47 protein-coding genes and 1 riboswitch are annotated in these 57,671 nt (G+C 74.4%); of the genes, 21 read left to right on the top strand and 26 right to left on the bottom strand.

The window, feature by feature from the left end; genetic code table 11:
- The first annotated feature begins 137 nt into the window (after positions 1–137).
- From Q0963_RS15580 to Q0963_RS15605, 6 genes are all read left to right on the top strand, one after another.
- Positions 138–935, top strand: coding sequence for a crotonase/enoyl-CoA hydratase family protein (locus tag Q0963_RS15580; RefSeq protein ID WP_299447831.1), 798 nt, complete (start codon positions 138–140; stop codon positions 933–935).
- Positions 932–3,079, top strand: coding sequence for a molybdopterin-dependent oxidoreductase (locus tag Q0963_RS15585; protein ID WP_299447833.1), 2,148 nt, complete (start codon positions 932–934; stop codon positions 3,077–3,079). Before Q0963_RS15580 ends, Q0963_RS15585 begins: the two co-directional genes overlap by 4 nt.
- A 544-nt stretch (positions 3,080–3,623) precedes the next feature.
- Positions 3,624–4,895: an acyl-CoA dehydrogenase family protein gene (locus Q0963_RS15590; protein WP_299447835.1), complete on the top strand. Its 1,272-nt coding sequence runs from the start codon at positions 3,624–3,626 to the stop codon at positions 4,893–4,895.
- Complete coding sequence (locus Q0963_RS15595) at positions 4,892–5,701, top strand: SDR family NAD(P)-dependent oxidoreductase (RefSeq protein WP_299447837.1); 810 nt, start codon at positions 4,892–4,894, stop codon at positions 5,699–5,701. The genes Q0963_RS15590 and Q0963_RS15595 overlap by 4 nt, the downstream gene beginning before the upstream one ends.
- Positions 5,698–6,765 (top strand): phosphotransferase family protein, encoded by a 1,068-nt coding sequence (locus Q0963_RS15600; RefSeq protein WP_299447839.1) that lies wholly within the window; start codon positions 5,698–5,700, stop codon positions 6,763–6,765. Before Q0963_RS15595 ends, Q0963_RS15600 begins: the two co-directional genes overlap by 4 nt.
- A gap of 27 nt (positions 6,766–6,792) precedes the next feature.
- Positions 6,793–7,542, top strand: coding sequence for an SDR family oxidoreductase (locus Q0963_RS15605; RefSeq protein ID WP_299447841.1), 750 nt, complete (start codon positions 6,793–6,795; stop codon positions 7,540–7,542).
- On the opposite strand, the gene Q0963_RS15610 is transcribed toward Q0963_RS15605, so the two are convergent.
- Positions 7,535–8,584: a hypothetical protein gene (locus Q0963_RS15610; RefSeq protein WP_299447843.1), complete on the bottom strand. Its 1,050-nt coding sequence runs from the start codon at positions 8,582–8,584 to the stop codon at positions 7,535–7,537. The two genes, Q0963_RS15605 and Q0963_RS15610, sit on opposite strands and share 8 nt — an antisense overlap.
- 25 nt (positions 8,585–8,609) lie before the next feature.
- On the opposite strand from Q0963_RS15610, the gene Q0963_RS15615 reads away from it, so the two are divergent.
- Entirely contained in the window at positions 8,610–9,620 is a 1,011-nt protein-coding gene (locus tag Q0963_RS15615; protein WP_299447845.1) for a D-glycerate dehydrogenase, read from the top strand.
- Here Q0963_RS15615 and Q0963_RS15620 read toward each other — a convergent pair.
- Genes Q0963_RS15620 through Q0963_RS15630 form a run of 3 tightly spaced genes read right to left on the bottom strand, consistent with a single transcriptional unit; the run spans position 9,604 to position 11,690 of the window.
- Entirely contained in the window at positions 9,604–10,752 is a 1,149-nt protein-coding gene (locus Q0963_RS15620) for a glycerate kinase (protein WP_299447847.1), read from the bottom strand. The genes Q0963_RS15615 and Q0963_RS15620 overlap by 17 nt on opposite strands.
- Positions 10,749–11,240 (bottom strand): GNAT family N-acetyltransferase, encoded by a 492-nt coding sequence (locus tag Q0963_RS15625; RefSeq protein ID WP_299447849.1) that lies wholly within the window; start codon positions 11,238–11,240, stop codon positions 10,749–10,751. The genes Q0963_RS15620 and Q0963_RS15625 overlap by 4 nt, the downstream gene beginning before the upstream one ends.
- Before the next feature lie 18 nt (positions 11,241–11,258).
- Positions 11,259–11,690: a pyridoxamine 5'-phosphate oxidase family protein gene (locus Q0963_RS15630; RefSeq protein ID WP_299447851.1), complete on the bottom strand. Its 432-nt coding sequence runs from the start codon at positions 11,688–11,690 to the stop codon at positions 11,259–11,261.
- A 104-nt stretch (positions 11,691–11,794) separates the two neighbouring features.
- On the opposite strand from Q0963_RS15630, the gene Q0963_RS15635 reads away from it, so the two are divergent.
- Positions 11,795–12,997 carry an NAD(P)/FAD-dependent oxidoreductase gene (locus Q0963_RS15635; protein ID WP_299447853.1) on the top strand — a complete coding sequence of 401 codons (1,203 nt, stop codon included), beginning with the start codon at positions 11,795–11,797 and terminating at the stop codon, positions 12,995–12,997.
- On the opposite strand, the gene Q0963_RS15640 is transcribed toward Q0963_RS15635, so the two are convergent.
- From Q0963_RS15640 to Q0963_RS15650, 3 genes are all read right to left on the bottom strand, one after another.
- Positions 12,966–14,243, bottom strand: a complete 1,278-nt coding sequence (locus Q0963_RS15640; RefSeq protein ID WP_299447855.1) for a trans-acting enoyl reductase family protein — start codon at positions 14,241–14,243, stop codon at positions 12,966–12,968. The two genes, Q0963_RS15635 and Q0963_RS15640, sit on opposite strands and share 32 nt — an antisense overlap.
- Before the next feature lie 22 nt (positions 14,244–14,265).
- Positions 14,266–15,678 (bottom strand): xylulokinase, encoded by a 1,413-nt coding sequence (gene xylB / locus Q0963_RS15645; protein WP_299447857.1) that lies wholly within the window; start codon positions 15,676–15,678, stop codon positions 14,266–14,268.
- A gap of 71 nt (positions 15,679–15,749) precedes the next feature.
- Complete coding sequence (locus Q0963_RS15650; RefSeq protein WP_299447859.1) at positions 15,750–16,811, bottom strand: GDSL-type esterase/lipase family protein; 1,062 nt, start codon at positions 16,809–16,811, stop codon at positions 15,750–15,752.
- A 152-nt stretch (positions 16,812–16,963) separates the two neighbouring features.
- Between Q0963_RS15650 and Q0963_RS15655 the strand changes: the two genes are divergently transcribed.
- The 5 genes from Q0963_RS15655 (at position 16,964) to Q0963_RS15675 (ending at position 22,424) form a co-directional block, all read left to right on the top strand.
- A complete protein-coding gene (locus Q0963_RS15655) occupies positions 16,964–18,154 on the top strand; it encodes an ROK family transcriptional regulator (RefSeq protein WP_299447861.1) in 1,191 nt (396 codons plus the stop codon).
- Positions 18,155–18,280: 126 nt separating this feature from the next.
- A complete protein-coding gene (locus tag Q0963_RS15660; protein ID WP_299447863.1) occupies positions 18,281–19,372 on the top strand; it encodes a sugar ABC transporter substrate-binding protein in 1,092 nt (363 codons plus the stop codon).
- Between the two features lie 36 nt (positions 19,373–19,408).
- Positions 19,409–20,206 carry an ATP-binding cassette domain-containing protein gene (locus tag Q0963_RS15665; protein WP_299447865.1) on the top strand — a complete coding sequence of 266 codons (798 nt, stop codon included), beginning with the start codon at positions 19,409–19,411 and terminating at the stop codon, positions 20,204–20,206.
- Positions 20,203–21,477: a sugar ABC transporter permease gene (locus tag Q0963_RS15670; protein WP_299447866.1), complete on the top strand. Its 1,275-nt coding sequence runs from the start codon at positions 20,203–20,205 to the stop codon at positions 21,475–21,477. Before Q0963_RS15665 ends, Q0963_RS15670 begins: the two co-directional genes overlap by 4 nt.
- Positions 21,478–21,521: 44 nt before the next feature.
- On the top strand, positions 21,522–22,424 hold the full coding sequence (locus tag Q0963_RS15675; protein WP_299447868.1) for a sucrase ferredoxin: 903 nt from the start codon (positions 21,522–21,524) through the stop codon (positions 22,422–22,424).
- Between the two features lie 25 nt (positions 22,425–22,449).
- Here Q0963_RS15675 and Q0963_RS15680 read toward each other — a convergent pair whose 3' ends face one another.
- Complete coding sequence (locus Q0963_RS15680) at positions 22,450–24,642, bottom strand: DUF998 domain-containing protein (RefSeq protein ID WP_299447870.1); 2,193 nt, start codon at positions 24,640–24,642, stop codon at positions 22,450–22,452.
- Between the two features lie 73 nt (positions 24,643–24,715).
- Here Q0963_RS15680 and Q0963_RS15685 point away from each other — a divergent pair, with 73 nt between their 5' ends.
- Entirely contained in the window at positions 24,716–25,402 is a 687-nt protein-coding gene (locus tag Q0963_RS15685; RefSeq protein WP_299447872.1) for an HAD-IA family hydrolase, read from the top strand.
- An 11-nt stretch (positions 25,403–25,413) separates the two neighbouring features.
- Entirely contained in the window at positions 25,414–27,087 is a 1,674-nt protein-coding gene (locus tag Q0963_RS15690) for an FAD-binding dehydrogenase (RefSeq protein WP_299447874.1), read from the top strand.
- 16 nt (positions 27,088–27,103) lie between these two features.
- On the opposite strand, the gene Q0963_RS15695 is transcribed toward Q0963_RS15690, so the two are convergent.
- From Q0963_RS15695 to Q0963_RS15750, 12 genes are all read right to left on the bottom strand, one after another.
- Entirely contained in the window at positions 27,104–30,250 is a 3,147-nt protein-coding gene (locus Q0963_RS15695; protein ID WP_299447876.1) for an efflux RND transporter permease subunit, read from the bottom strand.
- A gap of 9 nt (positions 30,251–30,259) precedes the next feature.
- Positions 30,260–30,688, bottom strand: a complete 429-nt coding sequence (locus Q0963_RS15700) for a hypothetical protein (RefSeq protein ID WP_299447878.1) — start codon at positions 30,686–30,688, stop codon at positions 30,260–30,262.
- Entirely contained in the window at positions 30,685–33,900 is a 3,216-nt protein-coding gene (locus Q0963_RS15705) for an efflux RND transporter permease subunit (RefSeq protein ID WP_299447880.1), read from the bottom strand. Before Q0963_RS15705 ends, Q0963_RS15700 begins: the two co-directional genes overlap by 4 nt.
- Positions 33,901–34,123: 223 nt before the next feature.
- On the bottom strand, positions 34,124–35,167 hold the full coding sequence (locus tag Q0963_RS15710) for a zinc-dependent alcohol dehydrogenase family protein (RefSeq protein ID WP_299447882.1): 1,044 nt from the start codon (positions 35,165–35,167) through the stop codon (positions 34,124–34,126).
- A 102-nt stretch (positions 35,168–35,269) separates the two neighbouring features.
- Positions 35,270–35,944 (bottom strand): bacterial proteasome activator family protein, encoded by a 675-nt coding sequence (locus Q0963_RS15715; RefSeq protein WP_299447883.1) that lies wholly within the window; start codon positions 35,942–35,944, stop codon positions 35,270–35,272.
- Positions 35,945–35,978: 34 nt separating this feature from the next.
- The gene (locus tag Q0963_RS15720) at positions 35,979–37,622 is read right to left on the bottom strand and encodes a D-alanyl-D-alanine carboxypeptidase family protein (protein ID WP_299447885.1); all 1,644 of its coding nucleotides are present in this window, start codon (positions 37,620–37,622) and stop codon (positions 35,979–35,981) included.
- 104 nt (positions 37,623–37,726) lie between these two features.
- Positions 37,727–38,437, bottom strand: coding sequence for a class F sortase (locus Q0963_RS15725; protein WP_299447887.1), 711 nt, complete (start codon positions 38,435–38,437; stop codon positions 37,727–37,729).
- Positions 38,438–38,506: 69 nt separating this feature from the next.
- The gene (locus Q0963_RS15730) at positions 38,507–39,334 is read right to left on the bottom strand and encodes a DUF4397 domain-containing protein (RefSeq protein WP_299447889.1); all 828 of its coding nucleotides are present in this window, start codon (positions 39,332–39,334) and stop codon (positions 38,507–38,509) included.
- Positions 39,335–39,425: 91 nt separating this feature from the next.
- Positions 39,426–40,640 carry an MFS transporter gene (locus Q0963_RS15735; protein ID WP_299447891.1) on the bottom strand — a complete coding sequence of 405 codons (1,215 nt, stop codon included), beginning with the start codon at positions 40,638–40,640 and terminating at the stop codon, positions 39,426–39,428.
- A 142-nt stretch (positions 40,641–40,782) separates the two neighbouring features.
- A complete protein-coding gene (locus Q0963_RS15740) occupies positions 40,783–43,662 on the bottom strand; it encodes an FtsX-like permease family protein (RefSeq protein WP_299447893.1) in 2,880 nt (959 codons plus the stop codon).
- Positions 43,659–44,387 carry an ABC transporter ATP-binding protein gene (locus Q0963_RS15745; RefSeq protein WP_299447895.1) on the bottom strand — a complete coding sequence of 243 codons (729 nt, stop codon included), beginning with the start codon at positions 44,385–44,387 and terminating at the stop codon, positions 43,659–43,661. Before Q0963_RS15745 ends, Q0963_RS15740 begins: the two co-directional genes overlap by 4 nt.
- Positions 44,384–45,034, bottom strand: coding sequence for a PadR family transcriptional regulator (locus Q0963_RS15750; RefSeq protein WP_299447897.1), 651 nt, complete (start codon positions 45,032–45,034; stop codon positions 44,384–44,386). Before Q0963_RS15750 ends, Q0963_RS15745 begins: the two co-directional genes overlap by 4 nt.
- Before the next feature lie 134 nt (positions 45,035–45,168).
- Here Q0963_RS15750 and Q0963_RS15755 point away from each other — a divergent pair, with 134 nt between their 5' ends.
- On the top strand, positions 45,169–46,686 hold the full coding sequence (locus Q0963_RS15755; RefSeq protein WP_299447899.1) for an AMP-binding protein: 1,518 nt from the start codon (positions 45,169–45,171) through the stop codon (positions 46,684–46,686).
- Here Q0963_RS15755 and Q0963_RS15760 read toward each other — a convergent pair.
- From Q0963_RS15760 to Q0963_RS15775, 4 genes are read right to left on the bottom strand one after another with little or no spacing between them, the layout of a single operon-like run.
- Positions 46,679–47,038 (bottom strand): DUF1304 domain-containing protein, encoded by a 360-nt coding sequence (locus Q0963_RS15760; RefSeq protein WP_299447901.1) that lies wholly within the window; start codon positions 47,036–47,038, stop codon positions 46,679–46,681. The genes Q0963_RS15755 and Q0963_RS15760 overlap by 8 nt on opposite strands.
- A gap of 31 nt (positions 47,039–47,069) precedes the next feature.
- Positions 47,070–48,050, bottom strand: a complete 981-nt coding sequence (locus Q0963_RS15765; protein WP_299447903.1) for an NAD(P)H-quinone oxidoreductase — start codon at positions 48,048–48,050, stop codon at positions 47,070–47,072.
- A gap of 9 nt (positions 48,051–48,059) precedes the next feature.
- Positions 48,060–48,623, bottom strand: a complete 564-nt coding sequence (locus Q0963_RS15770; RefSeq protein WP_299447905.1) for a molybdenum cofactor guanylyltransferase — start codon at positions 48,621–48,623, stop codon at positions 48,060–48,062.
- 20 nt (positions 48,624–48,643) lie between these two features.
- On the bottom strand, positions 48,644–49,405 hold the full coding sequence (locus tag Q0963_RS15775; protein WP_299447907.1) for an IclR family transcriptional regulator: 762 nt from the start codon (positions 49,403–49,405) through the stop codon (positions 48,644–48,646).
- 102 nt (positions 49,406–49,507) lie between these two features.
- On the opposite strand from Q0963_RS15775, the gene hutH reads away from it, so the two are divergent.
- Positions 49,508–51,079, top strand: a complete 1,572-nt coding sequence (gene hutH, locus Q0963_RS15780) for a histidine ammonia-lyase (protein WP_299447909.1) — start codon at positions 49,508–49,510, stop codon at positions 51,077–51,079.
- Positions 51,080–51,123: 44 nt separating this feature from the next.
- Positions 51,124–52,779 (top strand): urocanate hydratase, encoded by a 1,656-nt coding sequence (gene hutU, locus Q0963_RS15785; RefSeq protein WP_299447911.1) that lies wholly within the window; start codon positions 51,124–51,126, stop codon positions 52,777–52,779.
- 1 nt (position 52,780) lies between these two features.
- Here hutU and Q0963_RS15790 read toward each other — a convergent pair whose 3' ends face one another.
- On the bottom strand, positions 52,781–53,290 hold the full coding sequence (locus Q0963_RS15790) for an aminoacyl-tRNA deacylase (protein ID WP_299447913.1): 510 nt from the start codon (positions 53,288–53,290) through the stop codon (positions 52,781–52,783).
- Between the two features lie 71 nt (positions 53,291–53,361).
- Between Q0963_RS15790 and Q0963_RS15795 the strand changes: the two genes are divergently transcribed.
- Genes Q0963_RS15795 through hutI form a run of 3 tightly spaced genes read left to right on the top strand, consistent with a single transcriptional unit; the run spans position 53,362 to position 57,127 of the window.
- Entirely contained in the window at positions 53,362–54,606 is a 1,245-nt protein-coding gene (locus Q0963_RS15795) for an allantoate amidohydrolase (protein WP_299447915.1), read from the top strand.
- The gene (locus Q0963_RS15800; protein WP_299447917.1) at positions 54,603–55,928 is read left to right on the top strand and encodes a formimidoylglutamate deiminase; all 1,326 of its coding nucleotides are present in this window, start codon (positions 54,603–54,605) and stop codon (positions 55,926–55,928) included. Before Q0963_RS15795 ends, Q0963_RS15800 begins: the two co-directional genes overlap by 4 nt.
- Entirely contained in the window at positions 55,925–57,127 is a 1,203-nt protein-coding gene (gene hutI / locus Q0963_RS15805; protein WP_299447919.1) for an imidazolonepropionase, read from the top strand. The genes Q0963_RS15800 and hutI overlap by 4 nt, the downstream gene beginning before the upstream one ends.
- A 16-nt stretch (positions 57,128–57,143) precedes the next feature.
- Here the strand turns inward: hutI and Q0963_RS15810 are convergent, their stop codons facing one another.
- Positions 57,144–57,422 (bottom strand): DUF4235 domain-containing protein, encoded by a 279-nt coding sequence (locus tag Q0963_RS15810; protein WP_299447920.1) that lies wholly within the window; start codon positions 57,420–57,422, stop codon positions 57,144–57,146.
- A 96-nt stretch (positions 57,423–57,518) separates the two neighbouring features.
- Positions 57,519–57,623: riboswitch (TPP riboswitch) on the top strand.
- Positions 57,624–57,671: the final 48 nt, after the last annotated feature.

Below are 57,671 nucleotides of genomic sequence, written 5' to 3' on the forward strand. Positions count from 1 at the left end.
AGCACATCCTGCGGACCCGCTGCCGTCGCCATCACCGCCCCCTTCCGATGCCTCGAACCTACCGACGACCACCGACAGTGGCCGGGCCCCGCCCTGCGTCGCTCGGGGCCGGTCGGCGGGGCTCGTAGGCTGTCGTCATGCCAGCCACCGTGACGTGCAGCGTCGAGGGCGGCATCGCCCAGGTCCGCCTCGACCGCCCCGACAAGCTCAACGCGCTGACCCTCGACACCCTCGACGGACTCATCGAGACTGCGCGCACGCTGCGCCGCGACCGCACCCTGCGCGGGGTGGTCATCGGCGGCGCAGGCGAGTCCTTCTGTGCCGGCCTCGACTTCGCCACTGTCCTCAGCGACCCGCCCCGCGTCGCGCGTGCGTTCGTGCCCCGTCCCTGGCGGGGCACCAACCTCTTCCAGGAGGCGTGCTGGGCGTGGCGGCGGCTGCCGGTGCCCGTCGTGGCGGCCGTCCACGGCCACTGCTACGGCGGGGGGCTACAGATCGCCCTCGCCGCCGACCTGCGGATGACGACGCCGGACGCCCGCTGGTCGGTGCTGGAGGCCAAGTGGGGGCTCATCCCGGACATGAGCGGCATCCAAACCCTCGCCCAGCAGGTGCGGATGGACGTCGCGAAGCGGCTCACGATGACCGGTGAGGTCGTCTCGGGCGAGCGGGCCGTCGAGCTGGGGCTCGCCAGCGAGGTGCACGATGAGCCCTTCGTCGCCGCCACGAGGTTCCTGGAGGAGGTCGCCACCCGTTCGCCCGACTCCGTGGCCGCCACGAAGCGGCTATTCGACCGCACCTGGTCGGCCTCGCCACGCCGCACCTTCGCCCGCGAGCGGCTGGAGCAGGCCCGGCTCCTGGGCCGTCGCAACACGACGAGCGCCCGCGAGGCGGCGTTGCGGCGGGAGCGGCCGAGCTTCGGCCCACGCGCGCGATGACCGGCGCCGGCGCAGCGGTCCGGCACGTCTCGTGCACCCTGTGCGAGGCGATGTGCGGGCTCGAGGTGACCCTCGGCGCCGACGGCCGCGTGGCCGGCATCCGCGGCGACTCCGCCGACCCGCTCTCCCGGGGCCACCTGTGCCCCAAGGCGTTCGCGCTGCCCGAGATCCAGGACGACCCCGACCGGCTGCGCCGTCCGCTCGTGCGCGGGGCCGACGGCGAGCTCCACGAGACCACCTGGGACGTCGCGGTCACCCGTGCGGCCGAGCTGCTGGCCGGCGTGCAGCGGGAGCACGGCGACGACGCGCTGGCCGTCTATCTCGGCAACCCGAACGTGCACAGCCTGGGCGCGCTGACGCACCACCCGACGCTCGTGCGACTCCTGCGTACCCGGAACCGGTACTCGGCGACGTCCGTCGACCAGCTGCCCCATCACGTCGTGGCGTGGGCGCTGTACGGCCACCAGTTCCTCCTCCCGGTACCGGACATCGACCGCACCGACCTCCTCGTCCTCGTCGGCCACAACCCGATGGCCTCCAACGGGTCGCTGTGGACGGTGCCCGACTTCCCGCAACGTCGCCGCGAGCTGGCCTCCCGCGGAGGCCGACTCGTCGTCCTCGACCCGCGGCGTACCGAGACCGCGAAGGTCGCCGACGAGCACCACTTCGTCAGGCCCGGCTCCGACGCCACCGTCCTGCTGGCGCTCGTCCGCGAGGTCCTGGCGTCCGGCCGCGCCCGTCCTGCCCCGTACGTCGACGGGGTCGAGGCGGTGCGCGTCGCGGTGGAGCCGTTCACCGCCGAGCTCGCCGAGCGGGCCAGTGGGATGCCCGCCGACGCCGTGCGAGGGTTGGCCGCCGCGCTGCTCGACGCCCGGTCGGCGGCGGTCCACGGCCGGATGGGGGTCTCGACCCAGGGCTTCGGTGTCGTCTGCCAGTGGGCGGTCCAGGTGCTCAACGCGCTGACCGGCAACCTCGACCGCCCGGGCGGCACGATGTTCACGACGCCGGCCGTCGACCTGGTCGGGCGCGGCCTGCTGAGCCCGGGCGGGTTCTCGCGTCGCCGGACGCGGGTGCGCGGCCTGCCCGGCTTCGCGGGCGAGCTCCCGGTGTCGGCACTGGCCGAGGAGATGGCGACGCCCGGCGCCGGGCAGGTCCGGGCGCTGCTCACGATCGCCGGCAACCCGGTGTCGTCGACCCCCGCGGGCCACCGGCTCGACGAGGCCGTCGCCGCCCTGGACGCCGTCGTGTGCGTCGACATGTACCTCAACGAGACGACCCGGCACGCCGACGTCGTCCTCCCACCGACGGGCCCGTTGGAGCGCGATCACTACGACCTCGTCTTCCACCTGCTCGCCGTCCGCGACACGGCCCGGTTCTCGCCCGCGCTGCTGCCGAAGGACCCCGGCGGGCGGCACGACTGGCAGATCGCCCGCGACCTCGGCATCGCCTACCTCGCCGCCCGGGCCGGACGCCCACGCCGGCCCGTCGCCCGTGGCTCGCTCCTCGCGCAGGCGCGGCTGCGGACCTCGCCGACGCGTCAGCTCGACCTGCTGCTGCGCACCGGGGGAGCCGGGCTGTCGGTCCGGCAACTGCGTGCGGCCGGCCCGGGCGGGCTCGACCTCGGGCCGTTGCGGCCGCGGCTCCCCGACCGGCTCCGCACCCCGCATCGCAGCGTCGACCTCGCGGCCTCCGTCGCCGTCGACGACCTGCCGCGGGTCCTGGCCGCGGCCGGTGAGCGAGGTGTCGATGGCGGGCTGCTGCTCGTCGGCCGTCGACACCAGCGGGACAACAACTCGTGGCTCCACAACTCCGCCGTGCTGACGAAGGGGCGGCCGCGCCACGCCCTGCTCGCGAACCCCGGCGACCTCGCGGCGCGCGGCATCAGCGACGGCTCCCGGGTGCGCGTCGCGTCGGCCGCGGGCGCCGTCGAGGTGGAGGTGACCGCCACCGAGGACGTCATGCCCGGCGTCGTCTCACTGCCGCACGGGTACGGTCAGTCGCGCCCCGGGGTCCGGCTGGCCCGCGCGTCCACGCTGCCCGGGGTCTCGGTGAACGACCTCACCGACCCGGGGGTCACCGAGGCCGTCTCGGGCAACGCCGTGCTCAACGGCGTTCCGGTGACGCTCGAGGCCGCGTCCCCCTGACCGGCGGAGGGCAGGGCGCACGCGAGCTGGCCGCGCAGGCGGGCCCGGAGCGCCCACCCCAGCAGCACGACGCCACCCGCGGCGAGCACCGGCTGAACCGGCGCGAACCACTGGAGCGCTCCGCTGTACCCCAGCGCGACGAGCACCAGCTTGTTGCACACCGGGCACCCGACGGCGAAGAACGCGAGCAGCCCCCCGGCCGTGCCCTTGCGGTTGATCGCGGACTCGGCCGGGGCGGCCCCGGGCTCACGCACGTAGGTCGCGAGCAGGAGGCCGCCGAGCACCGAGGTGACGGCGAGGACCGGCCAGGCCCACCACGTCGTCGGGATCTCGCGCCCGAAGACGGGCGTCGGCAGCATCGCCGTCGGCACGGCGATCGCGAGGGCGGTGCCGGCCGCGCCGAGCGCCGCCGCCCACCACCGTCGGGCGGTCCAGGTCCTCAGGGCGTCGAGCATCACGCCAGGATACCCCGCCCGGTATACCCCCGCCTGGCGGGGGTGGCGGGCACGGCCGGTCCCGGGCCGTCGAGGTTAGGGTCACGGGCATGGACTTCGCCCCGTCCGCCAGAGCCGCCGACCTCGCCTCGCGCGTCCGTGCCTTCGTCGACACCGAGGTGGCGCCGGCGGAGGCCCGGCTGGTCGCCGACGTCGCCGCCCGGCGCTCCCGCGGCGAGGACCCCTGGCCGCCGACGCCCGCCGTCGAGGCGCTCAAGGCCGGGGCCCGGGCGGAGGGGCTGTGGAACCTGTTCCTCCCTGCAGGCGAGGGTGACGACTGGGCGCGGCGTTTCGGCACCGACGGCGGCACGGGCCTGACCAACCTCGACTACGCGCACGTCGCCGAGCAGACCGGCCGCTCGACGCTGGCCCCCCTCGTCCTCAACTGCAACGCCCCCGACACCGGCAACATGGAGGTGCTGCTGCGCTACGGCACCCCCGAGCAGCAGGAGCAGTGGCTCGTCCCCCTGCTCGACGGCCGCATCCGCAGCGTCTTCCTCATGACCGAGCCCGGAGTCGCCAGCTCGGACGCCACGACGATGGCCGCCACCGCGACACCGGACGGCGACGACGTGGTGCTCGACGGCCGCAAGTGGTGGACCACCGGGGCCGGCCACCCCGACACCCGCCTCGGCATCTTCATGGGCCTCACCGACCCCGACGCTCCCCGGCACCGGCAGCACTCGATGGTCCTGGTCCCCATGGACGCTCCGGGCGTCACGGTCGAGCGGATGCTCTCGGCCCTCGGGCACCACGACGAGCCGCTCGGCCACGGCGAGGTCACGCTCGAGCAGGTCCGGCTGCCGGCGGCCGCCATCCTCGTCGGACCGGGCCGGGCGTTCGAGATCGCGCAGGGCCGGCTCGGCCCCGGGCGGGTGCACCACTGCATGCGCCTCATCGGCCTCGCCGAGAAGGCCCTCGAGCTCGCCTGCGAACGGTCGACGACGAGGGTCGCGTTCGGCCGGCCCCTCGCCGACCTCGGCGGCAACCGGGAGCGGCTGGCCCGGGCCCGGATCGCGATCAACCAGGCGCGCTTCCACGTCCTGCACGCGGCGTGGAAGCTCGACACGGTCGGCATCGAGGGCGCCCTCTCGGAGGTCAGCGAGATCAAGGCGGCCGTGCCGCAGATGGCGTGCGACGTCATCGACCTCGCCATCCAGCTGCACGGGGGCGCCGGGATGAGCGAGGACACCCCGCTCGCGGCCGCCTACGCGGGCGCCCGGAGCCTCCGGCTCGCGGACGGCCCGGACGAGGTCCACCTCGGCGTCGTCGCCCGTCACCTGCTGGCGCCCTACCGGGCGAGGGCGGGAGCGCCCCGATGAGCCGCCGCGCCCTCGTCACCGGCGGAGCCTCGGGGCTCGGCCGGGCCCTGGCCGCGCTGCTCGTGGCGCGCGGTGACCGGGTGCTCGTCGTCGACCTCGCCGACGACCGCCCCGCAGCCGTCCCCGAGGGGGCCGAGTACCGCCGCCTCGACGTGCGCAGCCAGCAGGACTGGGACGCCACGCTCGCCTGGGTCCGCGAGGGCTGGGGCGGTCTCGACCTGCTCGTCAACAACGCGGGGGTCGCGACCGGCGGCCGCATCGACGTCGAGTCGATGGCCGACTGGGAGCGCGTCGTCGACGTCAACCTCCTCGGTCCCGCCCGCGGCTGCCACACGATGACGCCCCTGCTCAAGGAGCAGCGCTCCGGGCACATCGTCAACGTCGCCTCGCTCGCGGGCCTCGTGCACGGCCCGGGGATGGCGAGCTACAACGCGACGAAGGCCGGGGTCGTCGCGCTGAGCGAGACCCTCGGCTTCGAGCTGGGCCCGTGGGGGATCGACGTCTCGGTCGTGTGCCCCGCGTTCTTCCGGACCAACCTGCACGAGTCCTTCGCCGGCAAGGACACAGCGATGCACGAGGCCGGGGTGCGCCTCATCACCGGGGCGAGCGCCGACGCGGACCAGATGGCCCGGATCGTCCTCGACGGCATCGACAAGCGCCGGCCCGTCATCCTCACCGACCGGCTCGGGCGGCAGGCCTACTACGGCAAGCGCTTCGCCCGGCCGCTGTACGACCGGATGATGACCGCCCAGGCCCGGCGCCTCGCCCGCAAGGCGGGCCAGGACCCCGACGAGTACCTGCCGTGAGCGCACCGGCCGCGGGCCCGGTGCGGGACGAGGACGCAATCGACGTGACCCGGGCCGCCGCCTGGGTGCGCGCGCACGTCGCCGACCCGGACGGGCTCGACGGTGACCCGCAGGTGCGCCAGTACGCCGGTGGCGCGAGCAACCTCACCTATCTGCTGCGCTGGCCGGCGCGCGACCTCGTCCTGCGTCGCCCGCCGGCCGGGACCAAAGCCAGAGGCGCCCACGACATGCGCCGCGAGCACGACCTCCAGGCCGCCCTCGCGCCGGTGTTCCCGCTCGTGCCGGCGATGGTCGGGTACTGCGGCGACGACGCGGTCATCGGCTCCGAGTTCTACGTCATGGAGCGCATCGAGGGGACCATCCTGCGCAAGGACGTCCCGGCGGAGCTCGGCCTCGACGTCCCCGGGGTGCGCCGGCTGTGCGAGAACGCGGTCGACGTGCTCGTGACGCTCCACGAGGTCGACGTCACCGCCGCCGGGCTCGCGGCGCTGGACCGTGGGGACGGGTACGTCGAGCGCCAGGTCGGCGGCTGGGCCGGCCGCTTCCGCCGCGCCCACACCCCGGACGTGCCCGACCACGAGGCCACCATCGCCTGGCTCGCGGCGCACCGGCCGCCCGACCGCCCGCACGCGCTCATCCACAACGACTTCCGCTTCGACAACCTCGTGCTCGACCCCGGCGACCCCACCCGCGTCGTCGGGGTCCTGGACTGGGAGCTCGCGACGGTGGGCGACCCGCTCATGGACCTCGGTTCGGCCCTCGCGTACTGGGTGCAGGCGGACGACGACCCGATGCACCTGGCGCTCCGGCTCCAGCCGACGCACACCCCGGGCATGCTGACCCGCGACGAGGTCGTCACCCGGTACTGCACCGCGCGCGGGCTCGACCTCCCGGACGCGGACCGCCTGTTCTACGAGGTGTTCGGGCTGTTCCGCCTCGCGGCCATCGCCCAGCAGATCTACTACCGCTTCCACCACGGGCAGACGACGAACCCCGCGTACGGCGCCTTCCGGTCCGTCGTCGCCCACCTCGACCGACGCTGCGCCGCCCTCCTGGCAGGCTGAGCACCGACCCCGACCGAAGGAACCCCCATGCCGACGACGATCATCACCGGTGCCAGCTCGGGCCTCGGTGCCGAGATGGCCCGCCAGCTCGCGGCCCGCGGGTGGGACCTGTGCCTCGCCGCCCGCCGGCTCGACCGCCTCGAGGCGCTGCGGGACGAGATCGTCGACCGCACCGGGCGCCGCGTCGAGATCCGGGCGCTCGACGTCGCCGACGACGACGCGGTCTTCGCGACCTTCCGCGGCTTCCGCGACGACGTCGGCACCATCGACCGGGTCATCATCAACGCCGGGCTCGGCAAGGGCGCGCCGATCGGGACCGGGCGCTACGACGCGAACCGGCAGACGGCGATGGTCAACTTCGTCGCGGCGCTGGCGCAGGCCGAGGCCGCGATGGAGATCTTCCGCGACCAGAAGCACGGCCACCTCGTCATGATCTCGTCGGTGTCCGCCATGCGTGGCATGCGCAAGACGGTCACGACGTACGCGGCGACCAAGGCCGGCGTCGCGACGCTCGCCGAGGGCATCCGCAACGAGATGCTCGGCGAGCCCGACCTCGACATTCGGGTCTCGGTCATCTACCCCGGCTACATCCGCTCCGAGATGAACGAGCGGGTGTCGCACACCCCGTACATCGTCGACACCGAGCCCGGGGTGCACGCGATGGTCGAGGCCATCGAGAAGGAGAAGGCACACGCGTTGGTGCCGCCGTGGCCCTGGGTGCCGGTCGGCAAGGCGCTGCGGCACGCGCCGCTGCGGGTCGTGCGCAGGCTCATGTGACGGCGCCGTCACGCTCCCGCTCGGCCCGCAGGGCCAGGTAGACGGCCCGCACCCCGACGGCCCGCTCGAGCTCGCGGGTCACGAGCGAGAAGAACTGGCGACGGTAGGTGTCGTCGGTGACGGCGTTGACGGTGAAGTACAGCCCCGAGAACGCCGACAGGAAGAACGACACCTTGACGAGCTCGGCCGAGACGCTGCTCACGTAGGGGACGTGGTGGGTGGCCTCGAGCGTCGTCCACGCCAGCTGGGTCTCCTGGCCCATGATGATCGACCCGAAGAGCAGGAGGAACACGAACACCCCGGCCACGAGGGCGAACACCTGGACCAGCTGGGTGACGAGCAGCGCGAGGATGAGGTTCCACCGCTCGAACCCGGCGATCCGCGCGTACGCGGCAGGGTCGGCGTCCTCGTCGGCGACGAGCCGCGCGCAGGTCTGCTCCATCGGGGTCCCGGCGCAGGCCCGGAGCAGGAAGTCGCCGTCGACGGCGTCGTCGAGCTCGTCGACCTCCTCCGGCAGGCGGACGAGGAGGAACACCACGCCCGAGCCGAGCAGCAGCAGCGCCACCACCCAGTGCGTGGCGAACGTCAGGCTCGCCGTCATCTGCCAGGCCTCGGCGTTGATGAACAGGAAGGCGACGAAGACGAGCAGCAGCGGCAGCGCCCGGGTCAGCGTCGACGCCAGCAGCCGGACGCTCGTGAGGGTCCGGACCACTGCGAAGGTGAGGATCGGCCGGGCGCGCAGGGCCGTCGACACGTACCCGAGACCGACGACGACGGCCAGCGACAGCCAGAGCGCGGGGGCCGCGCTCACCTGGTGCGACACCCACCCGAGCAGGCCGCCGAGCGCGCCCGTGACGACGAGGACCAGGGCGAGGAGGGGCAGCGCCCGCCGCGGCCGGAGCGCGGCTCGGGCGGCGGCGCGCTCGGCGGGGACGAAGTACGACAGCCCGTTGCCGAGGAACCAGCGTTCCGTGGCGGCGAGCGGGTCGTGCTCGGCCCGCCGTCGCGGCAGCCGGGGGCGACGCCGGTCCGGGGTGGTCATGGCCGCAGAGCCTACGATGCGGCTCGTGGGCACCAGCGACGCGTCGACGACCGCCCGAACGGCCGACGGGCCCGCCGGGCCACGGGTCGTCGTGCTCGGCCGGCTGCCCGGCGACGCCGTCGAGCGGCTCCGGGCGAGGCACACCGTGCACTACCGCGACGAGGACAGCACCGCCCCCGCCGAGGAGGTCCTTCGCCTCGTCAGCGGCGCCGACGCCCTCGTCGTGACCCTGGGCCACCGCGTCGACGCGGCCGTCCTCGATGCCGCCGGCCCGCAGCTGCGGATCGTCGCCAACGTCGCCGTGGGCTACGACAACGTCGACGTCGCCACCTGCCGCGAGCGGGGCGTCCTCGTGACGAACACCCCCGGGGTGCTCACCGACGCGACCGCCGACCTCGCGTTCGCCCTCGTCCTCATGGTCACGCGGCGGCTCGCCGAGGCCGAGCGCGAGGTCCGCAGCGGGCAGACCGCGGGCTGGGGCATGTTCCATCTGCTCGGCACCTCCGTGCAGGGCAAGGCGATCGGCATCCTCGGGCCGGGGGCCATCGGGCTCGCCACCGCCCGCAGGGCCCGCGCGTTCGGGATGGACGTGCTGCTCTCCGGCCGCTCCGCGCCCGACCCCGCCGACGTCCGCGCGCTCCAGGCACGGGTCGTTCCTTTCGAGGAGCTGCTCGCCTCGTCCGACGTCGTCTCCGTCCACACCCCGCTGACACCTGCGACCCTGCACCTGGTCGACGCGAGCGCGCTGGCCCGGATGAAGCCGGCCGCCTACCTCGTCAACACCGCCCGCGGGCCCGTCGTCGACGAGGCCGCGCTCGTCGCCGCGCTGGAGGCCGGCACGATCGCCGGGGCGGGCCTCGACGTCTTCGAGGACGAGCCGCGGGTGCATCCGGGCCTGCGGGAGCGGGACGACGTCGTGCTCCTGCCGCACATCGGGTCCGCGACGATCGAGACCCGGACGGCGATGGCCGACCTCGCGGCCGACAACGTCCTCGCGGTGCTCGCCGGGGACGACGCGCTCACCCCGGTGGGCTGAGGCGCTCGCGGGCGATCCGGGACCCCACCTCGTGGAGCAGCGCGGCGGCCTCCGCCATCGACCGCTCGGGGTCGGGCTCCAGCTCGCTCAGCGGGTAGGCGGAGGCGAGGCCCAGTCCGTGGAGCTCGATGTCGCCCAGGGTTGTCCGGCCGCAGACTGCGACCGTCGGCACGCCCATCGACCCCGCCCGGCGGGCCACCCCCGCGACCGCCTTGCCGGTGGCCGTCTGCGCGTCGAGCGAGCCCTCCCCGGTGATGACGAGGTCCGCGCCCGGGAGCCGTGGGTCGAGGCCGACGAGGTCGAGCACGACGTCCACCCCCGACCGCCGGGTCGCCCCGAGGGCCGCGACCATCGCGAATCCCACGCCCCCGGCCGCCCCCGACCCCGGCACCGCCGCGCTGCCGGGGTTGAGGACGTCGGCCCATCGAGTGAGGGCGGCCTCGAGCCGGGCCACGTCCTCGGGAGTCGCCCCCTTCTGCGGGGCGAACACCGCCGCGGCGCCGTGCGGGCCGAGCAGCGGGCTCGTCACATCGGCCGCCAGAACGAGGTCGACGTCGAGCAGGCGTGGGTCGAGCCCACCGAGGTCGGCACGCGCGACCCGGGAGAGCCCCGCCCCGCCGTCCGGGACCGGGTGCCCCTCGGCGTCGAGGACCCGCGCGCCGAGCGCTGCCAGCATGCCGGCCCCGCCGTCGGTGCTCGCCGAGCCGCCGACGCCCACGACGAGGCGGTGCGGGCGCAGGTCGAGGGCGGCGCCGACGACCTCGCCGAGGCCGCGGCTCGATGCCTCCAGCGGCCGCAGGACCCCGCCCGGCAGCCGGCTGAGTCCGCACGCGTCGGCCAGCTCGACGACGACCGTTCCGTCCGTCGACGACCACGCCATCGTCGCCCGCACGGGCTCACCGGTCGGGCCGTGGACCACCGCGGGGACCGCGGTGTACCCCGCGGCGAGGGCAGCGCTGACCGTGCCCTCGCCGCCGTCGGCCACCGGGACGACGGCGACGTCGGCGTCCGGGAGCACCGCCAGCACCCCGGCGCGCAGTGCCTCGCCCACCTCGGCCGAGGTGAGCGAACCCCGGAACGCGTCGCTGGCGACGACGACGCGACGCCGGGTGGTCCCGGGCCCGGTCGTCACAGGAAGCGGTGCATGACGTGGAGCCCGACCCGGCCGTGCCGCCGGGACGTGAAGGCCTCGGGCACCGTCCCGACGACGTCGAAGCCCAGGTCGCGCCACAGGGCGACCGCCCCGGCGTTGGTCTCGACGACCGCGTTGAACTGCATCGCGGCGTAGCCCTGTGCGGCAGCCCACTCCAGGACCCACACGGCGAGGGTCCGCCCGACGCCGCGACCGCGGGCCTGCGGAGCGACCATGAACGACGCGGTCGCCACGTGCCGGCCGCGCCCGGGCCGGTTCGGGCCGCTCTTGGCGGACCCGAGGAGCAGCCCGGACGCCTCGTCGACGGCGACGACAGTCACGCCCGGCGCCGGCTCGTCCCAGAGGGTGCGGATCGCCGCGTCGTCGAGGCTGTCGGGGTAGGCGTAGGTCTCACCGTCGTCGACGATGCCGCGGAAGACGGGGACGAACGCGGGCCAGTCGGGGTCCTCGATGGGGCGGATGAGCACGGCGCCAGCCTAGGTCGGTCACCCGTCCGGGTCGCGCAGGTGCAGCCAGGGCCGGTGGAGCCGGAAGCGTCGGCCCGAGATCTCGTCGACGTCGATGACGACGACGCGGTACTTCTCCTCGGCGACCCAGGGCCGGACGGGCAGCTCCTCGGCCTCGTCGGCCTCGTCACCCTCCAGCGCCCGGGCCCGGCCGCGGACGACGACGCTGTGCGCCTCCTCGTCACCGACCTCGTCGATCTCGAACGCCACGTCGGAGTCCATCTTCAGGCCGAGCAGCTTGCTGCCCTCGTTGCTGCGGAACACGATGCGGTGTCGTGTGTCGACCGCGTAGTTGACCGGCACGAGGTGGACCTCGTCGGCGAGGTGGAAGGCCAGCCGCCCCAGCTCGTGGCTGCGCAACAGGTCCCAGGACTCCTCGGGGGAGAGCTCGGTGACGGGTGACTCGGCCATGGTGACCTCCTCCTTGTGGCGCCGGCTCGGGACCGGTTTCCTACTACGGAGTGTAGTGAGGGTGGCTCGCCGCGGCCAGCGGTGGCGCAGGTAGCGTGCGCCACATGCGACACGAGGCAGGGTCCGAGCCGGCCGACGGGTCCGCCGCCGAGCCCGTCGAGGCCGTCGTCGTCGTCGGCGCGGGCCCCGGCGGGCTCGCCGTGGCCGGCGCGCTGCGGGCTCGCGACGTCGACGCCCTCGTCGTCGACGCGGCCCCGGGGGTGGGCGACCGGTGGCGCACCCACTACGACCGGCTGCACCTGCACACCCCACGCCGGTGGTCCTCGCTCCCCGGCTACCCCATCCCCCGGCGGTACGGCCGCTGGGTGGCTCGCGCCGACGTCGTCCGCTACCTCGAGGAGTACGCGGCCCACCACCGGCTGCGCCTGCGGCTGGGCGTGGCCGTCCGGCGCATCGACCCGGTGGACGGTGACGCCCCGGCCGGCCGCTGGCGGGTCACCCTGGCCGACGGGGCCACCGTGCACGCCCACGACGTCGTCGTCGCGACGGGGTACAACCACACCCCCGTGATGCCCGACTGGCCGGGGCGCGACGCGTTCACGGGGCAGCTGCTGCACGCGCGCGACTACCGCAACGGGGCACCGTGGGCCGGGCGGGACGTCCTCGTCGTTGGCACCGGCAACACCGGCACCGAGATCGCCACCGACCTCGCCGAGCACGGAGCGGCCGAGGTCCGGCTGTCGGTGCGCACCCCGCCGCACATCCTCGCCCGGGACCGGTTCGGCGTTCCGGCCCAGGCCACCGGCATCGCCGTCCGCCGGCTGCCGCCGCGGCTCGTCGACCGGCTGGCCGGCGTCCTCGCCGCGGTCCAGGAGCCGGACCTCGGCGACTACGGGATGCCCCGCGCCGGGCGGGACCTGTACACCCGGACCCTCGAGGGACGGGTGCCGGTGCAGGACGTCGGCATCGTCGACGCCATCCGCTCCGGGCGGGTCCGGCCGGTCGCGGCCCTGGAGTCCTTCGACGGGGACGAGGTCGTCCTCACGGACGGCACCCGGCTCCGCCCGGCACTCGTCGTCGCGGCGACCGGCTACCGGGCGGCGCTCGAGCCGCTCGTCGGCCACCTCGGCGTGCTGGGCGAGCGCGGCCTGCCGACCGTCCGGGGGGCCCGGCGCCCCGAGGCCCGGCCGGGGCTGTGGTTCACCGGGTTCACCAACCCGATCTCCGGGATGCTGCGCGAGCTGGCGATCGACGCCGGCCGCATCGCCGCCGCGGTCAGTGCGGGAGGCGCTCGACCCCGAGGGTGAAGTCGTGGGCGCGGAGCCGGTCGGCGAGCGGGGCGCCGATGCCGGTGGCGGGGGTGAGCACCCCGGCGGCGTCCGGTAGCCCGGCGTCGCCCGCCGCGAGCGCCAGCGCTGCCTGGCCGAGCATGATCGCGGAGCCCGAGTACCCGGGGTCGTAGGGCGCGGCGACCGTCGCGCGGTAGCGGGCGCCGTTCGTGGCCTCGGCGGTCACCTCGAAGCGGAACCGGCCCTCGGCCATCTGCTGCTGGGTGGGACCCTCGCCCGCTGCGGGTAGGACCCGGTCGAGCAGGGCCCGGGTCGGGCCGAACGACAGCGCGGCGAACCCGGCCAGCAGCCCGGCGGAGACGGCACTCGCCGTCAGCGCCCCGCGGGGGCCGGACCCGTAGTCGGAGTGCTCCGAGTACCGGAAGTCCTCGCCGTACCCGAGCAGGGACGCCGACCGCGCGACGACGCGGGTGTTGAACGACGCCATGATGAACGGGCCGGTGAAGTGCCGGTTGTCGGGGTCCCGGCGCACGGGGGAGGCGGCGGCGACGCGGTCGAGCAGGCCGCCGACCCCACCGCGGCGCGGCGAGCGGCCGGCACCGGGAGGGCGGGGCGGCCGGCCGCCGTCGGCCAGGGCCCACGGGTCGGTGACGATGCGCCGGGTCGACGGGTCGGCCCGCATCTCGATGGCCTGGGTCCGCGCGGTGTCGACGGTGCCGCCGCTCGGCGCTACCTTGAGGGTGCGGACCGCCAGGCGGGTGCGGCCGAGCTCGGCGCCGTCGGCGCGGGCCGCGTCGGCACAGAGCAGGACGCCGAGGTCGCTCGGGATGGAGTCGAACCCGCAGGCGTGGACGATACGAGCGCCGGAGCGCTTCGCCGACTCGTGGTTGGCCGCGATGCTGCGGTGCACGAAGAGCACCTCGCCCGCCAGGTCGCAGTAGTGCGTCCCGGCGCGGGCGCACGCGGCCGCCAGTGGCGCGCCGAACGTGGCGTACGGCCCGACGGTGGTGACGACGACCCGGGCGCGGGCCGCGAGGTCGGCCACCGCGTCCTCGTCGAGGGCGTCCACGACGAGCAGCGGCCAGTCGGCGGCGCTCCAGCCGAGGTCGGTGCGGACGGCCTCGAGCCGTTCCTTCGAGCGCCCGGCCAGCCCGATCCGCGTGCCGGCCGGGGCGTGGCCCGCGAGGTGCGCCGCGGTGAGCCGGCCGGTGAACCCGGTGGCGCCGAAGAGGACGATGTCGAGCTCACGGGGGGCGTCGGTCATCCGTCCAACCTAGCCTCCGGGCTCAGGAGGGGTAGCCGGTGCGCAGGACCTCGGCGTAGCGCTCGCGGACCTCGGCGCCCCGGCCCGGCGCCACCGGGTCCAGCGTCGTCTCGACGGCGACGTCCCACCCGGGCGCGGTGCTCGCTCCGCTCAGGGCCCAGGCCGCCTGCCGGGCCGCGCCGCCCGCCACGTACTCGCCGGGCGCGGGCACGGCCACCTGCACCCCGAGCAGGTCGGGAGCGATGCCCCGGACCGCGCGAGAGGCGGCGGCGCCGCCGATGAGGAGGACGCGCTCGACCGGGCACCCGGCCTCGCGGACCGCGTCGACGGCGCTGGCCAGACCCAGGAGCATGCCCTCGACGACGGCCCGGGCCAGGTTCTCGGGGGTGGCGTTGGTGCGGGTCAGCCCGTGGATCGAGCCGGTGGCCGTCGGCAGGTTGGGCGTGCGCTCGCCGTCGAGGAAGGGGACGAGGGTCAGCCCGCCGGCCCCGGGGTCGGCGGCCATGGCCAGCGCGTCGAGGCCGGCGAGGTCGACGCCGAGCATCGAGGCCCCGGAGGTGAGGACCCGGGCGGCGTTGAGGGTGCACACGAGGGGGAGGAAGCGGTCCTGGGCGTCGGCGAAGGACTGGACGAAGCCGCGGGCGTCGGCGGTCGGCCGGTCGTGCCGCGCGAAGGCCGTGCCGCTCGTCCCGAGCGAGACCACGCAGTCGCCCTGCTGCAGCCCCAGGCCGAGTGCGGCGCCCATGTTGTCGCCGGTGCCGGGGGCGACGGCGAGCCCGTCGCGGGTGCGCCCGACGACCTCGGCGGGGCCCGCGACCCGTGGCACCCCGAGGGTCCGCCCCGCGGCCAGCTCCAGGAGCTCGGGGCGGTACTGCCTCGTGCCGGCGTCGAAGTAGCCCGTGCCCGAGGCGTCGCCGGCGTCGGTGGTCCACTCGGTGAACCCGCCTCCCGCGGCGAGGATGCGGCCCGTCAGCCAGTCGTGGGGCAGGACGCACCGGGCGGCCCGGGCCATCGCCGCCGGCTCGTGGTCGCGCACCCACCGGAGCTTGGCGGCGGTGATGGCGGCGAGCGGCACGATGCCGACCGCGTCCGCCCACGCCTGCGGGCCGCCGAGCTCGCGCACGAGGTCGACGGCCGCGCCGGCGGAGCGGGTGTCGTTCCACAGCAACGCGGGACGGACGACGTCGTCCGCGTCGTCGAGCAGGACCATGCCGTGCTGCTGCCCGCCCACGGCGATCGCGGCCACCCCGTCGAGGAGGCCCTCCGAGGTGGCCGACTCCCAGGCGCTCCACCAGTGCCTGGGGTCGACCTCGGTGGCGTCGGGGTGGCTGCCGCGGCCGACCCGGAGCACCTCACCGGTCTCGGCGTCGCACACCACGACCTTGCACGACTGGGTGGAGGTGTCGACACCGGCGACGAGCGGGCGGGCGGGCATCGGATCCTCCGGGTATGGGCGGGATGCGGACTCCGTTCATCCTCTCAGGTGGTCCCTCCGGGCCGGGGTCGTCAGCGCGCGGCGACCCGGGCGAGGTGCTCGGCGGCCTGGCGTGCCGAGTACCGCCGGTCGGCGGCGTCGACACTGGCCCGGTCGTCGACGTCCACACCCGCCCTGCGTGCGGCCGCGAGTGCCTCGGGGCTGTGCAGGTCCGGCGCGACGAAGCGCTCGGGGGTGACGTCGCGGTCGAGGGCGGCGTACGTGCGCTGCGTCGCGGCCAGGGTGCCGGCCGACCTCTCGGCGGACCGCAGGACGGCAGGCGTCGCGCGGACCGTCGACCCGGTGAGGTGGGGGCTGACGCTCGGGGTGTACCCGCTCGCGTGGCCGGGCTTGTTCGGGTGGTAGGACTCCACGACCGGGTTCGACAGCCCGTTGATCCACTCCGGGTCGTCGCACACGGCGTGCCCGACGAAGCGCGACGTCGGGTCGGCGAAGGCGAAGCCGGCCGCGGCGGCCCGCTGCGCCGTCGTCGAGTTGATGAGGTCGGCCGTCGCGTTGAGGCGGCTCTCCTCGGCGGGGGAGAACCAGGTGAACGCGTTGCAGTCCTCCCCGTTGAAGATCCTCGGATAGCCGACGACGGTGATCTTGGCGGTGGGGGCCTTGGCGCGGATGCTCGAGTAGAGGGTCGAGAGTCGGCCGGGCAGGGTGTTGCGGATGAACGCCTGTGCCGTGTCGATGGCACCGTTGCAGTTGCTCATCCACCCCGGCTGCGCGCACTCGGTGAGCACGTCGGCGAAGCCGGCGTCGTTGCCGCCCACGGAGATCGAGACGTACGCCGTCGAGGCGGACAGAGCGGTGAGCTGGGTGTTGGTGACGTCGGCCACCGTGGCGCCGGAGCAGGCGCGGAAGGTGAGCGCGTAGCCCTTGGCCGACGCGATGAGCGAGGGGTAGGCGTGGACCGACCGCAGGCACTGGGTGCCGTCGTCGATGTAGTCACGGGTCCCGGTGCCGGAGGAGTAGCTGTCGCCGAGGGCGACGTAGGCGGGCGGGGCCGCCAGCGCGGGGGTGAGGGGGAGCGCGAGGGCGGCGGCAGCGGCCAGCGCGGCGGCGGCCATGGCACGTCGTCGGGACATGGGTTCCTCCTGGTCAGGGGTGTCGTGCAGGGGCGCCGGGGCGGGTGAGGTGCGCTCACGCTAGGGGTCCTGTCGCCGCGCCCGCCGGGGACGGACCCGGGGTTATGCCGATGTGCTTCCCCCCGGATACATGGCTCGCTTATCTTTGGCCCGTGAACCCAACGAGCGCGGCGCCGGGCTCGCAGGCGTCCCTCCGGGAGATGAACCGCCTGCGGGTCCTCGACGCGGTGCGGGAGCACGGGACGCTCACCCAGGTCGAGATCGCCGGGGTCACGGGACTGTCCGCGGCGACGGTCTCCAACCTCGTTAAGGAGCTGGACGGCGCCGGGATGGTGCGGCTCGCACCCAGCATCCGCAACGGCCGCCGCGCGACCCAGGTCTCGATCGCGACGTCCGAGGGTCTCCTCGCGGCCGCGGTGTTCGGCGACCGCGACATCCGGGTCGCCATCGCGACGGGACCTCGCGGGATCGTGAGCCAGAAGCGGATGCCGCTGCCCGCCGACCACGCCGCAGACGAGGGCATGTCGCGGGCGGCCCGGCTCGTGCAGGAGCTCGTCGAGGGTGTCGGCCGCGAGATGTCCGACCTGCGCTCGTTCGTCGTGGGCCTGCCCGCTCCGATCGACACCGTGTCGGGGGAGGTCGGGTCCGAGGGGGTCATGCCCGGCTGGCGCGGGGTGGCGGTCGGGCCGGCGATGGAGGACGCGGTCCAGGTGCCCGTGCTGGTGGACAACACGGCGAACCTCGCTGCGATGGGGGAGTTCAAGCTCGGTGCGCTGCAGGGAGTTTCGACAGGTGTCTTCCTCAAGGTCTCCTACGGGGTCGGCGCCGGCCTCATCATCGGCGGCGAGCTCTTCCGGGGCAGCGCCGGCACCGCGGGCGAGATCGGCCACATCACCATCGACGAGAACGGCCCGCTGTGCCGCTGCGGCAACCGGGGGTGTCTCGACACCTTCGTCGGGGCCGGAGCCGTGCTGGCGGCGCTGCGTGACACCCACGGCACGCTGACGCTCAAGGACGTCATCGCCCGCGCGCTCGACGGTGACCCGGGGTGCCGCCGGGTGCTCGAGGACTCCGGCCGCCATCTGGGCGTCGCCGTGGCCGGTGTGGTGAACCTGCTCAACCCCGAGGTCGTCGTGCTCGGGGGGCAGGTGGCCCGGGTCGGTGAGGTCGTGCTGGCGCCGATGCGGGAGGCGATCGAGCGCTGCGCGATCCCGAGCGCTGCCGCGACGGTCCAGGTCCGGGCGGGCGGCCTCCCCCCGGAGGAGGCCGACGTCCGCGGCGCGCTGACCCTCGCGGACCAGGTCCGCGACGACGCCGACCGGGCCGCCCTCGCCGTCGGGTGACGGGTCCGTGACCGAATCGTTGCGTCCACCCCTTGTATTCAAGTCTTGACGACAAGCGGCGGACCGAGTTGAATCGGGGCGAACCGCACCAGAGTGGCTGCGGACGTTCTGGCACAGGAGAGACACATGACCACACGGCTCATCCGGATCGCCGGCGCCGCCCTCGCGCTCGGCCTCACTGCGACGGGCCTCTCGGCCTGTGGCGACGACGGCTCCGGTGGCGGGGGTACCGACACCGGTGGTGGCGGCGACAGCGGCGGCAAGAAGATCGCCCTGCTCCTCCCCGAGAACAAGACGGCTCGCTACGAGGCGTTCGACAAGCCGCTCTTCGAGGCGGCGGTCAAGGCCGGCTGCGCCGACTGCGAGGTCCTCTACAGCAACGCCGAGCAGGACGCCGCCAAGCAGCAGCAGCAGGCCGAGGCCGCCATCACCCAGGGGGTCGACGTCCTCGTCCTCGACGCCGTCGACGGCAAGTCGGCCGTGACGATCGTCCAGAACGCGAAGGCCCAGGGCATCCCGGTCATCGCCTACGACCGGTTCGTCGCAGGCTCCGACTACTACGTCTCGTTCGACAACCAGAAGGTCGGCGAGCTGCAGGGCCAGGGCCTCGTCGACGCGATGAAGGCCAACGGCGACGACTCCGGCGACATCGTCATGATCAACGGCTCGCCCACCGACGCCAACGCCGCCGACTTCAAGGCGGGTGCGCACAGCGTCCTCGACACCAGCGGCTACACGATCAAGGCCGAGTACGACACCCCCGACTGGAGCCCCGACAAGGCGCAGTCGTGGATGGAGGGCCAGATCGGCACGGTCAAGGGCAACCTCGTCGGTGTCTACGCGGCGAACGACGGCACCGCGGGCGGCGCCATCGCCGCGCTCAAGGGAGGCGGGGTCAACCCGCTGCCGCCGGTGACCGGTCAGGACGCCGAGCTCGCCGCGATCCAGCGGGTCATCGCCGGTGACCAGGCGCTGACGATCTACAAGGCGATCAAGCCCGAGGCCGAGGACGCCGCGAAGAACGCCATCGCCCTCGCGAACGGCGAGCAGGTGGCGTCGTCCGCCGACAAGGAGGGTGTCCCGTCGACGCTGCTCGAGCCGATCGTCGTGACCAAGGACAACATCAAGGACACGATCATCGCCGACGGCTTCTACACCGCCGCCGACATCTGCACCTCCGAGTACGCCGCCCAGTGCACCGAGCTCGGCATCAGCTGACCGTCGCAGCATCCCTCACACAGGAGTGAGCCGATCATGAGCACCACCACCACCCTGGCGCCCGTGCTGTCGATGACAGGGGTCTCCAAACGCTTCGGCGCCGTGCAGGCCCTCAAGGACATCGACTTCGACGTGGCCGCCGGGGAGGTGGTGGCGCTCGTCGGCGACAACGGCGCGGGCAAGTCCACCCTCGTCAAGACCATCGCCGGCGTCTACTCGCCCGACGGCGGCAGGATCGTCTTCGACGGCAGCCCCGTCACGATCACCTCGCCGTCGCAGGCCCAGGCCCTCGGCATCGCCACCGTCTTCCAGGACCTCGCGCTGTGCGACAACCTCGACGTCGTCGGCAACCTCTTCCTCGGCAACGAGGTGCTCCGCAAGAGGGCGCTGGACGAGGTGACGATGGAGCAGGAGTCGTGGCGGCTCCTGCGCGAGCTGAGCGCGAAGATCCCGAGCGTGCGGATCCCCGTCGCGAGCCTGTCCGGCGGGCAGCGCCAGACCGTCGCCATCGCCCGCTCCCTCCTCGGCGCCCCCAAGGTGGTCATGCTCGACGAGCCGACCGCGGCGCTCGGCGTCGCGCAGACGGCGGAGGTGCTCAACCTCGTGGAACGGCTCCGGGAGAAGGGCCTCGGGGTCATCCTCATCAGCCACAACATGTCGGACGTCATGGCCGTCGCCGACCGCGTCGCGGTGCTCCGGCTCGGCCTCAACAACGGCGTCTTCCGCGTCGCCGACACCAACAGCCAGGAGATCATCGCCGCCATCACCGGCGCGACGACCAACGCCGTCACCGCACGGGCCGCCCGCCGGGCCCCCCAGGAGGAGCAGTCGTGACCACCTCGCAGACCCCGCCCTCGACCGACCCGACGGGCGCCGGCCCGGTCCCCTCGGACCTCCAGGACGAGCGCCTCATCGCCTCGCAGGGCATCGGTGGCTGGGCCTCCGCCACGTGGGACCGCGTCCGCTCCGGGGACCTCGGCTCGCTGCCGGTCGTCGTCGGGCTCGTTCTCATCTGGGGGGTCTTCTACGCCCTCAACCCGCTCTTCCTCTCCAGCCGCAACCTCGTCAACCTGACCGTCCAGATGGTCCCGATCGGCGTCATCGCCATCGGGGTCGTCCTCGTCCTGCTGCTCGGCCAGATCGACCTGTCGGTCGGCTCGATGTCGGGCCTCGCGGGCGCGGTCGTCGCCGTCCTGTTCGTCAACCAGGGCCTGAACATCTGGGTGGCGATCGCGGCGGCACTCGTCGTCGGGGTGGCGACGGGCCTCGTCTACGGCATGCTCTTCAACCGCTTCGGCGTCCCGAGCTTCGTCATCACGCTCGCGGGGCTGCTCGTGCTCCTCGGGCTCCAGATCCGGACCCTCGGCACGGACGGCACGATCAACCTGCCGTTCGAGTCGGGGCTGGTCCAGTTCGCCTCGCAGCAGTTCCTGCCCGCCGCGCTGGCCTACGTGCTCGCCGTCGCGGTGCCGGCCGTCTACCTCCTCACCCGGCTGAACACCGACCGCCGGCGGAGCGCGGCCGGCCTGTCCGCGCAACCCCTGGCGACCGTCGCGCTGCGCGCCGGGCTGCTCACGGTGCTGCTGCTCGCGGCGACGTACGTGCTCAACCGCGACCGGGGCGTCTCGTACATGGTCGTCCTTTTCGTCGTGCTCGTCGTCGTCATGGACCTCGTGATCCGGCGCACGAGGTGGGGCCGCTCGGTGCTCGCGATCGGTGGCAACGTCGAGGCGGCGCGACGGGCCGGCATCAACGTCAAGCGGGTCTACCTGACCGTCTTCACCCTCTGCTCGACCTTCGCCGCCCTCGGTGGGGTCCTGGCCGCGGGGCGGCTCGCCTCGGCGAACCAGAGCAGCGGCGGGGCCGACACCAACCTCAACGCGATCGCAGCGGCCGTCATCGGCGGGACGTCCCTGTTCGGTGGTCGCGGCTCGGCGTACTCGGCGCTCCTCGGCATCCTCGTCATCTTCTCGATCAGCAACGGCCTGGCGCTGCTCTCGGTGTCCTCGGACGTCCGGTTCGTCGTCACCGGCGCCGTCCTGCTGCTCGCGGTCGTCATCGACAGTCTCAGCCGCCGCAGCCGCGTCGCCCACGGGCGCGCCTGACGGGTCCGCACGAGCCGGCAGGGCCACCCGCGTAGCATCGCCGGGTGGCCCTGACCGATCTCTCCCGTTGCTCCGCGGCGTCGCGGCACCGCGGCGACCCGCTGGCCGGGTCCGCGCCGGTGGCCTCGCGCTGGCTGCTCATCGAACACCCCGGGCCGTGGGCCAAGAACCCGCTCGACACCCCACCGCTGGCGGGCCGGACGGGCGAGGAGGTCGAGGCCACGTGTGCCTCCTTCGGCGGCCGGGTGCTGCTCATCCGCCGGCAGGGCCGCCGCGAGGCCGAGCCCGGTGACCAGCTCTGGTACGCCATCGACACCGTGCGCGGCACCTGGGTCCGTGGGACGTGGCGCACCGCGGAGGACCTGCTGCGCGCCGCACGGTCGCTCGGGGTCGAGCTGAGCTCGAGCGACGAGGACGCCGAGCCGATGGTCCTCGTCTGCACCCAGGGCACCCGCGACGCGTGCTGCGCCGTGCGGGGCCGACCCATCGTCGCCAAGCTCGTCCGGGAGTGGCCCGACGAGGTGTGGGAGTGCACCCACCTCGGGGGGCACCGCTTCTCCGGGACGCTGCTCAGCCTCCCCGACGGTGCCTGCTACGGCTACCTCGACACCGAGTTCGCGTCCGAGGTCGTGCGCTCCCACCTCGCGGGGACGGTGACCGCGAAGTACCTGCGCGGGGTCACCCGCTGGGACCCCGAGGTGCAGGCCGCCCTGGCCGCGGTCCTCGTCGAGCACGGGCCGGCCGGCGTCGACGACGCCGTGCCCGGCCGGGTCGAGGCCGGCGAGGACCCGGCGACCACCCGGGTCGAGGTCATCGGCAGCGGGCAGGTCCCCGACCGGACCCTCGTCGACGTCCGCCGTGAGGAGCTGCCCGAGGCCGCGCTCAGCTGCGGGGGTGGCCCCAAGGCGCACGTCGCGTACCGCACGACCGTCACCGTCGCGCCCTGACCTCGACCAGGTACGCGAGGCGCGGTCAGTCCGCGGTGGGGCTGGGGCTGGGCGTGGCGTCCGACGACGACGGCGGGGCGGGGGCGACCTGGGCGGCGGCGTCCACCCCGGCGACCGGTGTCCTCGTCAGCGGGTCCCCGGGCTCGCAGGTGCGCTCGGGATCCGCCGGGCGGGTGTCGATGCGGTTGCCGTTGACGATCGAGACGTCGTCGTAGACGGGTCGGCCCTCGATGACGTCGCGGAAGCGGTACCGGGTCAGCGACGACAGCCGGCAGTCGGTGCCGAACGTCAGGATGTCGAAACCGGACGGCTGGCCCGTCAGCTCCTCGCCACCTTCGCCCTCGCCCTCGACGAAGTGCGAGAACGGCCCGCCGCCGGTGAACGTGCCCACCTGCACCCGGTTGCCCTCGACGTCGGAGGAGTGCATGTGGCCGTTGAGCCGGATCCCGGCATCGACGCCGTCGAGGGCCCACGGCTCGTGGCTGGCGACGACGTCCGGCGGCGGCGCCTGGACGAACGCCCGCTGGAACGCCTCGCGCGCGGGCACCTGCTTGGCCGGGGTCCCCGTCCCCGAGTCACCGAAGAAGCGCGGGTCGTTGAAGCCTGCGATGGTCACCCCGCCCACCGTCACCAGCTCGTACCCGGAGCCCGGTGGCTGGAGGAGGATGACGTTCGGCACCTCCTGCATCCGCTCGAGGACGGAGGTGTCGGTGAGGCTCGTCGCGTCGTGGTTGCCTCGGACGAAGAGGTAGGGCACCTCCAGCGACTCGATGCCCGCGAAGATCCCCGCGGCCTCACCCTCCCCGACCGTCCCGAAGGTCAGCAGGTCCCCGGTGTCGATGACGACGTCGATGCTCTGCTGCTCGATGACCTCGCGCATGAGGGGGTACTGGTTGGCACCGTGGATGTCGCTGACGAAGAGGATCCGCAGGGCGGGGTCGGACTCCAGGGCCCCGGCGGCGTACTTCTGCTGGAGGGCGGTGGACAGTGCGAGGAGGTTGCGCAGGTACGGGGCGACCTGGGTCGCCCGGGTCTCGACGTCGCCGAGCAGGCCCTGGTTCTGCTGGAGCGTCCCGAGCACCTCGGTGGCGGTGAAGCTGCCCTGCCGGCTCGGCTGGTAGGTCGTGTAGATCGACGCGGTGGTCCCCACCGTGGTGACGAGCCAGGACAGGGCCGCGACGCCGACGAGCCACCGCGGCGGGCGTCGACGCCGGGCCACCGTCCAGAGCCCGACGACCAGGAGCGCCAGGGCCAGGGCGCCGAGCGCGAACCGGCCGAGGACGCTGACGGCGACGTCGCGGATCGCGGTGTTGAGCTCCTCGGGGCCGGGCCGCAGCCCGGAGAGGCTGAGCTGCGGCCGGGACAGCACGTCGGCGATGCTCGCCTTGACCTGCGGGACCGCCCGGATCCCGGGGGCCAGGCCGACGAAGGAGACCTCGACGTCGCCGAACGTCGTCTCGGCGACGAGGTCACCGGTCCGGCGGGGGTCGCTGTCGAGGGAGACCGTGGCCTGGTAGTTGCGGGTCTGGGCGGTGGCCGGAGCGACCGTCGTCGCGGCCACCCCGGTGGCGAGGCAACCGGCGGTGATGAGGACCCCGGCGAGGGCGTGCCGGAGGCGTCGCGAGCCGATCCGGTGGCCGGCCGACCACCACACCCCGACCGCCGTCGCGAAGGGCCACAGCACGGTCATCGCCGCCACGACCCGTTCGTGCAGGCCGAAGCCGCTGCCGCCCACCCCGACCCCGAGGGAGGCGACCGCGAGCACGAGCACGCCGCCGGCAGGCCAGGCGACCCGACGGTCGAGCATCGGGGGCCCGCCGCGCCCGGCCGCGAGGAGCGGCCACACCGCGAGGAGGACGAACGAGGCGGTCGCGACCACCGTGTGCGCCGCCGAGGACTCGCTGCGGGACGGCAGCGGCACCACGGCGACCGCCAGGGTGGCGACACCGCCGAGGGCCAGCGCCACCCGGCCGGGGAGGCGGGCCGACCCCAGCGCCGCGGCCGTGACGCAGTGGGCGAGGCCGGTGACGACCAGGGCCGCGGTCATGACCCACCGGTGCGGCGTGCCGAGCGACGCGAGCGCGCTGATGGACTCCGCGCGGGGGTCGAAGCCGCTGCCGACGAGCTCGGCGGCCCAGGTCCAGCCACCGATGAGCGCGACCGCCGCCACGGCCGAGCTGACGACGGCCGTGCGGAGGGCTCCGGCGGGACGGGACATGCGGCCAAGACTAGGTCGGCCACCTGCCGGACGTGGGGAGTCCCGCCCAGGACAGGCCTTTAGGGTGACGACCATGCCGCAGACGCCGGTCCCGCCGGCCGTCGCCGGGCCCTTCGCCGGGGTCCTGCTCGACATGGACGGGACCCTCATCGACTCGATCGCCTCGGTCGAGCGCTCCTGGCTGCGATGGTGCCGGGAGCACGAGGTCGACCCCGCCCGGCTCGCCGGCTTCCACGGCGTCACGGCCCGCAACCTCATCGCCGAGCTCCTGCCCGCCCCGCGGCGGGAGGCAGCGTACGCGCGGATCGTCGACCTCGAGGTCGACGACGTCGACGGCACCACCGTGCTCCCCGGCGCGGCCGAGCTGCTCGGGGCGCTGCACGCGGCCGGGGTGCCGACCGCGATCGTCACCTCGTCGAGCACGCCGCTGGCCGAGGCCCGGCTGCGCGCCACCGGGCTGCCGCACCCGGCCGTCGTCGTCACGGCCGACGACGTCGCCCGGGGCAAGCCCTGGCCCGACCCGTGGCTCCTCGGCGCCGAGCGGCTCGGGGTGCCGCCCGGTGACTGCCTGGTCGTCGAGGACGCCGTCGCCGGGCTGCGGGCCGCGCGGGCCGCCGGGTGCGGCGGTCTCGTCGCGGTCGCGAGCACGATGCAGCGGGCCGAGCTCGAGCGCGAGTCCGATCTCGTCGTGCGTGACCTCGCGGCGCTGCGCGTCGAGGCACTCGACGGGTCCGCCCGGGTCGTCGGGTGGGAGGCATAGGGTCGGGTCTCGTGGATGCCGACGTCGTCGTCGTGGGGGCCGGGCTCGCCGGCCTCGTGGCCGCCTGCGAGCTCGCGGACGCCGACCGGTCGGTCGTGCTCCTCGACCAGGAGTCCGAGGCCGATCTCGGCGGCCAGGCGTGGTGGAGCCTGGGCGGCCTGTTCCTCGTCGGCACTCCCGAGCAGCGCCGGATGGGCATCACCGACTCCGCCGACCTCGCCTGGCAGGACTGGCAGGGCACCGCAGCCTGGGACCGGCTGACGACCTCCGACGGGGCCCCGGGCCCGGACCACTGGGGGCGCGAGTGGGCCCGCTCGTACGTCGAGTGGGCGGCGGGCGCGAAGCGCGCGTGGCTGCGCGAGCACGGCGTCTCGTTCTTCCCCGTCGTCGGGTGGGCCGAACGCGGCGACGGCACCAGCGGTGGCCACGGCAACTCGGTGCCCCGCTTCCACATCCCCTGGGGCACGGGCACGGGGATCGTGGCGCCGTTCGAGCGCCGGGCCCGCGAGCACATGGCGGGCGGGCGCATCGTCTATCGCCCCCGCCATCGCGTCGACGGCCTCGTCACCACCGGAGGCGCCGTCACCGGGGTGCGCGGCGCGGTGCTCGCGGCGGACCCGTCGCCGCGGGGTGTCGCGTCCAACCGGGACGTCGTCGGGGGTTTCGAGTACGGCGCGCAAGCGGTCTTCGTCACCTCGGGCGGGATCGGCGGCGACCATGACCTCGTCCGGGCGGCCTGGCCGCAGCGCCTCGGGGCCGCTCCGTCGACGATGCTCACCGGGGTCCCGGCCCATGTCGACGGCCGGATGCTCGCCATCGCCGAGGCTGCCGGGGGCGCCGTCGTCAACGGCGACCGGATGTGGCACTACGTCGAAGGCGTGCGCAACTGGGACCCGGTCTGGCCGGGTCACGGGATCCGCATCCTCCCCGGGCCGAGCGCGCTGTGGTTCGACGCCGCGGGGCGGCGGCTGCCGAGCCCGAACTTCCCCGGCTTCGACACCCTCGCGACGCTCGCCCACCTCCGCCGGACCGGGGCCGACCACTCGTGGTTCGTCCTCAACCGCTCACTCGTCGGCAAGGAGTTCGCGCTGTCGGGCTCCGAGCAGAACCTCGACCTCACGCGGCGCCGGTACCGCGACGTGCTGCGGCGCCCCATCATCAAGGTCCCGCCCGCGGTTCGGGCCTTCCTCGAGCACGGCGAGGACTGGCTCACCGCCGACACCGTCGGTGGGCTCGTCGCGGCGATGAACGCCCTCGAACCGGATCACCCGATCGACCCCGCCGACCTCGAGCGGCAGATCGTCGAACGGGACCGCCAGGTCGGCAACCCGTTCACCAAGGACGCCCAGGTCGCGGCGATCCGGGTGGCGCGCGGGTACCGGGGCGACCGGCTCACCAAGCGCGCGTACCCGCCGCACCGCATCCTCGACCCCAAGCACGGCCCGCTCGTCGCCGTCCGGCTCCGGGTGCTGTCCCGCAAGACCCTGGGTGGGCTGCACACCGACCTCGACGGCCGTGTGCTCGACGCCGCCGGCGCGCCGGTGCCGGGCCTCTACGCCGCGGGCGAGGCGGCCGGCTTCGGCGGGGGTGGCCTGCACGGCTACCGGGCGCTCGAGGGGACCTTCCTCGGCGGGTGCCTGTTCAGCGGGCGGCAGGCCGGGCGCGCCGCCGCGGCGGCGTTCTGAGCCGCGAGGCGAGGGCTCAGACGGGAACCGGCGTCGGCGACCCAGGCCCGTCGGCCGGGGTCCTGTCCCCGCGCGGGACGCCGAACCGGAGGTACAGCGAGGGCAGGACGAACAGGTTGAGCAGCGTCGCCGTGCCGAGACCGCCGAGGATGACGACGGCCATCGGGTGCTCGATCTCGTGCCCCGGGATGCTGCCCGCCCAGGCGAGCGGGACGAGAGCGAGCGCGGTGGCCGAGGCGGTCATGAGGATCGGTGCCAGCCGTTCCGAGGCGCCGCGCATCACGAGGTCACGGCCGAACGCCATCCCCTCCTCGCGCTGGAGCCGCTGGAAGTGGCTGATCATGAGGATGCCGTTGCGAGCCGCGATGCCGAAGACCGCGAGGAAGCCCACGAGCGAGCCCAGCGAGAGCACCCCGCCCGTCAGGAACGAGGCGAGCACCCCACCGACGAGCGCCATGGGCAGGAGCACGAAGGTGAGCAGCGCGAGCCGGATGCTGCCGAAGACGGCCTGGAGCAGCAGCAGGATCGCGAGCAGTGCCAGTCCGCCGTAGAGGAGCAGGCGCCCCTGGGCCGCTGCGAGCTCGTCGGACTCCCCGAGCACCTCGGCGTGATAGCCCAGGGGGTAGTCGACCCCGCTGACCTCGTCCTCGACGGCGTCGACGATCGCCCCGAGGTCGGCACCCTCGGCGATGTTCGCCCCGACGTCGATCCGGCGCGACTGCTTGTCGCGCTGGATGGCGTTGGGGGTCGGCGCCATCCGGACGTCTGCGACCTCCTCGAGCCGGATCCGTTCGCCGTTCGGGGTGTCGAGCTGCATCTGCCGGACGTCGGTGATGCTGTGCCGGGCCGACTCGACCGCCCGGACGTGCACGTCGTAGGCGCGGCCGCCGGCGTAGATGTCGCTGACCTCCTCGCCCGCGATCATCGTCGCGGCCTGGCGACGGATGTCACCGGGGGTCAGGCCGTGGAGGCGCGCGGCCTCGACGTCCGGCTCGACCTCGATGTGCGGCACGTCGGTCTCGAGCGACGCGTGGACGTCGGCGAGGCCCTCCAGGTCGGCGAGACGCTCCTCGATCTCATGGGCCTTCTCCCGCAGCGTCGCGAGGTCCTGCCCGTAGATCCGCACGACGATCGACTCGCTCGACCCGGTGAGGACCTCCTTGATCCGTTCGCGCAGGTACGTCTGCACGTCCCGGTAGAGGCCCGGGTAGGCCGTCACGGTCCGGTCGACCTCCGCGAGGGTGTCGTCGTAGTCGACCGCGGGGTCGACGCTGATCCAGTTCTCACCGAAGTCCACCCCGTACACCTCGTCGGCGAGGAGGGCCTGTCCGATGTGGGAGCCGCAGTTGCGGACCCCCGGGATCTCCATGAGGTCCTGGCACGCGGCCTGCGAGATCCGGGTCTCCTCGACCACGGACGTTCCCGGCTGGGTCAGCCAGTGCATGAGGAAGTCGCGCTCCTTGAAGCTCGGGAGCAGCTGGGTACCGAGTGAGGGGACGACGAGGGCGCCGGAGAGCATGACGACGGCGGCGGTGCCGAGCGCCGGGGCCGGGGCGCGCAGCAGGGGCGTGAGCACCTTCGTGTAGCCACGCTTGAGGACCCGGAGCAGTGCCGGCTCCCTCGTGGTCAGACTGCCCCGGCTCAGCATGACCAGGCACAATGCCGGAGTCACGGTGAGCGCCACGACCATCGAGGCGAAGACGGCGATGGCGTAGGCGAGCACCAGGGGCCGGAAGAAGGCACCGGACAGGCCCTCGAGGAAGAGGACCGGCACGACGGCGACGATGTTGATGACCGTCGCGTACGTGATGGCGGTGCGCACCTCGACCGAGGCCTCGAGAACGATCGCCGCCGTCGAGCCGGTGCGGCCCTCGGCACGCGCCTGGCGCAGCCGTCTCACGATGTTCTCGACGTCGATGATCGCGTCGTCGACCACGACGCCGATGGCGACGACGAGCCCGGCGAGGACCATGACGTTGACGGTCACGCCCTGCCAGTCCAGGACGAGCACCGCGGCGGCGAGCGAGAGCGGGATCGCGAGCAGGCTGATGAAGGCCGTCCGCCACTCGAAGAGGAAGGCGATGATGACGAGGATGACGAGGAGCACCCCGATGAGCAGGGCCCGGGTCAGGTTGTCGATCGACATCTCGATGAAGGTGGCCGGCCGGAAGATCGTCGTGTCGTAGGTGATCCCTTGGAGACCGGGCTCCATGGCGGTCATGGCGGCTTCGACGCCGCGGCTGACCTCGAGGGTGTTCGCGCCGCGGTACTTCTGGATCACGAGCATGATGCCCTCGCCGTCGTTGATGACGGCGTCGCCCCAGATCGGGCCGGAGTCGACGGCGACGGTGCCGAGGTCGTCGAGGCGCAGGATCCGCCCGTCTCGCTCCAGGACCGGGACCTTGGCGAGATCCGCGGCGCCGATGATCGGCTGGACGTGCCGGATGTTGAGGCGCTGGCCGTCGCCCTCGATGAAGCCTCCGGTACCGACGACGGCGCCGTCCCGGTACTTGAGCAAGCCGGCGTCCAGGGCGTCCGCCGCGGAGTCCATGACCTGCTGGAGGGTGACGTCGTGTTCGGCGAGGAGTGCCGGGTCGACCTGGACGTGCCGCTGCGGCAGCCGTTCGCCCCAGATCGCGACCTGGGCGACGCCGGGGACGCGCAGGAGTCGGGCCCGGATCTTCCAGTACGAGATCGTCGAGAGCTCGATGAGGTCGTACTCCTCGGACGTGAGCCCGATCTTCATGATCCGGCTCGTCGCCGACAGTGCGGGCATCATGTACGGCGGGCTCGCCCAGGTGGGGAGCGTCGCGGTCACCTGCGAGATCCGCTCCGACACGAGCTGGCGGGCGCGCAGCTCGTCGGTCCCGGGCTCGAAGACGAGGCGGATCGAGGACAGCTGCGCCACCGACTTCGAGCGCAGCTGGGCCAGTCCCTCGATACCGCTCAGCTGCTCCTCGAGGGGGACGGTGATGAGCTCCTCGACCTCGTTGGAGCTGTTGCCGAGCGCGATGGTCTGGACCTCGACCTGCGGCGGCGCGAACTCGGGGAACACGTCGACCTTGGTCCCGGGGATCTCGGCGATCCCGATCGCGATGAGCGCGACGGAGAAGAAGACGACGAGCCAGCGGAACCGGAGGCTCTTCGAGACGATCCAGCGCATGGCTTCTCCTCAGTGTGAGCCGTCGATGCCGAGTTCGGCGCCGTACAGCTCGGTGGCTCCGGTCATGGCCACTCGCGCGCCGTCGGCGAGGCCCTCGTCGACGACGACGCGCCGGCCCTCGACGCGACGCACGTCGACGGCCCGACGGACGAAGCTGAGGGGGGTGTCCTCGACGTACACCCACGCGGCGCCCTGCCCGTCGTAGATGAGGGCGGCGTAGGGGATGGATGTCGTGTCGGCCGTACGGGTCACCTGTCCGAGCTCGAGCCCGATCCGGTCGGCGGCGTCGTCGGTGAGCGTGACGCGCCAGACGTCCGCGCCGGGGACGGCCTCGACGACGGCCGGGTGGTACTCCGTGCCGGCGCCGCCCTCCGCCGTCGCCGAGCACCCGGCCAGTGCAAGCGCGGCGAGCAGCCCGCCGAGCTGCCGGCCCCTCACGGCCGGGCCCCGGGTGCGTAGACCGGCGGCGCCGGGTACCCGTTGCTCGCCGGGCCGGTCGCGGAGGCCGGTGGAGCCGTGGCGGTGACCGCTCCGCGCCGGGTCGCCGGCCCCAGCAGTGCGGGCAGGAGTCCCGACATGACGAGCAGGGTCGTGATCAGCCCGCCGAGAACGACGACCGCCATCGGGTGGAGCAGCTCGAGCCCGGGGCGGCCGCCGAGCGCAACGGCCGGGAGGAGGAGTGCCACGACCGCGAGACTGCCGACGGCGGCGGTGACGGCGCTGTCGCGGGCGCCGCGGGGCTCCGCCTCGTCCTCGGCGCCGGGAGCGAGCACCCGGGAGCCGAGGGCGACGGCGTGTGCCGTGGCCAGGCCGATGATGACGAGGAGACCGACCAGCCCGCCGAGGTCGAGCGTCCCGCCGGTGACGAGCACCGCCAGCAGCCCGCCCGAGAGGGCCGGAACGAGCAGCGCCACGACGATCCCGGCGGCCCGCCACGACCGCAGCGCCGCCTGGAGCAGGAGGAGCGCGGCGACGAGCGCGCCGACCCCGAAGCCGAGAATGCGGCCCAGGCCGACCTGCTCGGCGGTCGTCGTGCCGACGACCTCGGCGTGGTACTCGAGCGGCATGGAGAGGCCTGCGAGCATCGTGCGGGTGTCGGCGACGACCTCGTCGAGCGCGCGGGACCCGACGTCGGCGGTGACGTCGACGTAGCGAGAGACCGCGTCGTGCGCGATGACCGAGGGGGTGTCGACGACGCGGACCTCCGCGACGTCGCCCAGCGCCACGCTGCCGCCGTCCGGGGTGTCGATGGGCAGGGCGGAGATGGCGTCGACCGACCCGCGCGTGGCCGGGTCCCCCTGGACGATGACGTCGAAGACCTTCTGGGCCTCGAAGACGCTCCCGACCTGGATGCCCTGGAGGAGGGTCGCCTCGGCGCGCCGGACGTCCCCGGGAGTGAGACCTGCTTCGCGGGCCCGGTCGAGGTCGACCTCGATCTCGACCGTGGCCTGGCGGGTCGGCATCTCGACGCGTGGGTCGACCACTCCGGTCATCCGGTCGAGCTCGGTCCGCACCTCCTCGGCGAGGCCGCCGAGCTCGGTGAGGTCCTCGCCGAAGACCCGGACGGTCAAGGCCCGTCCCGCCCCGGTCAACACTCCGAGCCCCTGACCGCTCACGCCGTCACCGCCGCCCATTCGGGCGCCGACGTCGCGCAGCGCGCGGGCCGAGGTGGTCGTGATCTCGCCGGAGACGCCGGCGACGTCGTCGGTGATCGCCTCGATGGCCTCGAGCGTGGCGGCGCGGTCGCCCTCCTCGTCGAGGGCCACCCAGACGTCGCTCGAGCTGACATTGGTCACCCGGTCTCCGGTGACGGCCCGGCCCACGTGCGCGCCCACGGCGTCGACACCGTCGAGGCCACCGATCCGGGAGGCGACGTCCGCGGTCAGGGCGGTCATGGCCGGGTTCGACGTCCCGGGAGCGCCGTCCAGGCGCACGAGGACGTCGCGGTCCTGGAGGCGGGGGAGGAGCGAGACGCTGAGCAAGGGCAGGACCGCCAGCGCAGCGACCCCGAGGACCGCGGCGCCCGCGACGGCGACGCGCGGTCGAGCACCGGTCCGCGCGAGCCCCCAGGTGGCGGCCCTGCGCAGCAGGCGGTATGCGCGGCCTTCCCGCACACCGACGTGCCGGCGGCCGAGGAGGACCGCCCCGAGGGCGGGGGCGACGAGCAGCGCCGCGGCTCCGGCAGCGAGGACGGCGGCGAGGTAGGCGGCGACGAGCGGGTCGAGCAGTGCCCCCGGCCGCCCGGCGACGACGGCGAGCGGGACGATCGCGAGCACGGCGATGAGGCCGGCGTACACCGCGGGGGTGGTGGCCGCACGCCACGCGGTCGAGACGCGTTCCGCGGGGTCCGGCTCCTGGGATGCGCTGGGGCGCCCGAGGGCCCCGGCGTAGCGGGCGCCCGAGCCCGCCGTGGTGTCGACGACGAGCGCCAAGGCGCCGCCGAGGCCCAGGAGGACGAGGGCATTCACGCCCTGCCCGAGGAGCCGGAGGACGACGATGGCTGCGGCGAGGGACACGACCACGCTCGCGACGGTGACGGTGACCGCCGTCCAGCTGCGTCGCAGCAGGACCAGAGCGAGGACGAGCAGGCCCGCGCCGATCCCGCCGGCGAGCAGCACGGTGTTGCCGGCCTCCTCCAGGTAGTCCGCGGGGCGGAACACCTCGAGGTCGGTCTCGATGCCGCTCATCCCGGGGGCCAGCGCGTCCAGGGCCTCCTCCACCCCCTCGGTGACCTCCGCCGTGTCGGCGCCGGGGAACTTCTCGACGACGAGGACGAGCCCGTCACCGCCGGAGACCACGGCGTCGCCGATGAGCGGCTGGTGGTCGACGACGACGTCCGCGACGTCGGAGAGCCGCAGCGTGCCGTCGGTCCCCACGACGGGCACCTTGCCGAGCTCAGCGGGGTCCGCGAGGTTCTCGAGGAGGTGGCGCACCTGGAGCCGCTGTTGCACCGTCTCGATGAAACCGCCCGTACCCGGGGTGGACGCCTCGAGGAAGCTCAGCGGGGAGACCACCTGGGCATTGCCCGCGGATGCCACGACCTGTCCGAGGGTGACGTCGTGCTCCCGCAGCAGGGCGGGGTCGACCCGCACCTGCAGCTGCTGGTCCCGCATCCCCCAGACGGACACGTTCGCCACTCCGGGAACGCCCATGAGGCGGGGCCGGACGGTCCACCGGGCCAGGACGGACTGGTCGATGGCGGAGAGGGAGGACGACGACATGCCGATCATGAGGACGCGGTTGGACGTCGAGAGCGGCTGGAGCAGCATCGGCGGCTTCGACACGTTCGGCAGCGCGTGGGCCTGGGTGAGCCGCTCCTCGACGAGCTGGCGGGCACGGTAGACGTCCGTGCCGTCCTCGAACACCATGACGACCGAGCTCAGGCCGGGGACCGAGTCCGAGCGGATCGTCGCGATGCCCTGGACCCCGTTGAGCAGGTCGGCCTCGAGAGGCGCGGTGATGAGCTGCTCGACCCCTTCGGCGGAGAGCCCGAGCGCCTCCGTCTGCACCTCGACGTAAGGGGGGCTCACCTCCGGGAGCACGTCGACCGGGGCGCTGCGCAGGCCGACGACGCCCGCACCCACGATCACCGCCGCCGTCACGAGGGCCAGCCACCTGAACTGGATGATGACGCGAACTAGCGATTTCACGGCGTTCACAACCCGAAAGGCACCGGTACACAGTGTCCGCTCCCTACCGCGGGGCACCGGTCCTGAGAAGGTCTTGCGAGGCTAGCGGAGGGTCCGGGAGGCGGCTATGGCCCGATCGGGGGGGAGGCGTCGCGACGTATGGCTCACCCGCACAACCCAAGTCGCGTCGTGGCGTCCGAAGACCGCACGTCGAGGGCCGTGACGGCGCCGCTGCAGCGACGCCTCAGCGACCGGGCTCGACGACGACCTTGAGGCTCGTCGGGTCGTGCCGCAACGCGTGCAGGGCCGCCCCGTACTCGGCCAGCGGGAAGCGGTGCGTGATGAGCCCGTCGGTGCGGACCCGGCCCGAGCGCAGCAGCGCCAGCGACCGGTCCATGCAGTTCACCTGGGCGAAGGATCCCTTGACGGTGAGCTGCCGCCGGAAGACGTCGTAGGGGCTCCATGCGACGCGGGCGTCCTCGTCGCACATCCCGTAGACGAAGACGGTGCCGTTGTCCGCGGTGAGCCCCGGCAGGGTCTGGACGACCGCCGCGGCCCCGGTCACGTCGACCGTCACGTCGAACCCGGCCGGCTGCAGGGCGGCCAGGGTCCGGGCCGTCTCGGCGGCGTCGCGAGTCACCTGCACGACCCGGTCGACCCCGTAGGACGCGGCCAGCTCGAGCTTGAACGGGGTCGGCGCGGCGACCGTCACCCGGCCCGCGCCGCCGTGCAGCAGGAGCTGGGCCAGGAGCAACCCGGTGGTGCCCGCTCCGACCACGAGCACGTCGGCGCCGGGGCGGAGCGCGAGGACGTCCATCCCGTGCACGGCGCACGCGAGCGGCTCGGCGAACACGGCGACGTCGGCGGGCAGGTCGTCGGCCGGGTACACCTTGAAGGCAGGGCTCACCAGCGACTGGGCGAACCCGCCCGGCGCGTTGACCCCCAGTGAATGGAACTCGGTGCAGAACAGGTGGTTCCCGCGGGAGCACTCGGAGCAGCGGCCGCACACCGAGGCGTTGTCGACGGCGACCCGCCGGCCCGGAACCAGGTGCTCGACGCCCGCGCCGACCTCGCGCACCGTCCCCGTGGACTCGTGCCCCGGCGTGAGGGGGAACGCCGCGAAGAAGCCGCCCTCGTGGAGGTGGTGGTCGGTGCCGCAGACGCCGGCCAGGTCGACGTCGACGACGACCTCGCCCGGTCCGGCGGTGGGGCGGGGGACCTCCCGCACGGCGAAGGACCGTGGCGCGTCGTAGACGACGGCCCGCATGGCGTCGGTGGTGTCCGTCATCGCTGCACGACCCTTCTCGTCGCTGCCGAGCCTACGGGCGCGGCCCGGCCAGGACCCGCTGCGCCCGCCTCCCGGGCGGCGGGCTGCCCGTCGCGCGGCGGACTAGAGGTACTGGCCGGTGCCCTCGGTGTGACCGGGCTCGGCGCCGCCCTGCCCCGGGGGCATCGTCATCCCCTTGCCCGGGCCGGCACCGGGAGTGGTGCCGGGGTGGTGCCCCGGCGGCAGCGCGCGCATCTGCTGCAGCTGGGCCTGGGCCGCCATCTGCTGGGCGACGAGCGCCGTCTGGATGCCGTGGAACAGCCCTTCGAGCCAGCCGACGAGCTGGGCCTGGGCGATCCGCAGCTCGGCGTCGGTGGGGGCGTCGTCGCTGAAGGGGAGGGCGATGCGCTCGAGCTCCTCGACGAGCTCGGGGGCCAGGCCGTCCTTGAGCTCGGCGATCGAGCGCTCGTGCACCTCGGCGAGCCGGGTGCGGCCCTGGGTGTCGAGGGGTGCGCTGCGCACCTCCTCGAGCAGCTGCTTGACCATCGACCCGATCCGCATGACCTTGGCCGGCTGCTCGACGAGGTCGGCGGGGTTCGTCGGGCGCTTCTCGTCGCTCCCGGCGCGGCCGTCCTCGCCGCGGGAGGCCCCCTTCGGGACGGCCTCGCGGGGGGCCACGCCCATGCCCTCGGGGGTGACGACGACGACCTTGTCGGCGTCGCCGACGACCGTCGCGGGGACCTGGCGTCGGGTGTCCGCGGCTGCCTCGTCGGTCTCGGGCTCGGAGTTCTCGCTCATACCCCCATCCTGCCCTGCCGATCGAGCCGGGGGCTCAGTACGTCGGGGCCGCCGGTTCACCGAGGAACTGTTCGTAGGAGTGCCAGCCGCCCTTGCGGTAGGCGGTGGACAGGGGGGTGCCGACGTAGCGGAAGTGCCAGGGCTCGCTGTTGTAGCCCGTGACGGGGGTGTAGCCGCTCTCGTAACGCAGGACGAACCCGAAGCGCCAGGCGTTGCGCTTGAGCCAGGCGCCCTGAGGGGTCGATCCGATGCAGTTGTGGACACTGCACGACGAGGTGCCGACAGGCGCGATGTCGACGCCGAGGCCGGTCTGGTGCTCGCTGTGTCCCGGTCGGGCGATCCATTGGTCGGCGTAGGCCCGGCCGTGGGTGGCGACACGGTTCCAGTACACGGAGGACTGCGTGCTGTACGAGCGGTAGCCGCTGGCGATGGCCATCCGGCCCGCACCCTCCGCGCGCGCGGCCGAGAACATCCGGGTCAGCGCCGCGGCCGCGTCGGACCGCAGCCTCGCGTTGTTGTGGTGGGCCACGTTCGGCACGACGAGCCCCGCGGGAACGTAGGACGTCGGCCGCAGCGGGTTGCGTTTGTTGACGAGCACCCACCGGCTGGAGGCGGTGACGATGCTGCGGCAGCCCTCGAGCGTGCCGACGAGACTGCGGACCGACCCCTCGCCGCCCAGGAGCGTGACCCGGGTGGTGGTGGGTCCCGCGAGCGCGGGACGCACCGCGGCGGGGACGCAGTACGGCACGGTGAGGTACAGCGGCCGCCGCTTCTTCCCCGCGAGGAAGGCCCCGGCCAGCCCGTCGACGACGTCGCGGCCGCTCGCCACGTACGCCGTGCCCGGCGCCAGGTCGGGGAAGGCGAGGTGGTTCACCCGGGCCGCCGCGGCGTACCGGTCCGCGCCCGAGGCCCGGGCGACGTTGGCGGCGCCGAGGATGCCCTGGAGCTGGGTCTCGATGCCCCGCGACACCCCGGCCGGTCCGCCGGCGATGGTGATCGAGGTGATGCCGAGGTCCTCGATGAGGGTCACCGTGGCGCCGGGCAGGGTCGTTGCGGACCCGTCGACGGTCAGCAGTGGGGCTCGCTGCGCGGCGGCGGCCGCCCCGGCGACGAGCCCGTCCGGCCACACCCTCCCGGTCGCGATCCAGGCCCGGCTCGTGCCACCGGCCGGGAACGCGTGACGCACCAGCGCCTCCGCGGTCCGGTAGCGGCTGGTGCCGGCGATGCGCCGGACGTCGGGGGCGTAGGCCTTCGCCTGGCTGAGGACCGTGCTCGACAGCGTCGACGAGGGTCCGACGACGACGATCGACCGGGGGGCGAGGCGCTTGAGCTCGGCGGCGATGCTCGAGGGGATGCCGTCGGCGCGGGTGAGCAGGACACCTCCGCCCTGGTGCACGGCTGCCGGGGTCGCGCTGAACGACTCCCAGGGCGAGGTGCCCGAGACGAGGTAGACGACCGCCGGCGTCGTGCCCGTCGGGAAGGCCGCTCGGCTCGCCGCGGCCGAGGCCGCGTACCGGTCGGCCCCGGCGATGCGGGTGACCGAGGGCGAGGCGATGGTGGCCGCGGTCGGTGCGGAGGCGGTCACGGAGCGGTGCGGCGATGCGGCGACGGGTGCGGTGGCGGCGAGGGTGAGTACGGCCGTGCCCACGGCGACGGCTGCCGCACGGAACGACTGCATCGGTGCCTCCGGTGGCGTCAGGTGGGGCTCGAGTCCACCGCTGAGTGTCTCGGGTCCCACCCCCGCGCCGCCACCGGTTTGGCGATTCTGCGCGGGCCGGGCAGTCAGCCCACCGGGGTCGCGGTGACGACGACGTTGTCCTCGTGGCTGCGCAGCTCGGGGATGTACTCGCCGCCACACGTGATGAGGACGAGGAGGGGGCGGCCGTTGCGGGCGAAGATCGTCTCGACGGGGAGGGCGCGCTTGCGCACCGCCTCCCGGCCGGTCACCTCGTAGCGGTGCTTCGTGCCGTCGGCGTCGACCACCTCGACCCGCATGCCGACCTCGGCGTTCGCGAGAGCGGCCAGCGCGCCGGGGCCGTCCTCGCGGGTGGCGACGTGGCCGGCGATGACGGTGTTGCCCTCGGGGTCGGCGGGGGCCGGCCCGAAGCGGTACCACCCGACGCTCGTCGGGGCCGCCGGGATGACCATCGCCCCGTCGGGCTCGACGCCGACGGGGCGGACCCGGGCGTCGACGTCGAGGTCGGGGATCCGCAGCCTCGTCGGGGCGGGTGCGACCTCGCTCGAGGCGGCGGCGGGCGAGGCGTCGCGGGCGGTGGCACGGACCGACGGGGTGGGGGCAGGCCCCGGGTCGGCCGCGGCGCTGGGAGTGGGAGGGTCGGCAGCGGGCGCGGACAGCGCTGCGAGCCCCTTCCCTGCGCTGGGCTCGGGGCGTCCGAGGGCCCAGCCGGCGAGGCCGAGCACGGCGAGGAGCGCCACGCATCCGGCGGCGGCCGAACCGAGCTGCCACCGGCGGGCGGCTGTGGTGGGGGTCATCGTCAACCTCGGGGGGTGCGGAGACGGGCGGCCCGGGGAGTGTCGCACCCCGGGCCGCCCGTCGCTCGGTCAGGCTCCGACGCGGCGAGCGCGCAGGCCCATGGCGGCCGCCGCACCGGCGGCGATCAGCGCCAGGGCGGTCAGCGCGACCGGCGTGGTGTCGGCGGCGAGGTCCGCGGTGCCCGACGGGACGCCGGACGGGGCGGAGTGCAGGCCGTCGATGGTCTGCACCGCGAGGTCCAGGGTCTGGTCCTCGGCCGAGCCGTAGGCGTAGACGACCGTCGCCACGCCCTCGGAGATGGTGACGTCGGCCGGGCCGATGACCGGGTCGGTCGTGCCGGCGAGCGCGACGGCGGCCGAGACGGTGCCGGCCGCGAGGTCGGCCTTCTCCTCGTTGGGGTTGGTCAGGCCGCTGAACACGGCGTCGCCACCGGCGAGGATGTCGACGGCCGGTGCGGCCGCGGTGTGCCGCACGACGAGGCGGCCCTCGCCGGCGGCGGTCGGGCTCATGTCGTTGACGAACGGGGTGAGGACCGGGTTGCCCGAGTCGTCGAGGTGGGCCACGACCGAGATGTTGGCACCGGCCGGCACCTCGACGTCGTTCAGCTCGATGGCCGGGTCACCGGCGGGGTCGTCGCCCGCGGCGAAGACGGCGAGGTTGTACGTCCCGCCCGGGAGTGCGACCGGGTCGGTGACGGTGCCGGGCTCGAAGTCCTCGAGCAGGGCCTCCTCCGCCGAGTAGCTGTCGTCGGCGCTGCCGTAGACGTCGACGGTGAGGTCGGGGACGCCGTGGACGACGACGACGCTGGCGTCGTCGGCCGCGGAGGCCGGAGTGATGAACAGAAGGGGGGCAGCAGCGGCCGCGGCGACCGCCGAGGCTGCGATGACTCGACGCATGACGAACCTCTCTCGATGGGTACTGACACCACCTCTTCCGTCCGGACGCCGATCCGGATGCACTTGGGTCGAAACTTCGTCGACGTTCCTGTCAGGCGGTCCGTGGGGTGACCCGGCGCAGCAGCGGCTGGGACGTCGCCGCCAGGAGGGCGGCCGCACCCCCTGCGGCGACGGTGACCGCGAAGGCGCCGGGGTGTCCGTGCAGGTCGGCCAGCCGCCCGGCGACCGCCGAGCCCAGGGCGTAGCCGACGCCCGTCACCGACGCGAGCAGGGTCATCGCCGTGCCGACGCGGGCGGGCGGGACGGCGCGCTCGCCGAGGACGAAGACGCTGATCATGTACGGCGCGATGACGAAGCCGAGCACGAGCACGACGGCGAACAGGCGCGGCACGGTGTCGGTGACGAGCAGGGGCAGGGCGAGGACGGCGAGGCCGATCGCGGTCACCAGCACCCGGCCCGGGAAGCCGAAACGCGCCGGGAGACCGGCGACCGCGAGGCCGGCGATGACCGACCCGACCCCCAGCGTGGCGTGGACCAGCCCTGCGAGGCCGGGCTGCCCGGCGGCCGTCGTGAGGACGGTCGTGCCGGTCTGGACCGAGCCGAAGACCACCCCCATGAGCAGCTGGGCGAGGAGCAGGACGACGAACGTCGACGTGACGACCCGCCCCGTGACCGGGCCGGTGGGCCGGTGGGCGTGCGCGAGCCGGGCCGTGGGGTGGATGGCGAACGCGGTGCCGAACCCCAGGAGCAGGACCGCCGCGACGCCCACCGCGAGGCCGGGACTGGCGAGCACGACGACGACGCCGATGAGGGCCGGGCCCATGACGAACGAGGCCTCGTCGGCCGCCCCCTCGTACGAGAAGGCGGTCTCCATGAGGCGCGGCTGGTGCGCGCCCTGGGCCCGGGTCATCGGCCGCCACCGGACCCGCGCCAGCGGGCCGATCTGCGGCATCGCCGCGCCGGCGAGCGCGGCGGCCCCGATGACGGCGGCTGCGGACCCGTCGCCGCGGGCGATGGCGACGAGGGCGAGGAGCGCGAGACCGCCGGCGATCGACTGGACGAGGACGACGGGGCGCTGCCCGACACGGTCGGCCAGTGCACCCGCCACCGGGGCCCCGGCGGCGTTGGCGACGGCGAGACTGCCGGCCGCGCCGCCACCGAGGCCGTAGGACCCGGTGGTGCCGGCGACGAGAAGGAGGGTGCCCATCTGGCTCATCGCCAGCGGGAGTCGCCCGACGAAGGCGACGAGGACGTAGAGGGGTCCGGCGAGGGTGAAGAGGCGCCGGTAGCTGGCAAGGGGAGACATGGGTCGTGCTTCCTGGGTCCTGCGCCCGGGTAGGGCGAAGCGGTGGTGCGCCGAACCCGCCTCCAACGGCGCACGAGGACCCTGTGCAGCGACCCAGTCTACCGGCCTCCGCGGCGGGTCCGGACCACGGAGGAGGGCGGCCTCAGGTGGAGCGGCGGGTCACCTGGGGGGCGCGGCGGATGCCGGCCGCTGCGAGCCCGGCCGCCAGCACCGGGACGAGCAGGCCGACGACGAGCAGCGGCCCCCACGGGATGACGAGGATGCTCTCGCCGTGGACCGACTCCATGGTGAGCGGGTCCCATCCGACGCTGGTCAGCGGCCGGGCGATGGCGATGCCCGGGACGATGCCGACCGCGACCCCGAGGACGCAGCCGACGATCGCGAGGAGGAAGGCCTGCGCCGCGGCCATGACGCGCCGGGTGCCCCGGGTCGCCCCGAGGGCCGCCAGGGTCGCCTGGTCGCTCTGCTGCTCGGCCAGGGTCAGCGCCGTCGACGTCAGGGTGACGACGAGGATGAGCAGCGCGAACACCGCGAGCAGGATGCCGACGACCACCCGGTCGTCGCGCTGGAACCCGTCCTCGCGGTGAACCGTCACCTCGTCGCCGAAGGTCTGCCGGACCTGCTCGACCACCCGGTCCGGCACGGCGGCGCCCCCCACGTCGCGGATCGTCCACGACGAGACCTCGGTCTCCCAGCCGGCCGCCGTCGGGCTCCCGGCCGCGAAGGCGAGAGTGGCTCCGAGCATCCGGCCGGAGTTCTCGCGGGTGACGGGCACCCGGACGGCGGGGACGACGGTGTCGGCGTCGACGTCGAGGGTGGTGGCGCTGGGGTCCTCGGCCTGCGGGTCGACGGGGTAGCTGCCGCTGACGACCCGCACCGTGTCGCCGGTGGCTGCGGTGGTCAGCACGGGGGCGCCGTCGCGGACCCGCTGGGCGTCGGCCCCGGTCAGCTGCAGGCGGCGGACCAGCTCGTCGGCGGGGAGGACGAGCACGGTCCCCGAGCCCAGGCCCTGTGAGCCGGCGACGAGACACCGCTCGTCGGCCGCGTCGGTGGCGAGCCAGCCGAGGGTCTGCTCGGGGGTGCACCCCTGCGGGACGATGCTGACGAACCGCACGCGGTAGGGCTCGGTCGGCGGGTCGATCGACGTCATCGTCGGGTCCCCGACGAAGGTGGTGTTCGGCATGACGATCAGCCCCGGGGCGACGTCCTGGACGGTGCCGGCGTCGATCTCCTGGTCGCCCCACACCGAGAGCAGGACCTCGCCGGGGATCGTCGCGGGGAGGTACTCGAGGCGTCGCTGCTCGGTGTCGCTCTCGAGACCGGTGAGGCCGAAGGTCAGGCCCGCCACGACGGCCAGGACGGCCGCCACCGACGGGGCGCTGCGCGCGCGGTGCCGCGCGAGGTCCCGCGCCGCCATCCGCAGCGACGTCGGCAGGTGCCCGCCGAGACGCCCGACCCCGGTGAGGACGACCGGGACGAGGAGGAGCGAGCCGACGATGAGGACGACCGCCCCGACGACGACGAACGTCTCGCCGTTGTCGGACACGACGGTCGGGGCGATGCCGCGGAGGTCGACGACGCCGGTGCCGCCGAGGGTGAGCGCGGCCCCGACGGCGGCCAGGACGACCCCCGCGACGAAGACGGCCACGCTGGGCCGCGGCGAGACGCTCTGGCCCCGCATGACCCCGACGATGTCGAGCCGGCCGAGCCGCCGGGCGGGGATGAGGGCGGCGACGAGCGTGGAGGCGGTGGCGCAGGCGGCGACGGCGAGCAACGTGGGGACCTGCACGTCGAAGGGGCCGGGGAACGGCGGGTAGGCGGCGTCCGCGGTCCACCGCACCACGCCGTACGCGGCGAGCACGCCGAGGATGACGCCGAGGACGGCGGACGTGACCCCGAGGACGAGTGCCTGGGCCAGCACGGTGCGGCGTAGTACGGGCGTGTGGGCGCCGTTGCTCGCGGCGAGCGCCAGGGTGCGACGCTGCCGGGTGGCGCTGACCGCGAACGCCGGCCCGACGAGGAGGGTCGTCGAGACCAGGAGCATGACTGCCGCGAGGGCGACCATCAGACCGGTCCGCTGCCCGTCCGAGGCCGACATGTCGCGCAGTGACTCCGGCAGCTCGGCGGTGGCGGGCGGGTTCCGCAGCACGTCGGCCGAGGTGACCCGGAAGCCGTACTCGTTGAGGGTCTGGACGTCCGTCCAGGTCACCGGGTCGTCCCCGAGCACGATCCACGCTCCGTTGCCGACGACCCCCTGGCTGACCGGCCCCGCGGTGACGATGCCCGGAGCGGACCAGGTCTCGAGGGCGCGCGCGGTGCCGACGATGGTGAGGGTGCGCTCGACCCCGTCGAGGGAGGCGGCGACGGAGCCGGTGTCCGGGAGGTCCCGGGCGGTCCACGCACCGGTCACGAGCACCTCGAGCGGGGCCGACGGGTCGGACGCCGGTGGCGCCGGCCAGCGACCCGACTCGAGCCGGAGCTTGTCACCGAGCCCGATACGTCCGTCGAGCGCGAGACCCTCGAGCGAGATGCGCCGGTCGCCGACCGAGGTCCGGACCCCGAAGCGCTCGTAGGGGGCGACCGAGGACCCGACGAGCCGGGCGACCGCGTCGGCGTTGCCGAAGGCCGACTGCTGGCGGTCGTAGCCCGGGATGGGCCGTGCTTCGCGGTCGAACTGGAAGGACCCGGCGTGTGGCTCGGGCAGGTGCGCGAGGGCGAAGTCCTCGGGACCCTCCAGCAGCGCCTGCCCGGTGCCCATCGCCGATGGGATCCGCTCGGGCCCGGTGACGTCGGAGGTGTACGCCAGCGTCACGACGGCCGAGAGCAGCAGCGCGGGCAGCAGCACCATGACGACGACGAGGGCGGAGCGCCCCCGGTGCCGGCGGACGTCCCGGCGCGCCATCCGCAGCGCGACCGCCCAGGAGGCGCGCCACTGGGCGTACCGGCCCGGCTCGGACGTCGCCGACGCGGGGCGCCCGTGGGTGACCGACGCCTCGGCACGGGGTGGCGCCTCGGTGCTCATCGGGCACCGTCGGCGGCCAGCAGGTCCTCGGCGCGCTCGGCGCCCCCGGTGGAGTCGACGACCCGGCCGTCGCGCAGGAAGACGACCCGGTCGGCCCATGCGGCGTGCCGGGCCTCGTGGGTGACGAGCAGGCCGGCGACGCCGTCGTCGCAGCGCTCGCGCAGAACCCGGAGCACCTCCTCGCCGGTGTGGCTGTCCAGCGCACCGGTGGGCTCGTCGGCGAGGACGAACCGGCGGGACCCGACGAGGGCCCGGGCGATCGCGACGCGCTGTTGCTGGCCCCCGGACATCTGGTCGGGGTAGCGGTCCGAGAGGTCCATGAGGTCCATCAGACCCAGCGTGTGCCGGGCCTGGCGGCGCGCGAGGCGGGCCCGGGTGCCGTCGAGCTCGAGCGGCAGGGCGACGTTCTCGGCGGCGGTGAGGCTGGGGATGAGGTTGTAGTCCTGGAAGACGAACCCCATCCGGCGGCGGCGCAGCTTCGCGAGGTCCCGGGGTGCGAGGGTGACGAGGTCCTCCCCGCCGATCGTCACCGTGCCGCCGGTCGGCCGGTCGAGCCCACCGGCCACGTTGAGCAGGGTCGACTTGCCGGAGCCGCTGGGACCCATGACGGCGACGAGCTCGCCGGGGTGGATCTCGAGCGAGACCCCGTCGAGCGCGGTCACCGCGGTCTCGCCGGCGCCGTGGACCCGGGTGACGTCGGTGAGGACGACGTGCGGAGCGGTCATGACAGGTTCCCCTCGTGGGCGGCCGGCACGAGGTCGGCGGGTGCTGGTGCATCGGTGGCGCGCAGGCGCGCGGTGCGGGCGGTGGCGACGGCGTGCCGGGCCAGGACCGACTCGACGTGGTCGAGCCAGCGGACCTCGGCCTCGGCCGCGAAGACGAGGTTCTCGAGGACGAGCAGCCAGGCCAGCCCGTGCTCGGCGTCGGCGTGGTCGGGACCGGCGCCGGCGCCCTCCGCCCGCTCGAGGGCGTCGCGCTTGAGCCGGGTGAGGTCGCGGAGGTGGCGCAGGGTCGAGGTGCGCTGGCTCTGGACCACCCGGTGGACGTCGACGCCGGGGGCGGTCACCGCGAGCGCGAGCTTGATGGTCAGCTCGTCGCGCGGGGTGCTCGTCCGGTCGACGGGGGTCGTCCACCACGTGGCCAGCTCGGCGACGCCCGCGTCGGTGAGCCGGTACGAGATGCGTCCCTCGGCATCGGCCTCCTCGTCCTGGGCGACGAGGCCGTCGCGGACGAGCCGCTCGAGCGTCGTGTAGACCTGCCCGACGTTGAGCGGCCAGGTGCCGCCGGTGCGCTGCTCGAAGTCGGAGCGCAGCCGGGCCCCGTAGGACGGGCCCTCGGCGAGGAGGGCCATGAGGCCGAGGCGGACCGACATGAGGACCTGCTCCCTCCGGCTGTATACCGGGTATTCCGTGCGAACGAGAGATAGGTATACCGGGTATTGGCCGGGAGTGCAAGGATGACGGCGGTAGCAGTCCGCGACGGAGAGGGAGACCGATGCTGGTCCCGATGACCGTGTCCGACTTCATCGACCGTGCGCGCACGGTCTACGGCGAGCGCGTGGGGGTCGTCGACGAGCCGGACCAGGTGGCGCAGCCGCTGCCCGACCTCACGTACGCGCAGGTCGCGGCGCTGGCCGAGCGCCAGGCCGCGCGGCTCGACGAGCTGGGCGTCGGGGTGGGCGACCGGGTCGCGATCGTGTCGCACAACGCCGCGCGGATGCTCGTCGCGTTCTTCGGGGTGTGCGGCTCCGGGCGGGTCCTCGTGCCGGTCAACTTCCGGCTGCGCCCCGACGAGGTGCGGTACATCGTCGAGCACTCCGGGGCCAGGGTCCTGCTCGTGGACCCCGAGATCGACGCCGCGCTCGGGAGCGTCACCGCCGAGCACCGGTTCGTCCTCGGCGACGACGACGCGGTCCTCGCCGCCGAGGGCGCGGAAGCCGCCCCCTGGGAACGGGACGAGAACGCCACCGCGACGATCAACTACACGTCGGGGACGACGGCCCGGCCCAAAGGGGTGCAGATCACGCATCGCAACATCTGGACCAACGCGCTCACCTTCGCGCTGCACGCCGGCGTCACCGACCGCGACGTCTACCTGCACACGCTGCCGATGTTCCACGCCAACGGCTGGGGGATGCCCTTCGCGACCACCGGCCTCGGGGTGAAGCAGGTCGTGCTGCGCAAGGTCGACGGCGCCGAGATCCTCCGCCGGGTCCGCGACCACGGGGTGACCTTCATGTGCGCGGCCCCCGCGGTCGTCAACGCGGTGCTCGACGCCGCGACGACGTGGGAGGGCGACCTGCCCGGCCGGGGCCGGGTGCGGATCATCGTCGCCGGGGCGCCTCCGCCGACGCAGACCGTCGCGCGGGTCGAGGCGGAGCTCGGCTGGGAGTTCATCCAGATCTACGGGCTCACCGAGACCTCGCCGCTCCTCACGATCAACCGCACCCGGGCCGAGTGGGACGACCTGTCCACCGAGGAGCGGGCGGCGAAGCTCGTGCGGGCCGGCGCCCCGGCTCTCGGGGTGTCGCTGCGGCTCGCGCCCGACCACGAGGTGCTCGCCCGCTCCAACGTCGTGCTCGAGGGGTACTGGGACCAGCCCGAGGAGTCCGCGCGGGCGCTCGAGGACGGCTGGTTCCACACCGGCGACGGCGGCACCATCGAGGACGGGTACCTCACGATCTCGGACCGCAAGAAGGACGTCATCATCACCGGCGGCGAGAACGTGTCCTCGGTCGAGGTCGAGGACGTCATCTTCAGCCACCCGGCGGTCACCGAGGTCGCGGTCATCGGGGTGCCGGACGAGAAGTGGGGCGAGACGATCAAGGCGCTCGTCGTGCTGGCGCCGGACGCCGAGGTGACCGAGGCCGAGCTCGTCGCATGGTGCAAGGAGCGGGCAGCCGGCTACAAGGCTCCGACCTCGGTCGAGTTCCGCGACGAGCTCGCCCGTACCGCCACCGGCAAGCTCCAGAAGTTCAAGCTGCGCGCGCCGTACTGGGAGGGCCGCGAGCGTCAGGTCAACTGAGCAGCCACGCCCCGAGGGCGAGGGCGGCCGGGAGGGCCTGGACGACGAGGATGCGGCGGCTCGCGGTCGCCGCGCCGTAGAGGCCGGCGACGAGCACGCACGAGAGGGTGAAGACGGCGAACGCGAACCGGTGGTCGACGGGCCCGACGAGCGCGAGCACCAGCCCCGCCACGAGGAACCCGTTGTAGAGACCCTGGTTGGCGGCGAGCACCGTCGTCTGCGCCGACAGCGCTCGGGAGGTGCCGAACGCGGCCCGGCCGCGCGGGGTGTCCCACAGCACCATCTCGAGCACGACGATGTAGATGTGAATGAGCGCCACGAGCGCGGTGAGCACGAGCGCGACGGTCGTCATCCCCGATGTCTAGCGCACCGAGGGTCCGGGGTCACCCCACCGTCAGCAGGATCTTGCCGATGTGGCCGCTCGCCTCCAGCTCGCGGTGCGCCTCGGCGGCCGCGGCCAGGGGGTGGCGCGAGTGCACGACGGGCCGCACGACGCCGTCCTCGACGAGCGGCCACACGTGCTCCCGGACCGCCGCGACGATGGCGGCCTTCTCCGCCAGGGGCCGGGCCCGCAGCGACGTCGCGACGACCGCTGCGCGCTTGGCGAGCAGCACCCCCAGGTCGAGCTCGCCGACGCGCCCGCCCTGCAGCCCGATGACGACGAGCCGGCCACTCGTCGCGAGCACGGCGACGTTGCGGTCGAGGTACTTCGCGCCCATGTTGTCGAGGACGACGTTCGCGCCCGCGCCGTCGGTCGCTTCCTTGACGCGCTCCACGAAGTCCTCCTCGCGGTAGTCGACGAGGATGTCGGCGCCCAGCGCGCCGCAGGCGTCGAGCTTCGCGGGCGTCCCCGCCGTCACCGCCACCGTGGCCCCGACGGCCTTCGCGAGCTGGATGGCCATCGTGCCGATGCCCGAGGACCCGCCGTGGACGAGCAGGGTCTCGCCCGGCTGGAGGTTGGCCGTGAGGAACACGTTGGACCACACCGTGCAGGCGACCTCCGGCAGCGCGGCCGCATCCGCCAGCGACACCCCGGCCGGGACGGGTAGCAGCTGGGTCGCCGGGACGCGCACGTACTCGGCGTACCCGCCCCCGGCGAGCAGGGCGCACACCTCGTCGCCCTCGGCCCAGCCCGTGACGTCCGCGCCGAGGGCCTCCACGGTGCCGCTGACCTCGAGCCCGGGCACCTCGGACTCCCCGGGCGGCGGCGGGTAGAGCCCCTGTCGCTGCATCGTGTCGGCGCGGTTGACGCCCGCCGCGGCGACGCGCACGAGCACCTCGCCGGAGCGGGGCTCCGGGGTGTCGACGTCGGACGGGACGAGCGCGTCGGGCCCGCCGGGCTCGGGGATCGTGATGGCCTTCATCCCCCGAGGCTAGGCGTCGCCCTCCAGCGCGGCGAGGTCGGCCGGGGTGTCGACGTCGCGGGACGCGGCGCCCGCGACGGCCACCTCGACGTGCGGCACCTCGAGCAGGGTGCGGGCCGGCAGCCCGGTGGAGCGCTGCCCGGTCCACCGCGTCATCGCGCCGGTCCGGTAGACCCCGAGCAGGGGGTTCGGCACCCCCTCGCCGTCGCGGGCGACGGCGGCCTCGACCTCCGGGCCGGCGGAGCCGAGCACGTCGGCCAGTCGGACCAGCGCGGGTGCGGCGTCGGGCATGTCCCCGGCGACGACGGCGACGAGGTCGGTGCGGGCGAGGGCCGCCCCGGCGAGGACCGCGGCGAAGGGGCCGCCGCCGGGCGGGTCCTCGCTCGTCCAGGTGACCGCACGATGGACCTCTCGCGGGGCGCCGACCGCCACGACCGGCCAGGGGGGCGGCAGGGTGTCGAGCAGCTGGTCGAGCATCGTCGTGCCGCGCAGGGGGGCGGCGAGCTTGTCGGCGCCGAACCGGGTCGACCGGCCACCGGCCAGGACGACGACGGTGACGGCTGCGCGCGGCATCCCCCGACCCTACGGCGGCGTCAGCGGGACCGGCCCATCCGCGCCGCCAGGGCCCCGGCCGTGTCCCGCACCGCGCCGACGAGCTCGCCGATGGCGCCGTCGTCGACGTCCGCCTGCGGGTACGTGACGGCGACCGCGGCCACCGGGTAGTCGTTGGCGTCCAGCACGGCGACCGCCACCGAGCCCAGCCCGGGGGTCACGAGCCCGTCCTCGACGGCGTACCCGCGCTGGCGCACCGCCTGGAGCCAGGAACGCAGCTGCGTCGTCGACGTCGGCCCGCGTCCGTCGCGCCGGACGAGGGCCGAGCGGTCCGGGTAGAGCGCCCGCACCTGGGCGGCGGGCAGCTGGGCGAGCATCGCGAGCCCGGTGGCCGTGAGGGGTGCCGGCAGCCGGACGCCAACGTCGGTGACGAGCAGCGGCCGCCCCGGCGCCCGGTGCTCGACGACGTAGAGCACGTCCCCGCCGTGCAGCACCGCGAGGTGGGCGTTGTGGCCGCAGGCGTCGACGAGCCGGTCCATCGCGCCGCGGGCCATCCGCTCCAGCGGCGCCTGCCGCTGGTACGCCGACCCGAGCTCGTAGGCGGCCAGGCCCAGTCCGTAGCGGCGCTCGTCGGGCAGGTGCCGGACGTAGCCGCGCTCCACGAGCACGGCGAGCAGGTGGTAGACGCTGGACCGAGGCAGCCCGAGGTCGCGCGCGATCGCCGCGGCCGGCACCGGCTCGCCCCGGCGGGCGATGAGGCCGAGCACGTCCAGGGCGTGCCCGGCGGCGGGGGCGTTGGCCATGCCGCCAGTCTGGCACCGGAGGTGTGGCGCCGTCTCGGGTGTGAGACAGCGATGGCCGGTGAGCCGTGGTCACCGAGGTCGAGGGGCGCTCCAATGGGGAGCATGAGCACCACCGTCACCCCCCGCCCGCGCGCAGCGTCCGTCCTCGTCGGGACCGGGCCGCTCCGCGTCGAGGACGTCGTCGCCGTCGCCCGGCACGACGCCCCGGTCGCGCTGGACCCCGCCGCGCTCGCCGAGGTCCGCCGGTCCCGCGGCGTCATCCGCGCGCTCGCCGACGACACCCGCCCGCACTACGGCGTCTCCACCGGGTTCGGCGCACTCGCGACGCGGCACATCCCCGTCGACCTCCGGCATGCCCTGCAGCGCTCGCTCATCCGGAGCCACGCCGCCGGGTCCGGGCCCGAGGTCGAGCGCGAGGTGGTCCGCGCCCTCATGTTGCTGCGCATCTCGACCCTCGCCACCGGCCGCACCGGCATCCGCGAGGAGACGCTGCAGGCCTACGTCGGCATGCTCGACGCCGGCATCACGCCCGTGGTCCACGAGTACGGCTCGCTCGGCTGCTCCGGCGACCTCGCCCCCCTGTCGCACTGCGCCCTCGCGCTCATGGGCGAGGGGGAGGTCCGGGACGCCGCGGGCACGGCGATGCCGGCCGCCGACGCCCTCGCCGCCTCCGGGCTCGCCCCCGTGCGGCTCGAGGAGAAGGAGGGGCTGGCCCTGGTCAACGGCACGGACGGCATGCTCGGGATGCTGTGCCTGGCCCTGCACGACCTGCGCGAGCTGCTCGTCGTCGCCGACATCAGCGCGGCGATGAGCGTCGAGGGGCTGCTCGGCTCCGACGACGTGTTCGCCGCGGATCTGCACTCCCTTCGCCCCCAGCCGGGCCAGGCGGCGAGCGCGGCCAACATCCGGGCGGTCCTGGCGGACAGCCTGATCCGCGAGTCCCACCGCACCGAGGCGTGCACCCGCGTCCAGGACGCCTACTCCCTGCGGTGCGCTCCGCAGGTGGCCGGCGGCGCCCGTGACACCGTCGAGCACGCGGCCCGGGTCGCCGGGTTCGAGCTCGCGTCGGCCGTCGACAACCCGGTCGTCACCCCCGACGGCCGCGTCGAGTCCAACGGCAACTTCCACGGGGCGCCGGTCGCCTATGTGCTCGACTTCCTCGCCATCGTCGCGGCGGATCTCGCGTCGATGTCCGAGCGGCGCACCGACCGCTTCCTCGACGTCTCGCGCAGCAACGGCCTGCCGCCGTTCCTCGCCGACGACCCCGGCGTCGACAGCGGCCACATGATCGCCCAGTACACCCAGGCCGCGATCGTCTCGGAGATGAAGCGCCTCGCCGTCCCCGCGTCGGTCGACTCCATCCCGTCCTCGGCGATGCAGGAGGACCACGTGTCGATGGGCTGGTCCGGCGCCCGCAAGCTGCGCCGAGCCGTCGACGGCCTGTCCCGGGTCCTCGCCGTCGAGGTGCTGACGGCCGCCCGCGGCCTCCAGCTGCGCGCTCCGCTGGAGCCGGCGCCGGCGACCGGGGCCGTCGTCGCCGCCCTGCGCGACGCCGGCGCCGGCACCCCCGGGCCGGACCGCGTCCTCGCCCCCGAGATCGACGTCGCCCACCGCCTCGTCACCGACGGCACCGTCCGCCGGGTCGTCGAGGCGGCCACCGGCCCCCTCGCCTAGCCCGCCACCCCACCACCCACCCCGATCTCCCAGGAGGCGACAGCATGGACGGCGCCCGCCCGGTCCGCAGCCCTCGCGGCACGACCCTGACCGCCCGCCAGTGGAGCACCGAGGCCCCGCTGCGGATGCTCATGAACAACCTCGACCCCGAGGTCGCCGAGCGCCCCGACGACCTCGTCGTCTACGGCGGCACGGGCCGCGCCGCCCGCGACTGGCGGTCCTTCGACGCCATGTTCCGGACCCTGACCACCCTGAAGGCCGACGAGACCATGCTCGTCCAGTCCGGCCGCCCCGTCGGGGTCATGCAGACCCACGAGTGGGCGCCGCGGGTCCTCATCGCCAACTCCAACCTCGTCGGCGACTGGGCCACGTGGCCGGAGTTCCGCCGCCTCGAGCACCTCGGGCTGACGATGTACGGCCAGATGACCGCCGGCTCGTGGATCTACATCGGCACCCAGGGCATCGTCCAGGGCACCTACGAGACCTTCGCCGCCGTCGCCGAGAAGCGCTTCGGCGGCACCCTCGCCGGCACCCTGACCCTGACGGCCGGCTGTGGCGGGATGGGCGGTGCCCAGCCGCTCGCCGTCACCTTCAACGAGGGGGTCTGCCTCATCGTCGACGTCGACCCTGCGCGCCTGCGCCGCCGCGTCGAGCATCGCTACCTCGATGTCGTCGCCGACTCCCTCGACGAGGCCGTCGACATCGCCGTCCGCGCGAAGCAGGAGCGCCGGGCGCTCTCGGTCGGCGTGGTCGGCAACGCCGCCGAGGTCTTCCCCGAGCTGCTGCGCCGCGGTGTGCCCATCGACATCGTCACCGACCAGACGAGCGCCCACGACCCGCTCAGCTACCTCCCCGAAGGCATCGGCCTCGACGAGTGGGCCGAGTACGCCGAGAAGAAGCCCGAGGAGTTCACCGACCGGGCCCGGGCGTCGATGGCGCGGCACGTCGAGGCGATGGTCGGCTTCCTCGACGCCGGCGCGGAGGTCTTCGACTACGGCAACAGCATCCGCGACGAGGCCCGCCAGGGCGGCTACGACCGTGCCTTCGCGTTCCCCGGCTTCGTGCCCGCCTACATCCGTCCGCTGTTCTGCGAGGGCAAGGGCCCGTTCCGGTGGGCCGCGCTCTCGGGCGACCCGAAGGACATCGACGCCACCGACCGCGCGGTCCTGGACCTCTTCCCCGACAACGACCGCCTCCAGAAGTGGATGCGCGGGGCGCGCGAGCGCATCGCGTTCCAGGGGCTGCCCGCCCGCATCTGCTGGCTGGGCTACGGCGAGCGCGACCAGGCCGGCGCGGCGTTCAACGACCTCGTCGCCCGCGGCGAGGTCAGCGCCCCGCTCGTCATCGGTCGCGACCACCTCGACTGCGGCTCGGTCGCCTCGCCGTACCGGGAGACGGAGGCGATGGCCGACGGGTCGGACGCCATCGCGGACTGGCCGCTGCTCAACGCCCTCGTCAACACGGCGTCCGGCGCGAGCTGGGTCTCGATCCACCACGGCGGCGGGGTCGGCATCGGCCGGTCGCTGCACGCCGGGCAGGTCTCGCTGGCCGACGGCACGCCGCTGGCCGCCGAGAAGCTGCGCCGCGTCCTCACCAACGACCCCGGGATGGGCGTCATCCGGCACTGCGACGCCGGCTATGAGCGGGCCGACGAGGTGGCGGCGGAGCGGGGCGTGCGGATCCCGATGCGTGAGGGCTGAGTCAGGCCGGCTCGGTGACGTCGGCGACGTCGGCGTCGAGCACCGCGACGAGCGCGTCGGCGCCGACGGTGGCCGAGACCCCGTGCGCGCCCGCCCCGATCGAGACGGTCCGGCCGGTGATCGTCGCGTCCGCGAGCACCGGCAGCGCCCGCAGCGACCCGAACGGGGTGATGGTGCCGCGCTCGTACCCGGTGACCTCCCGGGCGGTGTCGGCATCGGGCATCGAGACGCGGTTGACCCCGAGGTGGGCCCGCAGCTTGGGCCAGGAGATCTCGCGGTCGCCGGGGACGAGGACGAACAGGTAGTCGTTCTCGGCCCGCCGCACGACGAGTGTCTTGACGATGCCCGCGGGCTCGACCCCGCGCAGCCGCGCCGCCTCGGCCAGCGACGACACCGGCCCGTGGCTCGTGATGTCGTGGGCCATGCCGGAGGCCGCGAGGGCTCTGCGCGCCCGCTCCGCACCGTCCGTCACCCGGCCAGCGTAGGGCGAACCCCGGTCGCGGGCACCCATGTCTCTCACGCGAGACAATCGACGCGCGCCTGCGGCCCCGTGCGAGCCCGTCGCTTGATCCAATGGGCGTCATGAGCAGTGCGTCGGCACCCGGGGGGGCGACCCTCGCCTTCCGCCGGATGTGGCGTGACCTCGAGGAGGTCGGCCTCGACCCGAGCTCCGGCGGCTACCGACGGTTCGCCTGGACCCGCCCGGACCACGACCTGCGCGAGTGGTTCGCGGGGGAGTGCGCGGCCCGCGGGCTCGACCTGACGACCGACCGGATGGGCAACCAGTGGGCGTGGTGGGGCGACCCGGACGCCGCGGTCGCGGCCGGTACCCCCGGGGTGGTCGCGGGCTCGCACCTGGACTCCGTCCCGGACGGCGGGGCCTTCGACGGGCCGCTGGGCGTCGTCAGCGCCCTGGCCGCGGTGGATGCACTGCGCGAGCGGGGCGTCAGCCCGGGCCGACCCATCGGCATCGTGAACTTCGTCGACGAGGAGGGCGCCCGCTTCGGCGTCGCGTGCACCGGCTCGCGCGTCATCACCGGGGCGATGTCGCCGGACCGGGCGCGAGGCCTGCGCGACGTCGACGGGGTGACGATGGCCGAGGCGATGACCTGGGCCGGCGGCGACCCCACGCACCTCGGGCGCGACGACGAGACGCTCGCCCGCATCGGCACCTTCGTCGAGCTGCACGTCGAACAGGGCCGCTGGCTCGAGGACTCCGGCCATGCCGTCGGTGTCGGCAGCGACATCTGGCCGCACGGGCGCTGGCGCATCGACGTGCCCGGCATGGCCAACCACGCGGGGACGACGGCCCTGCACCATCGGGAGGACGCGATGCTCGGGCTCGCCGCCGCCGTCATCGCCGCCCGCCGGGCCGCCGAGGAGCACGGGGCCCTCGCGACGGTGGGCAAGGTCGAGGTCACGCCCGGCGGCGTCAACGCCATCCCGAGCTGCGCCACGTGCTGGCTCGACGCGCGCGGTGCGGACCCCGAGGCCGTCCACCGGGTGGTCGCCGACGTGCGCAACGTCGTGGCGGACTTCGACGCGCTCGTCACCGAGGAGTCCTGGACCCCGTCGACGGCGTTCGACCCCGCTCTCGCGCAACGCATCTCGACCCGGCTCGGCGGAGTCCCCATCATCGGGACGGGCGCGGGCCACGACGCGGGCATCCTCGCGAACGCGGGGTTCTCCACCGCGATGCTCTTCGTCCGCAACCCCACGGGGGTCAGCCACTCCCCGGACGAGTGGGCGACGGCGGACGACTGCCTCGCAGGGGTGGGTGCGCTCGCGGACGTCCTCGAGGACCTCGCCGGACCGACCGCTGCATGAGCACCTACTGGTGTGAGCAGGCCATGCTGCCCGGCGGCGCCAGCCGGCGCGTGCGGGTCGTCACCGAGCACGGGCGCATCGTCGAGGTCCGCTCGGACGAGCCCGCGGACCCATCGGACGTCGTGCTGCCCGGTCTGGTGTACCCGGGCTTCGCCAACGCCCACAGCCACGCCTTCCACCGCGCGCTGCGCGGCCGCACGCACGCAGGGGGCGGGGACTTCTGGACGTGGCGTCAGGGGATGTACGCGCTCGGCGAGCACCTCGACCCCGACGGCTACCGCAGCCTCGCGACCGCCGTCTTCGCCGAGATGGTGCTCGCGGGGTACACCGTCGTCGGGGAGTTCCACTACCTCCACCACGGGCCGGGCGGGGCCCGGTACGACGACCCGAACGCCATGGGCCAGGCGCTCGTCGCGGCAGCGGCGGACGCGGGCATCCGGCTGACACTCCTGGACACCCTGTACCTGGCCGGCGGACTGACCGCGAGCGGGCACACGCCCCTCGACGCCGTCCAGCAGCGCTTCTCGGACGGCTCGGCCGAAGCATGGGCCGAGCGGGTGTCCGCACTGCGCCCGGGCGGGCTCTGGCGCGTCGGGGCGGCGGTCCACTCGGTGCGGGCCGTGCCCTGCGACGACCTCGGGGTGCTCGGCGAGGCAGCCGCCCGCGGGCAGTGGCCGGTGCACGCCCACCTCTCCGAGCAGCCCGGCGAGAACCTCGCGTGCGAGGCGTTCTACGGCCGCACGCCGGCCCGGCTGTTGGCCGACGAGGGCCTGCTCACCGAGGACACCTCGCTCGTCCACGCCACCCACCTCACCGACGACGACATCGCCGTCATCGGTGCGGCCCGCTCGTGCGCGGTCTTCTGCCCGACGACCGAGCGCGACCTCGCCGACGGCATCGGCCCGGCCCGGGCGCTCACCGACGCGGGGGCCGCCCTGGCCCTCGGGTCCGACCAGCACGCCGTGATCGACCCGTTCGAGGAGGTCCGCGGGGTCGAGATGCACGAGCGCCTCCAGAGCCTCGAGCGTGGCCGCTTCGCCCCGGCCGACCTGCTCGGGGCGGCCACGCTCCACGGCTACCGCTCGCTCGGCTGGCACGACGGCGGGATCATCGCGCCGCACCACCTCGCCGACCTCGTCGCGGTCCGCACCGACAGCCCCCGCACCGCCGGCGCGGCCACCGACCAGGTGCTCTACGCCGCGACGTCCGCCGACGTCACCGATGTCGTCGTCGGAGGCGAGCAGGTCGTGTGCGGGGGGCGGCACCGCGTCGGCGACGTCGGCGCGCTCCTCGGGCAGTCGATCGCGGCGGTCCGGCGATGACCGGCCGGCGCTCCCGCCTCGTCACCGGCATCGGCGAGCTCGTCACGTGCGCGGGCCCCGACGGCGGCATCGCCCCGGACGACCTCGCGGCACCGGCCGACGAACGGCTCGGCATCGTCCCCGACGCCGCGCTCGTCGTGGCGGACGGGCGGGTCGCCTGGGTGGGGCGGGCCGTCGACGCCCCCGCGGCCGACGAGCGGCTGGACGTGGGCGGGCGGGCCGTCGTCCCCGGCTTCGTCGACAGCCACAGCCACCTCGTCTACGCCGGCGACCGGGCCGCCGAGTTCACCGCCCGGATGGCCGGGACGCCCTACGACGGTGGGGGGATCGGGGTGTCGGTGGCCGCCACGCGGGCCGCCTCCGACGACGAGCTGCGCGCCCTGCTCGCCGCCCGGGTCGCGGAGGCCCGGGCCCTCGGCACGACGACGCTCGAGGTCAAGAGCGGGTACGGGCTCACCGTCGAGGACGAGGCCCGGTCGCTGCGACTGGCGCGGGAGGTGACCGACGAAACGACGTTCCTCGGCGCGCACGTCGTCCCCCCGGAGCTGCGCGAGGACCGGGCCGCCTACCTCGACCTCGTCACCGGCCCGATGCTCGAGGCGTGCGCCCCGCACGCGCGGTGGGTGGACGTGTTCTGTGAGCCGAACAGCCCGCACGCCTTCACCGAGGCCGAGGCGCGGCGGGTCCTGGACGCCGGCCGGGCGGCGGGCCTGGGGCTGCGCGTCCACGGCAACCAGCTCGGCCCGGGCCCCGGGGCGCGGCTGGCCGTCGAGCTCGGGGCCGCCTCGGTCGACCACTGCACCTTCCTCGACGACGCCGACGTCGAGGCACTGGCGGGAGCGGCCGCGACGACGGTCGCGACCCTGCTCCCGGGCGTCGAGTTCTCGACCCGGATGCCGTACGTCGACGCGCGGCGCCTCCTGGACGCCGGGGCCTCGGTGGCGCTGGCGTCGGACTGCAACCCCGGGACGTGCAACACGGCATCGATGGCGTTCGTCCTCGCCCTCGCCGTGCGCGAGATGCGGATGACGGCGGCCGAGGCCCTCGTCGCCGCCACCGTCGGCGGGGCCCGGGCGCTGCGGCGCACCGACGTGGGGCGCGTCGCCGTGGGGTGCCGCGCCGACCTCGCGGTGCTCGAGGCGCCCTCGTACCTGCACCTGGCCTACCGACCCGGCATGCCCCTGGCCCGCGCGCTCTGAGCGCAGGCGCCGTGGGCTAGGAGACGGGCTCCTCGCGGATCTCCTTGGGCAGGTGACCGGCCGAGTTGCGGTAGTACGCGGCGGCCTTGCGGGCGGTGAAGGTGCGGGCGGCGCCCACCGCGAGCCCGGTGATGGCGGCGTAGGCGACGGCCTTGACGAGCGGCGCGTCGGGGTTCTTCGGGTTCACCTCGTCCTGCCCGGCCTTGGCCCAGACGAGGTTGACGACCTTGGTGGCGAGCACCCCCGCGAGGATGGCGCCTCCGGTGCCGAGCAGCTTCCAGGCGGCGGTTCCCATGAGTGGTCCTTCCGGGTGATCGGCGGTGGACGGGAGCGTCGGGCTCCCGCCCGGCGGGCTCTCGCCACCCTAACCCGCAGGCGATATGCTCGAGCCGTCCAACGACAGGGGAGCGCCCCAAGCGCTGAGAGTGCGGTCCGCCGCAGACCCTCGAACCTGATCCGGTTAGCACCGGCGATAGGAAGTCGGGAATCTCAGGCGTGCTCCGTCGCCATGCGGTGACGGTCACGCCTCCCCGAGGTCATCACC

Source organism: uncultured Phycicoccus sp., assembly GCF_947495705.1.
Taxonomy (GTDB): Bacteria; Actinomycetota; Actinomycetes; order Actinomycetales; family Dermatophilaceae; genus Phycicoccus.

Bases quoted from the DNA above. Each gene is read 5' to 3' on its own strand.
- Q0963_RS15580 (WP_299447831.1), top strand. From the start codon at position 138: ATGCCAGCCACCGTGACGTGCAGCGTCGAGGGCGGCATCGCCCAGGTC.
- Q0963_RS15585 (WP_299447833.1), top strand. From the start codon at position 932: ATGACCGGCGCCGGCGCAGCGGTCCGGCACGTCTCGTGCACCCTGTGC.
- Q0963_RS15590 (WP_299447835.1), top strand. From the start codon at position 3,624: ATGGACTTCGCCCCGTCCGCCAGAGCCGCCGACCTCGCCTCGCGCGTC.
- Q0963_RS15595 (WP_299447837.1), top strand. From the start codon at position 4,892: ATGAGCCGCCGCGCCCTCGTCACCGGCGGAGCCTCGGGGCTCGGCCGG.
- Q0963_RS15605 (WP_299447841.1), top strand. From the start codon at position 6,793: ATGCCGACGACGATCATCACCGGTGCCAGCTCGGGCCTCGGTGCCGAG.
- Q0963_RS15610 (WP_299447843.1), bottom strand. From the start codon at position 8,584: ATGACCACCCCGGACCGGCGTCGCCCCCGGCTGCCGCGACGGCGGGCC.
- Q0963_RS15630 (WP_299447851.1), bottom strand. From the start codon at position 11,690: ATGGCCGAGTCACCCGTCACCGAGCTCTCCCCCGAGGAGTCCTGGGAC.
- Q0963_RS15635 (WP_299447853.1), top strand. From the start codon at position 11,795: ATGCGACACGAGGCAGGGTCCGAGCCGGCCGACGGGTCCGCCGCCGAG.
- Q0963_RS15640 (WP_299447855.1), bottom strand. From the start codon at position 14,243: ATGACCGACGCCCCCCGTGAGCTCGACATCGTCCTCTTCGGCGCCACC.
- xylB (WP_299447857.1), bottom strand. From the start codon at position 15,678: ATGCCCGCCCGCCCGCTCGTCGCCGGTGTCGACACCTCCACCCAGTCG.
- Q0963_RS15650 (WP_299447859.1), bottom strand. From the start codon at position 16,811: ATGTCCCGACGACGTGCCATGGCCGCCGCCGCGCTGGCCGCTGCCGCC.
- Q0963_RS15660 (WP_299447863.1), top strand. From the start codon at position 18,281: ATGACCACACGGCTCATCCGGATCGCCGGCGCCGCCCTCGCGCTCGGC.
- Q0963_RS15665 (WP_299447865.1), top strand. From the start codon at position 19,409: ATGAGCACCACCACCACCCTGGCGCCCGTGCTGTCGATGACAGGGGTC.
- Q0963_RS15680 (WP_299447870.1), bottom strand. From the start codon at position 24,642: ATGTCCCGTCCCGCCGGAGCCCTCCGCACGGCCGTCGTCAGCTCGGCC.
- Q0963_RS15685 (WP_299447872.1), top strand. From the start codon at position 24,716: ATGCCGCAGACGCCGGTCCCGCCGGCCGTCGCCGGGCCCTTCGCCGGG.
- Q0963_RS15695 (WP_299447876.1), bottom strand. From the start codon at position 30,250: ATGCGCTGGATCGTCTCGAAGAGCCTCCGGTTCCGCTGGCTCGTCGTC.
- Q0963_RS15710 (WP_299447882.1), bottom strand. From the start codon at position 35,167: ATGACGGACACCACCGACGCCATGCGGGCCGTCGTCTACGACGCGCCA.
- Q0963_RS15715 (WP_299447883.1), bottom strand. From the start codon at position 35,944: ATGAGCGAGAACTCCGAGCCCGAGACCGACGAGGCAGCCGCGGACACC.
- Q0963_RS15720 (WP_299447885.1), bottom strand. From the start codon at position 37,622: ATGCAGTCGTTCCGTGCGGCAGCCGTCGCCGTGGGCACGGCCGTACTC.
- Q0963_RS15725 (WP_299447887.1), bottom strand. From the start codon at position 38,437: ATGACCCCCACCACAGCCGCCCGCCGGTGGCAGCTCGGTTCGGCCGCC.
- Q0963_RS15730 (WP_299447889.1), bottom strand. From the start codon at position 39,334: ATGCGTCGAGTCATCGCAGCCTCGGCGGTCGCCGCGGCCGCTGCTGCC.
- Q0963_RS15735 (WP_299447891.1), bottom strand. From the start codon at position 40,640: ATGTCTCCCCTTGCCAGCTACCGGCGCCTCTTCACCCTCGCCGGACCC.
- Q0963_RS15740 (WP_299447893.1), bottom strand. From the start codon at position 43,662: ATGAGCACCGAGGCGCCACCCCGTGCCGAGGCGTCGGTCACCCACGGG.
- Q0963_RS15745 (WP_299447895.1), bottom strand. From the start codon at position 44,387: ATGACCGCTCCGCACGTCGTCCTCACCGACGTCACCCGGGTCCACGGC.
- Q0963_RS15750 (WP_299447897.1), bottom strand. From the start codon at position 45,034: ATGTCGGTCCGCCTCGGCCTCATGGCCCTCCTCGCCGAGGGCCCGTCC.
- Q0963_RS15755 (WP_299447899.1), top strand. From the start codon at position 45,169: ATGACCGTGTCCGACTTCATCGACCGTGCGCGCACGGTCTACGGCGAG.
- Q0963_RS15760 (WP_299447901.1), bottom strand. From the start codon at position 47,038: ATGACGACCGTCGCGCTCGTGCTCACCGCGCTCGTGGCGCTCATTCAC.
- Q0963_RS15765 (WP_299447903.1), bottom strand. From the start codon at position 48,050: ATGAAGGCCATCACGATCCCCGAGCCCGGCGGGCCCGACGCGCTCGTC.
- Q0963_RS15770 (WP_299447905.1), bottom strand. From the start codon at position 48,623: ATGCCGCGCGCAGCCGTCACCGTCGTCGTCCTGGCCGGTGGCCGGTCG.
- Q0963_RS15775 (WP_299447907.1), bottom strand. From the start codon at position 49,405: ATGGCCAACGCCCCCGCCGCCGGGCACGCCCTGGACGTGCTCGGCCTC.
- hutH (WP_299447909.1), top strand. From the start codon at position 49,508: ATGAGCACCACCGTCACCCCCCGCCCGCGCGCAGCGTCCGTCCTCGTC.
- hutU (WP_299447911.1), top strand. From the start codon at position 51,124: ATGGACGGCGCCCGCCCGGTCCGCAGCCCTCGCGGCACGACCCTGACC.
- Q0963_RS15790 (WP_299447913.1), bottom strand. From the start codon at position 53,290: ATGGGTGCCCGCGACCGGGGTTCGCCCTACGCTGGCCGGGTGACGGAC.
- Q0963_RS15795 (WP_299447915.1), top strand. From the start codon at position 53,362: ATGAGCAGTGCGTCGGCACCCGGGGGGGCGACCCTCGCCTTCCGCCGG.
- Q0963_RS15800 (WP_299447917.1), top strand. From the start codon at position 54,603: ATGAGCACCTACTGGTGTGAGCAGGCCATGCTGCCCGGCGGCGCCAGC.
- hutI (WP_299447919.1), top strand. From the start codon at position 55,925: ATGACCGGCCGGCGCTCCCGCCTCGTCACCGGCATCGGCGAGCTCGTC.
- Q0963_RS15810 (WP_299447920.1), bottom strand. From the start codon at position 57,422: ATGGGAACCGCCGCCTGGAAGCTGCTCGGCACCGGAGGCGCCATCCTC.